This window comes from Maritalea myrionectae DSM 19524 (assembly GCF_000423365.1).
Classification (GTDB): Bacteria; Pseudomonadota; Alphaproteobacteria; order Rhizobiales; family Devosiaceae; genus Maritalea; species Maritalea myrionectae.
In genome coordinates this window covers 457727-515397 of the sequence record NZ_AUHV01000004.1, presented here as the reverse complement: position 1 = coordinate 515397, position 57671 = coordinate 457727, and the positions used below count along the sequence as shown (strand labels likewise).

Annotated in this window: 57 protein-coding genes and 1 tRNA gene (2 of these 58 running past the window's edge); 33 read left to right on the top strand and 25 right to left on the bottom strand. The window is 51.9% G+C overall.

All coding sequences use genetic code 11. The features are described from left to right. The 7 genes from G549_RS0113760 to G549_RS0113730 form a co-directional block, all read right to left on the bottom strand. A protein-coding gene (locus tag G549_RS0113760) for a FecCD family ABC transporter permease (RefSeq protein WP_027835501.1) crosses the window boundary here: on the bottom strand, positions 1 to 911 show its 5' portion. It extends 85 nt beyond the left edge of the window; 911 of the gene's 996 nt are visible here — the first part of the coding sequence; it begins with the start codon at positions 909 to 911; the stop codon falls past the left edge of the window. Positions 912 to 928: 17 nt separating this feature from the next. Continuing rightward, the gene (locus tag G549_RS0113755; RefSeq protein ID WP_246778380.1) at positions 929 to 1792 is read right to left on the bottom strand and encodes an ABC transporter ATP-binding protein; all 864 of its coding nucleotides are present in this window, start codon (positions 1790 to 1792) and stop codon (positions 929 to 931) included. A gap of 46 nt (positions 1793 to 1838) precedes the next feature. Further along, positions 1839 to 2807 (bottom strand): ABC transporter substrate-binding protein, encoded by a 969-nt coding sequence (locus tag G549_RS0113750; protein ID WP_027835499.1) that lies wholly within the window; start codon positions 2805 to 2807, stop codon positions 1839 to 1841. Further along, on the bottom strand, positions 2808 to 3809 hold the full coding sequence (locus tag G549_RS0113745; RefSeq protein WP_246778379.1) for an ABC transporter substrate-binding protein: 1002 nt from the start codon (positions 3807 to 3809) through the stop codon (positions 2808 to 2810). Positions 3810 to 3821: 12 nt separating this feature from the next. Next, the gene (locus tag G549_RS0113740) at positions 3822 to 4781 is read right to left on the bottom strand and encodes an ABC transporter substrate-binding protein (RefSeq protein WP_027835497.1); all 960 of its coding nucleotides are present in this window, start codon (positions 4779 to 4781) and stop codon (positions 3822 to 3824) included. Positions 4782 to 4838: 57 nt separating this feature from the next. After that, positions 4839 to 5690 carry a (2Fe-2S)-binding protein gene (locus tag G549_RS21505; protein WP_051213847.1) on the bottom strand — a complete coding sequence of 284 codons (852 nt, stop codon included), beginning with the start codon at positions 5688 to 5690 and terminating at the stop codon, positions 4839 to 4841. A 426-nt stretch (positions 5691 to 6116) separates the two neighbouring features. Beyond that, on the bottom strand, positions 6117 to 6905 hold the full coding sequence (locus G549_RS0113730) for an SDR family NAD(P)-dependent oxidoreductase (RefSeq protein WP_027835496.1): 789 nt from the start codon (positions 6903 to 6905) through the stop codon (positions 6117 to 6119). 524 nt (positions 6906 to 7429) lie between these two features. On the opposite strand from G549_RS0113730, the gene G549_RS0113720 reads away from it, so the two are divergent. From G549_RS0113720 to G549_RS20410, 3 genes are all read left to right on the top strand, one after another. Continuing rightward, the gene (locus tag G549_RS0113720) at positions 7430 to 8620 is read left to right on the top strand and encodes a porin family protein (protein WP_169449655.1); all 1191 of its coding nucleotides are present in this window, start codon (positions 7430 to 7432) and stop codon (positions 8618 to 8620) included. A gap of 206 nt (positions 8621 to 8826) precedes the next feature. After that, entirely contained in the window at positions 8827 to 12660 is a 3834-nt protein-coding gene (locus G549_RS0113710) for an OmpA family protein (protein ID WP_027835494.1), read from the top strand. Positions 12661 to 12819: 159 nt separating this feature from the next. Further along, positions 12820 to 13416, top strand: coding sequence for a hypothetical protein (locus tag G549_RS20410; protein ID WP_051213846.1), 597 nt, complete (start codon positions 12820 to 12822; stop codon positions 13414 to 13416). Between the two features lie 39 nt (positions 13417 to 13455). Here G549_RS20410 and G549_RS0113695 read toward each other — a convergent pair whose 3' ends face one another. Together G549_RS0113695 and G549_RS20405 are read right to left on the bottom strand one after the other, a co-directional pair. Continuing rightward, on the bottom strand, positions 13456 to 14385 hold the full coding sequence (locus G549_RS0113695) for an alpha/beta fold hydrolase (protein WP_027835493.1): 930 nt from the start codon (positions 14383 to 14385) through the stop codon (positions 13456 to 13458). Positions 14386 to 14439: 54 nt separating this feature from the next. Further along, complete coding sequence (locus G549_RS20405) at positions 14440 to 16500, bottom strand: lytic transglycosylase domain-containing protein (protein WP_169449654.1); 2061 nt, start codon at positions 16498 to 16500, stop codon at positions 14440 to 14442. Positions 16501 to 16782: 282 nt separating this feature from the next. On the opposite strand from G549_RS20405, the gene dapA reads away from it, so the two are divergent. Then, a complete protein-coding gene (gene dapA / locus G549_RS0113685) occupies positions 16783 to 17661 on the top strand; it encodes a 4-hydroxy-tetrahydrodipicolinate synthase (protein ID WP_027835492.1) in 879 nt (292 codons plus the stop codon). Between the two features lie 3 nt (positions 17662 to 17664). After that, complete coding sequence (smpB, locus tag G549_RS0113680) at positions 17665 to 18147, top strand: SsrA-binding protein SmpB (RefSeq protein ID WP_027835491.1); 483 nt, start codon at positions 17665 to 17667, stop codon at positions 18145 to 18147. Between the two features lie 6 nt (positions 18148 to 18153). On the opposite strand, the gene G549_RS0113675 is transcribed toward smpB, so the two are convergent. Together G549_RS0113675 and G549_RS20400 are read right to left on the bottom strand one after the other, a co-directional pair. After that, a complete protein-coding gene (locus tag G549_RS0113675; RefSeq protein WP_343251110.1) occupies positions 18154 to 18795 on the bottom strand; it encodes a uracil-DNA glycosylase in 642 nt (213 codons plus the stop codon). Positions 18796 to 18839: 44 nt separating this feature from the next. Continuing rightward, positions 18840 to 19367 carry a LabA-like NYN domain-containing protein gene (locus tag G549_RS20400; protein WP_051213842.1) on the bottom strand — a complete coding sequence of 176 codons (528 nt, stop codon included), beginning with the start codon at positions 19365 to 19367 and terminating at the stop codon, positions 18840 to 18842. Positions 19368 to 19653: 286 nt separating this feature from the next. Between G549_RS20400 and rpoZ the strand changes: the two genes are divergently transcribed. From rpoZ to parC, 9 genes are all read left to right on the top strand, one after another. After that, positions 19654 to 20028, top strand: coding sequence for a DNA-directed RNA polymerase subunit omega (rpoZ, locus tag G549_RS0113665; RefSeq protein WP_027835489.1), 375 nt, complete (start codon positions 19654 to 19656; stop codon positions 20026 to 20028). A 109-nt stretch (positions 20029 to 20137) separates the two neighbouring features. Beyond that, a complete protein-coding gene (locus G549_RS20395) occupies positions 20138 to 22417 on the top strand; it encodes a RelA/SpoT family protein (RefSeq protein WP_084634183.1) in 2280 nt (759 codons plus the stop codon). Beyond that, positions 22417 to 23001 carry an orotate phosphoribosyltransferase gene (gene pyrE / locus G549_RS0113650; protein ID WP_027835488.1) on the top strand — a complete coding sequence of 195 codons (585 nt, stop codon included), beginning with the start codon at positions 22417 to 22419 and terminating at the stop codon, positions 22999 to 23001. Before G549_RS20395 ends, pyrE begins: the two co-directional genes overlap by 1 nt. An 11-nt stretch (positions 23002 to 23012) precedes the next feature. Next, entirely contained in the window at positions 23013 to 23417 is a 405-nt protein-coding gene (gene acpS, locus G549_RS0113645) for a holo-ACP synthase (RefSeq protein ID WP_027835487.1), read from the top strand. Positions 23418 to 23439: 22 nt separating this feature from the next. Beyond that, a complete protein-coding gene (lepB, locus tag G549_RS0113640) occupies positions 23440 to 24192 on the top strand; it encodes a signal peptidase I (RefSeq protein ID WP_027835486.1) in 753 nt (250 codons plus the stop codon). A gap of 5 nt (positions 24193 to 24197) precedes the next feature. Then, positions 24198 to 24899 (top strand): ribonuclease III, encoded by a 702-nt coding sequence (rnc, locus tag G549_RS0113635; RefSeq protein WP_027835485.1) that lies wholly within the window; start codon positions 24198 to 24200, stop codon positions 24897 to 24899. Continuing rightward, positions 24889 to 25794: a GTPase Era gene (era, locus tag G549_RS0113630; RefSeq protein WP_051213840.1), complete on the top strand. Its 906-nt coding sequence runs from the start codon at positions 24889 to 24891 to the stop codon at positions 25792 to 25794. Before rnc ends, era begins: the two co-directional genes overlap by 11 nt. Before the next feature lie 9 nt (positions 25795 to 25803). Continuing rightward, complete coding sequence (recO, locus tag G549_RS20390) at positions 25804 to 26529, top strand: DNA repair protein RecO (protein ID WP_036222661.1); 726 nt, start codon at positions 25804 to 25806, stop codon at positions 26527 to 26529. A gap of 36 nt (positions 26530 to 26565) precedes the next feature. Continuing rightward, positions 26566 to 28812: a DNA topoisomerase IV subunit A gene (parC, locus tag G549_RS0113620; protein WP_027835483.1), complete on the top strand. Its 2247-nt coding sequence runs from the start codon at positions 26566 to 26568 to the stop codon at positions 28810 to 28812. Between the two features lie 51 nt (positions 28813 to 28863). On the opposite strand, the gene G549_RS0113615 is transcribed toward parC, so the two are convergent. The 4 genes from G549_RS0113615 to G549_RS20385 all read right to left on the bottom strand — a co-directional run bounded on the left by G549_RS0113615 (position 28864) and on the right by G549_RS20385 (position 33134). Further along, positions 28864 to 29862, bottom strand: a complete 999-nt coding sequence (locus G549_RS0113615) for an endonuclease/exonuclease/phosphatase family protein (RefSeq protein ID WP_027835482.1) — start codon at positions 29860 to 29862, stop codon at positions 28864 to 28866. A gap of 27 nt (positions 29863 to 29889) precedes the next feature. Continuing rightward, a complete protein-coding gene (locus G549_RS0113610; protein ID WP_027835481.1) occupies positions 29890 to 30630 on the bottom strand; it encodes an arginyltransferase in 741 nt (246 codons plus the stop codon). 38 nt (positions 30631 to 30668) lie between these two features. Further along, positions 30669 to 32498 carry an SLC13 family permease gene (locus G549_RS0113605; protein ID WP_036222657.1) on the bottom strand — a complete coding sequence of 610 codons (1830 nt, stop codon included), beginning with the start codon at positions 32496 to 32498 and terminating at the stop codon, positions 30669 to 30671. 93 nt (positions 32499 to 32591) lie between these two features. Beyond that, on the bottom strand, positions 32592 to 33134 hold the full coding sequence (locus G549_RS20385) for an RDD family protein (protein ID WP_156905559.1): 543 nt from the start codon (positions 33132 to 33134) through the stop codon (positions 32592 to 32594). A gap of 132 nt (positions 33135 to 33266) precedes the next feature. Here G549_RS20385 and G549_RS0113595 point away from each other — a divergent pair, with 132 nt between their 5' ends. Beyond that, positions 33267 to 33521, top strand: coding sequence for a GlsB/YeaQ/YmgE family stress response membrane protein (locus G549_RS0113595; protein WP_027835479.1), 255 nt, complete (start codon positions 33267 to 33269; stop codon positions 33519 to 33521). Between the two features lie 77 nt (positions 33522 to 33598). Here G549_RS0113595 and G549_RS20380 read toward each other — a convergent pair whose 3' ends face one another. The 3 genes from G549_RS20380 to hemB all read right to left on the bottom strand — a co-directional run bounded on the left by G549_RS20380 (position 33599) and on the right by hemB (position 35841). Then, entirely contained in the window at positions 33599 to 33988 is a 390-nt protein-coding gene (locus G549_RS20380) for a hypothetical protein (protein WP_156905558.1), read from the bottom strand. A 164-nt stretch (positions 33989 to 34152) separates the two neighbouring features. After that, a complete protein-coding gene (locus tag G549_RS0113585) occupies positions 34153 to 34689 on the bottom strand; it encodes a dihydrofolate reductase family protein (protein ID WP_027835477.1) in 537 nt (178 codons plus the stop codon). A gap of 135 nt (positions 34690 to 34824) precedes the next feature. Then, positions 34825 to 35841 carry a porphobilinogen synthase gene (gene hemB / locus G549_RS0113580; RefSeq protein WP_051213835.1) on the bottom strand — a complete coding sequence of 339 codons (1017 nt, stop codon included), beginning with the start codon at positions 35839 to 35841 and terminating at the stop codon, positions 34825 to 34827. An 84-nt stretch (positions 35842 to 35925) separates the two neighbouring features. Between hemB and G549_RS0113570 the strand changes: the two genes are divergently transcribed. The 8 genes from G549_RS0113570 (at position 35926) to G549_RS0113530 (ending at position 42673) form a co-directional block, all read left to right on the top strand. Continuing rightward, complete coding sequence (locus G549_RS0113570; RefSeq protein ID WP_156905557.1) at positions 35926 to 36396, top strand: DUF6163 family protein; 471 nt, start codon at positions 35926 to 35928, stop codon at positions 36394 to 36396. A gap of 164 nt (positions 36397 to 36560) precedes the next feature. Next, positions 36561 to 37070 carry a transcriptional regulator LdtR gene (ldtR, locus tag G549_RS0113565; protein ID WP_036222650.1) on the top strand — a complete coding sequence of 170 codons (510 nt, stop codon included), beginning with the start codon at positions 36561 to 36563 and terminating at the stop codon, positions 37068 to 37070. A gap of 376 nt (positions 37071 to 37446) precedes the next feature. Beyond that, complete coding sequence (locus G549_RS20375; RefSeq protein WP_036222646.1) at positions 37447 to 38679, top strand: L,D-transpeptidase family protein; 1233 nt, start codon at positions 37447 to 37449, stop codon at positions 38677 to 38679. Between the two features lie 14 nt (positions 38680 to 38693). Next, positions 38694 to 38903 (top strand): DUF6898 family protein, encoded by a 210-nt coding sequence (locus tag G549_RS0113550; RefSeq protein ID WP_027835472.1) that lies wholly within the window; start codon positions 38694 to 38696, stop codon positions 38901 to 38903. 104 nt (positions 38904 to 39007) lie between these two features. Beyond that, positions 39008 to 40291: a serine hydroxymethyltransferase gene (gene glyA / locus G549_RS0113545; RefSeq protein WP_027835471.1), complete on the top strand. Its 1284-nt coding sequence runs from the start codon at positions 39008 to 39010 to the stop codon at positions 40289 to 40291. A 12-nt stretch (positions 40292 to 40303) separates the two neighbouring features. Then, positions 40304 to 40786, top strand: a complete 483-nt coding sequence (gene nrdR / locus G549_RS0113540; RefSeq protein WP_027835470.1) for a transcriptional regulator NrdR — start codon at positions 40304 to 40306, stop codon at positions 40784 to 40786. A 150-nt stretch (positions 40787 to 40936) separates the two neighbouring features. Then, the gene (gene nusB / locus G549_RS0113535; protein ID WP_027835469.1) at positions 40937 to 41443 is read left to right on the top strand and encodes a transcription antitermination factor NusB; all 507 of its coding nucleotides are present in this window, start codon (positions 40937 to 40939) and stop codon (positions 41441 to 41443) included. A gap of 15 nt (positions 41444 to 41458) precedes the next feature. Then, complete coding sequence (locus tag G549_RS0113530; protein WP_027835468.1) at positions 41459 to 42673, top strand: MFS transporter; 1215 nt, start codon at positions 41459 to 41461, stop codon at positions 42671 to 42673. 40 nt (positions 42674 to 42713) lie between these two features. On the opposite strand, the gene G549_RS0113525 is transcribed toward G549_RS0113530, so the two are convergent. After that, on the bottom strand, positions 42714 to 43151 hold the full coding sequence (locus G549_RS0113525; RefSeq protein ID WP_027835467.1) for an outer membrane protein assembly factor BamE: 438 nt from the start codon (positions 43149 to 43151) through the stop codon (positions 42714 to 42716). Between the two features lie 154 nt (positions 43152 to 43305). Between G549_RS0113525 and G549_RS20370 the strand changes: the two genes are divergently transcribed. From G549_RS20370 to G549_RS0113490, 7 genes are all read left to right on the top strand, one after another. Then, a complete protein-coding gene (locus G549_RS20370) occupies positions 43306 to 43857 on the top strand; it encodes a ubiquinol-cytochrome C chaperone family protein (protein ID WP_051213831.1) in 552 nt (183 codons plus the stop codon). A 5-nt stretch (positions 43858 to 43862) separates the two neighbouring features. Next, positions 43863 to 44405: a YceD family protein gene (locus G549_RS20365; protein WP_051213829.1), complete on the top strand. Its 543-nt coding sequence runs from the start codon at positions 43863 to 43865 to the stop codon at positions 44403 to 44405. A gap of 81 nt (positions 44406 to 44486) precedes the next feature. Next, positions 44487 to 45584, top strand: coding sequence for a phosphate acyltransferase PlsX (gene plsX / locus G549_RS0113510; RefSeq protein ID WP_027835466.1), 1098 nt, complete (start codon positions 44487 to 44489; stop codon positions 45582 to 45584). Continuing rightward, positions 45581 to 46555 (top strand): beta-ketoacyl-ACP synthase III, encoded by a 975-nt coding sequence (locus G549_RS0113505; RefSeq protein ID WP_027835465.1) that lies wholly within the window; start codon positions 45581 to 45583, stop codon positions 46553 to 46555. Before plsX ends, G549_RS0113505 begins: the two co-directional genes overlap by 4 nt. Before the next feature lie 80 nt (positions 46556 to 46635). After that, positions 46636 to 46947, top strand: a complete 312-nt coding sequence (locus G549_RS0113500; protein ID WP_027835464.1) for an integration host factor subunit alpha — start codon at positions 46636 to 46638, stop codon at positions 46945 to 46947. A 19-nt stretch (positions 46948 to 46966) separates the two neighbouring features. Next, complete coding sequence (locus G549_RS0113495; RefSeq protein WP_027835463.1) at positions 46967 to 47500, top strand: MerR family transcriptional regulator; 534 nt, start codon at positions 46967 to 46969, stop codon at positions 47498 to 47500. A 73-nt stretch (positions 47501 to 47573) separates the two neighbouring features. After that, positions 47574 to 47993, top strand: coding sequence for a GFA family protein (locus G549_RS0113490; protein ID WP_027835462.1), 420 nt, complete (start codon positions 47574 to 47576; stop codon positions 47991 to 47993). Positions 47994 to 48055: 62 nt separating this feature from the next. Here the strand turns inward: G549_RS0113490 and G549_RS0113485 are convergent, their stop codons facing one another. Both G549_RS0113485 and G549_RS0113480 read right to left on the bottom strand, forming a co-directional pair. Next, positions 48056 to 48610, bottom strand: coding sequence for a hypothetical protein (locus G549_RS0113485; RefSeq protein ID WP_027835461.1), 555 nt, complete (start codon positions 48608 to 48610; stop codon positions 48056 to 48058). Between the two features lie 37 nt (positions 48611 to 48647). Beyond that, positions 48648 to 48724: transfer RNA gene (locus G549_RS0113480), tRNA-Pro, on the bottom strand. Positions 48725 to 48873: 149 nt separating this feature from the next. On the opposite strand from G549_RS0113480, the gene G549_RS0113475 reads away from it, so the two are divergent. Further along, positions 48874 to 49869, top strand: coding sequence for a phosphotransferase enzyme family protein (locus tag G549_RS0113475; RefSeq protein ID WP_036222640.1), 996 nt, complete (start codon positions 48874 to 48876; stop codon positions 49867 to 49869). Here G549_RS0113475 and G549_RS20360 read toward each other — a convergent pair whose 3' ends face one another. The 4 genes from G549_RS20360 to G549_RS0113455 form a co-directional block, all read right to left on the bottom strand. Further along, on the bottom strand, positions 49870 to 51129 hold the full coding sequence (locus G549_RS20360) for an O-antigen ligase family protein (RefSeq protein ID WP_051213827.1): 1260 nt from the start codon (positions 51127 to 51129) through the stop codon (positions 49870 to 49872). Between the two features lie 29 nt (positions 51130 to 51158). Beyond that, positions 51159 to 52676: an undecaprenyl-phosphate glucose phosphotransferase gene (locus tag G549_RS0113465; RefSeq protein ID WP_027835459.1), complete on the bottom strand. Its 1518-nt coding sequence runs from the start codon at positions 52674 to 52676 to the stop codon at positions 51159 to 51161. Positions 52677 to 52753: 77 nt separating this feature from the next. Then, a complete protein-coding gene (locus G549_RS0113460) occupies positions 52754 to 53854 on the bottom strand; it encodes a glycosyltransferase (protein WP_027835458.1) in 1101 nt (366 codons plus the stop codon). A gap of 27 nt (positions 53855 to 53881) precedes the next feature. After that, complete coding sequence (locus tag G549_RS0113455; RefSeq protein ID WP_027835457.1) at positions 53882 to 54436, bottom strand: polysaccharide biosynthesis/export family protein; 555 nt, start codon at positions 54434 to 54436, stop codon at positions 53882 to 53884. A gap of 182 nt (positions 54437 to 54618) precedes the next feature. On the opposite strand from G549_RS0113455, the gene G549_RS0113450 reads away from it, so the two are divergent. Continuing rightward, on the top strand, positions 54619 to 56763 hold the full coding sequence (locus G549_RS0113450) for an exopolysaccharide transport family protein (protein WP_036222637.1): 2145 nt from the start codon (positions 54619 to 54621) through the stop codon (positions 56761 to 56763). 20 nt (positions 56764 to 56783) lie between these two features. Beyond that, positions 56784 to 57671: the 5' portion of a polysaccharide deacetylase family protein gene (locus G549_RS0113445; RefSeq protein WP_027835455.1), read on the top strand. Its footprint extends 168 nt past the window's final position; 888 of the gene's 1056 nt are visible here — the first part of the coding sequence; it begins with the start codon at positions 56784 to 56786; the stop codon falls past the right edge of the window.

Here is a 57671-nt window from a genome sequence, read left to right as displayed (position 1 = left end):
AGTGCCACGCGCGCGATAATGTCGACAAACAACAAATAGGCCGCGCCCACCAAAGCGGAATAGGGCACCATAAAGCGATAATCGGTGCCCACAAATAAACGCACCACGTGCGGGATCACCAAGCCGATAAAGCCGAGCGGGCCGGAAAGAGTGACTGCGGATGCGGTGAGGGTAACAACGGCGATCAAACTGACAATCTTGACCTGCACCACATTGACGCCAAGTCCCACAGCCACATCGTCCCCCATGGCGAGTGATGTGATTTGCCGGGCCATGGCAAACGCCGCTACAAAGCCAACAGCCAGCCACGGCAAACACCAGCCCATATAGGACATGCGATGGCCACTAATGGTCCCGGTGAGCCAAACCCGCAATTGGTCGAAATTTTCCTGATCCAACAATTGCACCGCCGCAATCACAGCGCCCAAAAAGGCGGAAATGGCCGCGCCAGCCAATATCAACGTCAGTGGCCGCGCGCCGCCCGGCGCGGCTGTGGCGATCCAAAGTACCAACCCGGTTGCTGCCAGGGCGCCGCCTGCTGCCACAAGGGGCATAATCGGAACGATGGCGCTGCCCCAAATGCCAAACGCGACAACGACAGCAAAGGATGCACCTGCCAAAAGGCCCAACAAGCCCGGATCGGCCAGCGGATTGCGGGTGATGCCCTGCATCAATGCGCCGGAAACCGCAAGCGCCGCGCCCACAACAATGGCGATCACCGCCCGTGGCATGCGCAAATCCCACACCACAATATGATCAAAAATCGTATCGTCGCGCGCGATCAGGGCCGTAAATACATCGGCAAGAGGGATCGCTTTGGCGCCGATGGAAATATGCAACGCAAAAAACAACGCGATGACCACAGCCATCCCGCTAAAACGACCCAGCTCGCCAATGTTTTTGATATTCATAGGGTGTGAGGTCCCGGTTAGGTGTTCAGGTTGGGCATGCAAAGGGGACGACCCGCTTCTGCGTCAAATATGACTCGGGCATTCAAGCCGAAAACAGACCTGAGATTGTCGCGCGTGAAAATCTCATTTACAGGGCCATCTGCCACAATTTCCCCGCCGCGCATCATCACCAGATAATCGGCATACGCCGCCGCGATGTTCAATTCATGCAGCACAATGACCATGGTTTTGCCGGCCTGTTTGGCGGTTTTCGTTAGCAGGTTCATCACGTCCACTTGCACCTTTAAATCTAAAAAGGTGGTGGGTTCATCAAGCAACACCAAATCAGTTTCCTGTGCCAACGACATAGCAATCCAGCAGCGTTGCCGTTGGCCACCCGAAAGCGCGTCGATGGGACGCTCTGCAAACTGGGCAATATTGGTGATCTCCATGGCCCAATCCACAGCGTCGCGGTCCGCTTTTGTCCATTGCTTCAAGAGACTTTGATGAGGGAACCGCCCTTGCGCCACCAACTCGCGAACTTTCAGGCCTTCGGGCGCAATTGGCCCTTGCGCCAACAAAGCCATTTGTTGCGCCACATGCCGCGTGGGCAACTGATGCACATTTTGACCCTTGAGTGTGACGGTGCCTTCGCTTGGCGTAAGGATACGCGCCATGGTCTTGAGCAAAGTGGATTTGCCACACCCGTTCGGCCCGACCAAAATGGTGATTTCACCTTCCGGCACGTCTAGATTGACGTTTTTAAGAATAGGAGAGCCGCCATAACCCGCAGTCAGGTTTTGAACCTGCATCGCAGTGGTTTTTTCTGATGCCAGCTTTTGCACCAGCGGCAACACTTTGACTTTTTTCGTTTCAAACATTTCGGTTGCTGTTTGGGCCATGCGCGGTCTCCATTAAATATGGCGGACGAGACGCCCGCCAATTTTTCTAGTTGCGATCATCTGCGTTGGTGGCGGGGTCGCCATCCAAAGCGGCTTCAATGGCGGCTTCCAGTCGGTCGATCGTGTAGGGAAGGCTCAAAAGAGAGGCGTGCGAAAACGCGCCTGTTACTTCTTTACCAAGGAACACTTCGCGACCTTCCTTCACCACGCTCATGAAGGGGCGGGCGACCAGATTCATAATCGGTTCAAAATCGCCGGTTGACGACAGCCAGATCAACACATCTACATCGAGTGGAGAAAGCGCCTCCGGGGACAGCTCAGTCCAAAACGCGTCGCCCACCACGTCGTCGATTTTTTGCGGTGTGCTCAAGCCCATATTGCTGAGCAGGAGCGGACGAATATCGTTGGAAGCATAGACACCTGGTGTGCCGTCCCAGGCGGTGGCCACAGCAACAGTTTTGTTTTGCCATTCAGGATGTGTATTTTTGACCTGAGCCAATTGATCGCGAATGCTCTGGACCTTTTGTTGGCCCAGTTCCGCTTTGCCGACTGCTCGCGCGGCGATCAGGGCACGCTCATCCCACGGCAAGGCATAATCACCCACGCCTTCAGGCACCGCTACAACGGGAGCAATCAGGCTCAAACGCTCATAATCCTTTGCGGTGATGCCAGACCAAAGACCAATGATCACGTCCGGCTGGGCGGCGGCAATCGCTTCAAAATCAAGGTCGCCTCGCAAAATCGTTGGTTCGGTGGTGAGCAGCGGGGCGGCCCAAGGCCAGACCACACTGTCATAATCGCCATACCAATAGCGGATGGTGACGGGCTGAATGCCCAGTGCCAGCAAATCATCTGCACCCGCATAATCAATTGAGGCGACGCGCTCCGGCATTTCTTCAATTTTTGTTGTGCCGAACTTATGTTCGATGGTGAGTGGAAAGCTTTGCGCCATGGCAAATGTGCCAGACACAAGAACCAGTGTGGCGGCAAGGGCTGTTTTAATCAGTCTTTTCATCTATTCGCTCTTTTCAAATGGGGTGAATGAACGGCCCACCACATGGCTGCCCACAATTTCAGTGAGCGCAAACAGCGAGTCGTAAGTGGCGGACGAGGCGATTTCGCGAGGTAAATAAATCACTTGATTGTTGCGACAGGCGTGCAGCACATCGCACCAGTTGGGCAGAACCTCTTCAAGTGCCGCACGGGCGGTTTCAGGCGATTCACCACGGCTTGGGCGATAGGTGACAAAGATAAAGTCACCGTCAAATTCGGGATAGGATTCACCGGAGAAGCCAACGCGGCCATTGCCCTCAATATCATTGACCACTTTGGGGAAGGTGAAGCCGGCATCGCGCAACACCTTGCCCAACGATCCATAAGTGTTCCAGATCAGCAATTCGCCATCATGCCCTTGAATAACGCTTACATTGATCTCGCTCGTTTCAGTGAGATCATTCAGCGTTTGCAATTGGTGTTGATAGCGGTTTTCCAGCTTTTCCAACCGATCAGTGGCGCCGGTCACCTCGGCAATTTTGGCATAGATATCAAAATCATCCGTGGTGCCAATATCAAACACATAGGTTGGGGCAATATCGCGCAAATGTTCTACATTGGCGGTTTGCCAGCTGGTGGTTAAAATCAAATCAGGCTTGGTTGCCGCGATCTGTTCGATGTCGGCAGGCAAGTTGCCAACAAATTCAATGTTGCTATTGGCAAAATCATAGCCGGTGACCAGGGCACCCGAGCGTATATAAGGATCGGCGTCGCCGCGCGTGCGGCCATGGCTGCCAACGGGCACAATGCCCAATTCCAACAGTGCCACAGTCAAGGAGGTGTCGTGCAAGGCCACAATACGTTGCGGATTGGAGGGCACAGCGACTTCGGTGCCTGTTCCATCAACCATAAGGCGGACGCCTTGTGCTTGCACGGCAGGCGCTGCAAGCGCGACACCAGCGACCAAACTGGCGGTTAGGGCGACGCGGCGGCAGGCGGTGGCAATCATTTTTGAAAACATCATCTTATCTTCCCTCTATTCGCTGACGATGGCGGTGTGACCCTGGCCGCCGATCACGCCCATAATGACGGCAGACATTTGCCCCAATGCTTCATAGGAGCGGGTGACTGCGTCTTCGCGTGGCAAGAAGATCATGCGCCCCTCGCGGCAGGCGGTCAGATGACGACAGAAATCGGGAACAATCGCGTTTAGATCATCAATGACGGATTTTGGGCTCTCGCCACGATTGTGATCGTAAGTGGTGATGATAAAATCAGCATCAAAGGCAGCAATTTGCTCGCCAGAGAAATAGACGCGCTCGCTGCCGTCGATCTGGTTCACAATTTCTGGTGCGCCAAAGCCGGCGTCGCGCAGCACTTTGCCCAGCGCGCCATAAGTGTGCCACGCCACAAGCTTGTCTTGCGAGGGGCCAAACACCGACACTGAAATATCCTGCGTGTCGATCATCTTTTCAATTTGCGCCACTTGCCCTTGATAGCGGGTTTTAAGCACGTCGAGCCGCTCCTCAGTGCCTGTGAGTGCAGCCAACTGATCAAACACCACAAATTCGCCCCGCATATTGTCTTCCAGCATGATGGTGGGGGCGACGGCCTCAAGTTGCGTGCGGTCGGTCGTGTTGAAGTGCATCATCAAGATAAGATCAGGATTTAGGCTTGCGACCACCTCCAGATCAGCCGGAAAACCGCCCACATCCACAATGTCCGAATTGTCGAAGTCGATCCCTGTTAGCGTTTTTGCCCCACGCAAATAGCGCGCGCCATCAGCCCCCGTGCGCCCAACCGCGCCAACTGGACTCAATCCCAGCTCGTTCAACGGCACAGTGAGCGATAAATCATGCAGCGCAACGATGCGTTCAGGCGCGCTGGGCACCTCAACAGTTTTTCCGGTCGCATCGGTAAACTGGCGTGTTTCCGCCGCCAGGGCCGGGTTGGCCAAGGCAAAACAGGCCACCAAAGTCAAAAGTGTTTTGTTCATTATTTTCCTTTCGTCCGCTATGCGCGGATCTTTTTGTGCGACCTTTGTGAGATAGAGTTAGGCGGCTTCTTCGCTCAGATGTTTCGTGCGCAAATGGTTTTGCAGCCGTTCAATCATGCTGTTCTCATCGCGCAACACGCAGGTGGAGCAGTATTCGCCGCCATCTGCTGTGTAGTAGCGGCAGCACCCGCCGCGTTTGCGGAACCATTCTGAGATCTCCGGACGTTCCGGCAGTTTGATTTCAATAAAGCCTGATTGTTTGGAAAACAGCTTGCTGCCTTTGCGATGCAGCATGTGCTCTGCAATGCCAATGGCGTGTTTTATACGGCCGAAATTTTCGCCCTGAGTGAGAAAACTGGTGGCCAAGCTGTCGCCCACCAAGCGCCAAAGCGCAGGTTTGGCCAATCCCGAAACCTCGTGGTGCATGTCCACCAATGGGGCAAACAAGGCCTCAATCCGGTTGGCAAAATCGGCTATTGTTTCAGGATTTGCGGCCCCGTGTCGCCAATCTGCCTTGTCGGCATCCAATGCAATATCAATCGCCTGGAAAACACCGCTTTGCCCTTGTTTTTGCCAGGACACCTCGCGCAGCGACATTTCGAACGCAGCCAGGTCCGCACCGGCATACCAAAAATCGTTCACCGCATAACCTGCGAGCGGCCGCAGCAGGGCCCATGATAAGCGCCCAAGGCAAAAAGCAGCGCCCATCTTTTGATCTGCATTCTCATACTTGGCTGTCGCCAACTGAAAATAGTGAGGCAGCTGGGCTGACGTGATCGCGGCAATATTTTGCGCGTTGCCGGCTTGGTGTTGCAATGAAAAACGAGGGGCAAAAGCACTCTCATCGCGATTAATTGGCCCCAACAATTCTGTTAGTTGCTTCTTTGCCGCAGGCTTTTTGAGGGGCATTTTGATCCTCGTTATCGTTCTTCAGATTAACTGGAGTTCAATAATCATATATAGGATCAAGGCGCAATATTAACTGGAGTTGAGAAGTCCAGTTAAATTCTGCAAAGATTTTCCGAATTTTTTGAAACGAAGCGCCAGAAAAAATCTTTTTAATACAATAGTTTAATGTGTGATTCTGAATCTTTTTCTGAGGATTTTGCCTGATTTCGTGGCGGGGAAGTCTGCTAAAACGGAGAATTTCAGAAAATTTTTTCCTGTTTAGAACAGGTCTAAAGTTTACCAGTGAAATTGATATAAAAATGTTTTAAATCAAAGGCTTGAAGCCTAAAAACGACTCACCTTATGAGCCGCCTATATGCGACGCGTTATGGCAATGCAGGTGCGGGCAGCAAAGCCCGCACCGTGGCAACTCCATGCGAGTTGCAGTTACCAAGAGGTATAGCCACCATCAATCACAAAGTTTGATCCGGTGACATAGCTAGACGCTGGCGACGCGAGATAGAGTGCCAATCCTGCGATTTCACGCGGATTGCCCGCGCGGCCCATCGGAGTGCAGGCGACAAATTTTTCAATCGCTTCTGGCGCCTTTTCGGTCCAAGCCTGATTGGGCTCGGTCATAAACAAGCCTGGGCTGATGCAGTTCGCGTTAATATTGTGCGGCGCCCAGTCCACTGCCAGCGCCTTGGTAAAGTGGATAATGGCTGCTTTGCCCGCTTCATAATGGCGCCCGGCCACGCCCTGGTTGATGATCATGCCGGAGATGGAGCCCATATTGACGATGCGGCCGCCTTGGCCGCGCGCAATCATGGCTTCGCCAATCAAGCGGGTCATTAAAAAGCAATGGTCGACATTCAGCGCAAAACCTTCGCGCCAATCTTCATCGCTGGTTGCCTCGATCTGAGTGTTTGGTTTGCGGCCGCCAACATTATTCACCAGAATATCAATGCCGCCAGGCAGGGCGAGGGCCTCTTTTGCCGCCCGCTTGCATTCGCTCGGCACAGTTACGTCCGCAATAATAAAATGTGCCGTAGCGCCTTTCGCCTCAATATCCTTTGCGGTGTCTTTCAAACTATCTTCGCCGCGCCCCACCAACACAATCTGTGCACCTGCATCGGCATAGGCCAAAGCGATCTCACGCCCAAGCCCGCGGCTGCCGCCTGTGATCAAGGCGCGTTTTCCATCCAAACGAAAATCATCAAAAATTGAAGGGGACATATATAGGGCTCCATTTTACAATCGTACCGATCCCTAACGGCACGCTGGGTAAACACACGACTTGCAATGTATGGCAAGGCAACAACAGCGCGGCAAGCCATGTGGAGCGGGAAATGACTTCGTATTGTTGCTGCCCAAAAGCGCAGCACGTGAGTTTAAGATGAAGTATAGCTCGATGAAATTGACGCAAAGGGGCCCCGAACGAGAACGGAAAGCGATAACATTAATTAAGAAAACCTTAATTTCCTCAACGGGATAACACCACCAGCAGGGTCAAAACTGCCCATTTTGTCGCAAATTTGACGGCCAGATGCCGAAAATGTGTCCAAAATGCAACATGCGTCTCAGAACAGTCGTTTCACACGCCAAAATTTGAATTCTTAACTTGTATGTTTTCCTTTCATGGGTAGTTTGTGTCTTGCGAATCCATGCATGGAATCGTTTGTCGGTCGCGAATGCGACGTCAAACACACCGCTTATAAAGTGTGGTCGCGTTTCGACAAACAGCCGGAAAAACCGGCAAAATGAAAAACAAACTGATTTTGGAGGTCAGTACTATGAAAATTAAGAGCCTATTTCTCGGTTCTGCAGCAGCAGTTGCACTTTCTTCAGGCGCAATGGCAGCTGATCCAATCGGCGTAGCTTTGGACACATGTTCATTGTTGAACATCACTGGCTTGGTTGTTTCTTCTGAAAGCAATTGCTTGAAGTTCTCTGGTGAAGTTTCTTACGATTGGGACTACACTAACGATGACAATGGTAACGGTGTTACTGGCGAAGTTGGCGATGAAGCAACAACGAGCGAATTCGGTTGGGAATTCACAATGGAAGCAACTGCTGACAGCGACTTCGGTCCTGCTAAAGCAGTTGTGACTTTGATTGATGAAGATGGCACATCTACTTCTTCACATGTTCTTATCGACGAAGCATATGTTTCAATCGGCGATCAAACGGTTATCATGGCTGGCCAAAAAGGTTCAGTTTTGAAAGATGGCGACGACGAAACTTACACAGCTTTGTTCTCACTTGACGTTATCGATGGTGACGACGAGGGTATCTTTGCTCCTACTCCTGGCGCGACAGGTGGTCACGTGATGCAAATCACTTCTGACCTCGGCAATGGTGTTGATGTTGCTCTGGGTCTAGAAAATCTTGAGACAAGCAACAATGCATCTTTGGTAGCGGGTGTTGGTGTTGATCAGGACTGGGGCACAGCGCACATGGGTTTCATCTATGATGATATCCTTTCTGGCACAAGCTTGTGGGACTTCCACGCTGGCGCAACATTCAATGTTGACGAAATGGCATTCCGCGCTGCATTCAGCACTGACGAAGCAAGCAACTGGGCCGCTTTGGTGACTGGTAAAGCTGCATTCGATATGTTCACATTGGCAGCTGGCGTTGAGTTCTTCTCAGGCAATGCTTGGGAAGGCGCGATTTCAGGCGAAGCTGAAGTTAACGATGCTGTAACTATCGCAGTTGCAGGCCGTTGGGATGACAATAGCGACTGGGATATTGCTGCACAAGGCGTATTCGCAGTGTCTGACAACCTCGATTTGACCGCTAAAGTTAACTTCGACGAGTCAAGCTTGACAGTGTTCAATGCTGATCTTGATTGGGCTCCAGGTGGTGACTTTGAAGCTGGTGTTGGCGTTCAGTTCGACAGCAACTCAGTTGTTGAAGTTTCTACTTCATTCTCAAAATCATTCGAATAAGTCTTTTAGACTTTATCGATTTGGAAGGCCCGGCGTTTGCCGGGCCTTTTTTTGTGCGCTTTTTTGATAATATTCCCGTTAAATCATTGAATTATGACTGGTGATTTCAATAAGAACCAGTACACTTCGGCGCGGGAAGGGCTGCGCGGATACTCGATTTCCGTCAGCTGAGCGTGATCAGTGGATTAAAGTTGCGGGGAATTGCTGTGAAGTGGATTGGTGTTTTGGTTGTGGGGGCGTTCGTTGCGTTTGGCGGCGGCATGCTTGCAGTGGGGCAAAACCAGAATGTTCTGGAAAACAGCTTGGAGCAGCTACTGCTCAAAAATCCAAATCTACCGGTTGCCGCATGGGCCGATATCCAGATTGAAGGCCGCGATGTGACGCTAAACGGAGTGACGACCGATAAAGCGGAACTCGACCGACTGATCAATGGATTGGAAGCGATGCCAGAGGTGGCGTCCATTACCAACAATGTTGAAGTCGCTCCGATCGCCGACCCATTTGAATTTGAGGCGCGTATGGAAGATGGCGACATAACAATTGTCGGCCATATGCCAAGTGCCAAGGTTCAAGCCGAGTTTGAAGTCCAGCTGGACAGTGCAGTCAAAACCGAGTTTACGCTTGCGTCAGGCGGACCAAGCGCAAATGATTGGCGCGATGTGCTGACATACAGCACGCGCTTGCTCAACCATTTTGATCAGGGTGAGATTTCTGCGACAGGCCTAAAGGTTTCCTTTTCCGGTCGCGCCAAGGATCACCAATCTTATCGTGATCTTGATCTTATCGCCAATGCCGGTTTCCCAGATAAGCTGAAGCGGGGAACTGCCGAGATCATTGCTCCGTTCGAAGAAGACTATGTGCTGCGCGGCACTTTTGGGAAGACAGGTCCTGTGCTGAGCGGTTTTGTCCCAACGCCAGACATTCGCGACCAACTGGAACAGACAGGGGCAGACGTGTCTCAGCTCCTCATAGCGTCTGGCGCTCCCGATGGTTTCGGGGGCGACAGCCTAATTTTGGTTGAGCAGCTCGATGTATTGCAGCAAGGTGAATTTTCGCTTTCCGCAGAGTCAGTCCGGTTGGCCGGCGCAGCGCAAGACTTTGCCGCTTATGATAGCGCGCAGTCCGCACTTGCGCAGCTGCAACGACCAAATGTCGAGATCGATTTGCCGTTGCCGACAATTGAGCCGTTCACCTTGACGCTAACGGATCAAAACGGTGTGGTGAGTGCCGTTGGGTTTGTGCCGCAAGATGCGGAAAACAAAGCCTTTTTTGTAGATATTGATGAAAATGCAACGCGGGCAGCCAATGGGGCGCCGGAAAACTTCGAACAAATCACCACTTGGATGGAGAACGGGCGAGGCTTGTTGGGAGAGAATTGGTCATTGTCACTTGTGGGCGACCAGTTGAATGTTTCCGGCCAAGCGAAAACACCTCGTGCCTATGTCGAATTGTTGGAGCTTGCTGCAAGCCCACCAAACGGATTGACCATCGATATGGCCAATCTGGCCCTGGCCGTGGTTGAACCCTATGAGTGGTCGTTGAGTAAATCGAGCGACGGTGCGTTGGAAATGGCCGGATATTTGCCGGATAGCCGCCTGCGTCAAACAATCTACACAATTTTGGACACCTCAACGGAAGACACCACCTTGTTGGCCGCCGGAGCGCCCGAAAGATTTGACACGCTCGTGACGCTCGCAGCAAAAACGATTGACCTTGCGGCTTCCGGTGAGGCCGTTCACGGTCAAAGCGGTTGGAAGGCCGATATTGTCGCACGCGATCTTGTGAACAAAAACAATATCCTGCAGCTTTTTTCTAATGAAGAGATTCAACCTGACGAACTCGGCCTTGAAGTAGCGCAATTGCCGCCGCCAGTTCAAAATCCTTATCGATTTGAAGCCGTAAAATCTGCCGATGGAACGCGCACCTTCGAGGGCTATGTGCCAAATGAAGAGATGCTGATCAATCTGGCAGACCAGGGCGAACTTGATCTGGATGTGGCACGCGGTGCGCCGGAACAATTTGAAGAGTTTGTAGCGCTGGGCAACTCAATTTTGACCGGTCTCGAATCAGGCGTATTCCGTTTAGACGGCGTGAAGTGGACGATTAGCGGAGAGGCAGCAACATTTGACGCCAAATCAGCATTGATGGCGCAAATCGAAAATGCGGGCCTTGGGGACGGTTGGACAATAAACATCTCATCGCCGGAAAAACTGGTTTCGCCCTATCTGTTTTCAGCCGAGAAAACGCTTGATGATGAGTTCAACGCCGCCGGATATGCGCCAACGCAAGATCTTATCGATCAGTGGGCCGATCGATTTGGTTGGCGCGCTCAAATCCAGCGGGGTGCAGGCGCACCAGAAGGCTTCACCGGGCGCGTAAACATTGGTCTTAACGCCCTTGAATTGCTGGATGCCGGACGATTGAGCCTGGTTGATGGCCAGTGGGCGCTAATTGGCCGTGCGTCTTCTGACGAGAAGTTGGCTAATATCTTGGATGTGTTGGCGCCGCAAAGCGATGCATTTTTGGTTGATGTGCAAATTGTACCGCAGGTGGAAGATTTGTTGCTGCAAATCAGCAAGTCAGCCGATGGTACTTGGGATTGGTCCGGATATCTGGAAGATCAAACCTTCTGGGAGCAAACGTCTAACCTACCTGTTTCTAACGGCAATGTGCTGCCAGAGCGTGAAGCGTTTCACCGCATGATTGAATTGGGCGTAGATGCACTCAGCATGCTCAATGAAGGCGAAGTTATTCATGCAGGCGGTCAATGGAGCATCTCAGGCGAAGCGCCCGATCAGGCTGTATTGTCCGCAGTGGAGCTCATTCTGGACGGATCGTCATTGGGGCCCTGGTATACCACCATAACGGCACCGCCAGTTCCAGTTGTTGAAGTCGAGGAATCCGCGGAAGAACCAGTGGCAGAGCCGATTGAAAATGAAGAGCCAGCAACTGAGGAAGCTGCCCCAGAGGTGACTCAAGATACGTCCTCGGAAGAATCTGATGTCGTTGAGGCAACAGATGAGCCTGAGGCCGAAAATGTTGTTGTGGGTGAAGACGAAGTGTCCAGCGAGTCTGCTGAGCCTGTAGATGAAGAACCTGCCGACCAGGCAGACACACCTGAAACTGCGGAAGAGGCGACCGAGGCGGATCAACCAAGCGAAACTGAACCTGCAATTGCGGGCACTGACGCTGAAAAAGACGCCACATCTGAGACAGAGTCTGAACCAGCGACAGAGATGAACGCGGAACAGGATGAGAAGGCAGCTGAGGAAGCTGCACCTGCTGACGCCAGTGATACGGTAGATGCAGAGGTGGCCATCGAGCCGGCGCCTGATTTTGAACTGACAATTGAAAAATCTGCAGATAGCGGTATCACCATTTCTGGTGATGTGCCTGATGCGGCGGCGCGTTATACCCTTGAATTGAGTGCAGGCGCTGATGCCAAACTCGACGTGGCCGAAGCCGATGGAGCGCCCGAACGCTTCTTGGCCAACGCCTTGACGATCACCCAAGCCCTAAGCCAAGCGGAGACGGGCAATGCAGCCCTGATTGGCGGCGAGTGGACGGTAGGCGCAGATGTATCCAGCTTCGCCGCCCGCGACCAATTGGCCGCGATTTTAGGCACGCTGCCAAATGCGCGGGTGACGATTAACACGCCGCCAGCACATAAATTGTGCAACGCGAATGTTGAAAAACTGATCGCTGATCAAGCGATCCTGTTCCAATCCGGCAGTGCGCGCATAACGGATGGTTCTCGCACCGTGCTGACAAAAATTGCAGACCAGTTGGCAAATTGTCCTGAGGCTGTTGTTGAGGTTGAAGGGCATACGGACTCTGACGGTGACGATTTGATCAATTTGTCATTGTCAGTGCAGCGTGCGGAAACGGTGGTGAGCGAGTTGGTGGAAATGGGCGTGGAGGCGGATCGGCTTTATGCACTGGGATTTGGCGAAACATTGCCGATTGCAGATAACGACACGCGCCAGGGCAAAGCGCAAAACCGTCGCATTGTGTTTACAGTGCGACCCCCGCTAGAGTAGATTGCGGAAAAAAGGGAGGGTCAGATGTTTTTCCAAACGATCGGATTTCTGATTTCACAATATTGGCTATATTTTAGTCTGGCGTTGATTATCGGGTTGTTGACCGGATGGTTCAGCGTTTCTGTTGAACAAAACAAAGAATAATCCGGGGAGGGCATTATGACACCACATCTCATTGAAATCATCTTGTTGATGATGGCGTTCTTCTTGCTGGGCTGCCTGATCGGCTATTATGTGCGCCGATGGACAGCAGGTCCGGAGAAAGCCGTCGAACCGGCACCGAATGTGACACCATCCAGCCGGGCAAGCGCAAGCAGCGCCGAGACCGAAGAAAAGGCTGCAGCGCCAAAACAGGCGGCACCAGCGGAAACGGTGAGTGAAATGCCGAAAGAGGCACCGGCACCGAAACCCGCTGCCAAGAAGCCTGCGGCGAAAGCACCCGCCAAGAAAACCGCTGCACGTAAACCAGCGACAAAGGCGGCGCCCAAAACCGCTGCCACATCAAAGGCCGATGATAAACCTGAACTGCTGTCCGCACCGCGCGACGGGAAAAAGGACGATCTGAAAAACATCAAAGGGATTGGCCCCAAGATTGAAGGTATTCTCAATGAGAAGGGCATTTATCATTTTGATCAGGTCGCCGCATGGAAACGCAAAGATGTGAATTGGGTGGACAATGAATTGTCATTCAAAGGACGCATCGACCGCGAAGAATGGGTGAAGCAGGCCAAAGCATTGGCGAAAGCCAAAAAATAATTTGCAAACAATGGCTTGATGACAAAAGAACGCGGCATTTTAGCCGCGTTTTTTGTGCCATTTGCAGGTGTGTAAGGCAAAATCGGCGATTACGCCAAGCTCATCGGCCCCCTCAAGCAACGCCGGAAAGCCTTCGCCCATAATCTCATAATTGAGCGCATCGGGGCGCTTCTTGCACATGAGTTGAAATACCTCTGTACGCAAAAGATCTGTATGCTGCGTGCGCAAGAGCAATAAGGGGATATTGCGCAAACTGTCGAATAGATTCCAGTTCGCCTGCAGCACATCATCATTGTCAAATGCATTCAACTGCTCGTTCAGTCGCATGTCAAATTGCGGTTCAAGCCGTGCTTTGGCGTTGGTCGTGTGCGTGCGTGCCGCGATTTGATCCAACAACCCATCTCCAAGATTGGGATAATCGACCCTCAAAATGCGTCGCAGTGAATCGCGCACCGCATTTTTGCCGCGGATTTTGCTGAGATAATCAAGATTATTGCGCAGCCGCACCAAGCCACGGGCATTGATGATAGGGCCTGAATCGCAAAGGATGGCGCCGGAAATGATCGTTGGGTGTTGCGCGGCGAGGGCCATGATTACTTGGCCCCCATGGCCTTGCCCAAACCAAATCGCGTCTTCGATGCCCTTGGCGCGGCAAAATTCAGCCATGTCAGCAGCATCGTGCAATGTGGAATAGGCGCGATCATTGCGTTCTTTGCGCGCACTGCCACGGCCGATCAGATCAATGCGAATGATGGGCCAATCGCGTTTGGCGTAGCTGGAAAACTTTTCAGCAAAGGCAGCAAAATCTTCCATATTGCGCTGATAACCAGCAAGGCAAATGATGGGAAGCTTTTGCGGGTCATCAAATTCACCTTGCATGCGATAGGCAATCTGGCGTGCACCATCCCCACATGTGAGATGCTGCACCGGTTGCTCCTCGATCTGCTCTGACGCGCTAACTTGATCCATAATCTGGATATATCAGCTTTTTTTGCCCCGCAATAGATGCAAGATCGAACCCAATTAGTCGATTTTCATCAAATAGTTGGCCAAGCGAAGACGGCTGTCGCCCAAGCGCACCCGATAGACCTGATAATTGGCGAGCACCTTTTGCACATAACCGCGTGTTTCGGTGAACGGGATCAGCTCGATCCAATCAACAACGTCAATCTTGCCCGAGCGCGGATCGCCGAAACGCTTAAGCCATTTGTTCACATTGCCTGCCCCGGCATTATAGGCCGCAGCGGCCAATACCAAGGAGCCATCATAGCGCTCAAGCTGTGCTTTCAAATAGGTTGAGCCCAACAGCGCGTTATAGGATGGATCGCTCGTAAGGCGTGACTTCGAATAGCTTAGGCCCAATTTACCCGCCGTTTCCTTGGCAGTGCCCGGCATCAATTGCATCAAGCCAAGCGCACCCGAGTGGGATTGCGCCGTGCGATCAAAGCGGCTTTCCTGCCGCGCGACAGCATAAATGGCGGCTGCATCAATCGCTGCCAATTTCTGGCTCGGCAATCCGTCTTTCGGGAACTGGAAGAGGTCCAGATCAACGCCGCGATTGCTCGAAATGCTGGCCATCAGAATGGCCAGATCATGCGCCTCAATGTCCTGCGCCAACCGTGCCGTGAGCAACATCTCACCCGGCGACTTTACCTGATAGATCAAGCGTCGCATCAAGGGACGGGCAAAGCCAAAGGTTTTGTTGCCTTCAAACAGGCGAATGGCCTGAACCAGCTCGCGCTTATTGAACCCTGCTTCGCTATTCTGCCATGCGGGCAAGGGCGTCAACTGAAGGTTTTTCACGTTCAATTTGTGCGAGGCCAATTGACCATAATAATAGTCGTCATGCCGGGCGGCTTTTTGATATTTTACCCGGGCAGCTTCGATTTGGCCCATGGCTTCGTGCGCGCGTCCCCACCAATAATGAGATTCGCTGACCGAAGAGGGAAGTGTCGAAAGGGCAGCCATTTTCTCGAAATGCTGCGCTGCGGTCGCGGCATCACCCAAAAAGCGCAAGGCAATCCAGCCCGCATGGAACTGTGCGTCAACAACACGGCCCTCTGGCCCGTTTGTATAGCCGGCTGCTGCCAAATAGGCGTTCTTCTTGTCGCCCGCTTCAAGCAATTCACGTGCGAGATAGCGGCGTTTGTACCACCACAAATGGCTTTCTGGCAGTTCACCCGCGGCGCGGTTCAAGTGCGCGACAGCACCAGCATCTGAGCCGCGCAATTGCGCCCACTCAGCGTTTGCCCAATGAAACAGATTGTGGTTGCGATAATTGGGGTCAACACGATCCAGCAGGCTTTGGGCCTGCTTGTCCTTGCGGGCCACGGCGATCACCGCGCGCAAAAGGCTTTGCTGCGCCGGAGAATATTCATTGAAGATCCGCTCAACAGCGCGTGCACGATCATGCATCAGCAGGCGGGTGGCACGGGCCCAATGGTCCGCATTGGTCAATTGGCCGCGATAGCGTTGATAAAGGTCTTGCTCAGTGCTGCTATCAAGGAAATTATTGATCCATACATGCTTGATGATGCGTCCGGCCCGGGCAACCTGGCCATCTTGCACATAGGCATCCGCCAGCGCGATTTGCGCATTCACCAAATTGGGCATCTGGCCGCCCAGAAGCTGTATGACTTCGTTATAAGGCAGGTCGCGCTTGAGCATAGATTGCTCTAGCCGCGTTTTATAAGTGCTGGTGCTGGCAAAGTGGGGGGCATCTGCCTGAAAGCGCAAAATCGTATTGTGATCAATATCGTCTTTGCCAAAATAGATGGCCGCCCATTGAATGGCGCGGCGCTCTACATTGTTGGAAAGCCCGCGGGCTGCGTTATAAGCCTCAGCATATTTGCTGTCGCGCAAGGCGGCCAGCGCATTTTGAAACTGTTGGCTGCCTGTTGCGCCCTGCATGATGACACTGCCCGCACCGCCCGTGGAGCTTGTTGTCACCGGATCAATCTGCACTTGTGCCTGCGCGGAATGGCCCGCGCTCAAAAACAAGGCAGAGCACATCAACAGCGCTTTAAAAGCGGCGCGACGGGGCGCGAAATACTGGCGAATAGAATTCGTGCTTTGAGAAAGCATTTTTAAACCTGTCAAATTACGCAATACAATTTTTGACGGCATGTTCGGGCTGCCGGACCCATAAACAGAATCTAACCAATTAAGGTGAAGGATTGGTTTAGATATATTTTTAATCAAATTGATTTATCCAATCGGAAAAACTGGGCTTGTTGCCATCTTTTCAGCTCATTATGATGGGCAACTCGGGTCTTTCTGCGCTAAAAACGCGGAAAAAGTTTGACCTTTTTGCGCCAACATGGTGTCAACATGCCAACGAACAAAACGAAAAAAGGAAGTGAAGGGATGTTTCGCGCCTCAATTACTGCATTGATCACGCCGTTCAATAATGGCGAAGTCGATGAAGCCGCGTTTAGAAGCTTTATCGAATGGCAGATCAATGAAGGCACATCTGGATTGGTGCCCGTTGGCACCACTGGTGAATCACCAACCGTAAGCCATGAAGAGCATAAACGGATCATCAAGATTTGTGTCGAGGCGGCAAACAAACGGGTGCCGGTTATCGCCGGCGCTGGGTCCAACTCCACACGAGAAGCTATTGGTTTTGCTGAATTTGCAGAAGATGCCGGTGCTGACGCGATTTTGTCTGTATCGCCATACTACAATAAGCCCAACCAAGAAGGCTTGTTTGCCCATTTCAGCGCGATCGCAAAATCCACTGAACTGCCGATTATTCTGTACAATATCCCAGGCCGTTCGATCGTGGACATCAATGTCGACACCATGAAGCGCCTGGTCGATGAGTGCCCTAATATCGTGGGTGTGAAAGACGCTACGGCCGATATGGCACGTGTGTCGCAACAGCGCCATGTTCTAGGCAAGGAATTTATCCAATTGTCCGGTGAAGACATCTCCGCGCTCGGCTTTAACGCCCATGGCGGCGTAGGGTGCATTTCTGTGACGTCAAATATTGCACCGCGCTTGTGTGCTGAATTGCAGCAAGCCACGTTGGATGGCAATTATGAAGCAGCGATGGCCGTTCAAGACCGTCTCGCACCATTGCACCGCGCCTTGTTCCTGGATCCAAACCCTGTGCCCGTCAAATATGCGGCAGAGCGTTTGGGATTGTGCAAGGCGGATACGCGCATGCCATTGGTGCCGATTTCGCCGCAAACCAAATTGGCCGTGGATGAAGCGCTTATTCACGCCGGGTTGATCAACTAATTCATGGCACCCAAAAAGAAAAATTCATTGAAAAGCACAGGGCTCGTGGCGGAAAACCGCCGCGCCCGCTTCGACTATGAAATTTTGGACACAATGGAAGCTGGGCTCGTGCTGGAAGGCACTGAGGTGAAGAGCCTGCGCAACGGCAAAGCGCAAATCACCGAGAGTTACGCCACGCCTGAGGGCGGCGAAATTTGGCTGATCAACTCGCATATCCCTGAATATTTGCAAGCGAACCGCTTTAATCACAACGAGCGGCGCCGCCGCAAATTGCTGTTGAAAAAGCGCGAAATGAGTCGCTTGATGAGCGCTGTTGAAAAGGAGGGGCAAACGATTGTGCCGCTCAAACTCTATTTCAACGACCGCGGGATCGCTAAGCTGCTGATTGGCATTGCCAAGGGTAAAAAGCAGCACGATAAACGCGCGACAGAGCAAAAGCGCGATTGGTCTCGCCAGAAGAATCGTTTGTTGAAAGACTTGGGCTAAGCGATTCTATTCGCTTAATATTTCGCGCACGCGGGAAAAAATATCACCAAACATTTTCGGTGTGAGCACGTTGGTGTTCACATTATAGCGTGAACAATGATAGCTGGACAGCAAGGTCTGGCCGCTGGGCAATTCAAACATTGCGCCATGTCCGAATTTGAAGTCCTTTTTGCGCACATCAAAACAGCCCAAAAATGAATTATGGGCGATGCTGCCCAGTGTCACAAACACTTCAACATCGTTGCGATAATGCTTCAATGTCGCCTCCAGATAGCGGCGGCAATTGTTGACTTCGCTGGCGGTGGGTTTGTTTTGCGGCGGCACACAGCGCACCACATTGATGATGGCGCATTCATTCAGCGTCAATCCATCATCCGCTGAATTGCCGTAAGCGCCATTTGCAAAACCATGCTGGATCAGGGTGTCAAACAAAAGGTCGCCCGCAAAATCGCCGGTAAAGGGTCGGCCTGTGCGATTGGCGCCCTTCATGCCCGGCGCCATACCTACAATCATAACCCTAGGTTGCGGCGAGGCCCAATTCGGGACTGGCGCGTTAAAAAACGTCGGGAAATTACGCTTAGAATCTAGGCGGTAGGATTTTAGCCGCGGACATCGTCCACAATTTGCAGCCGGGTCAAGCGCAGCCAAAATCAAACCTCATCAAATCAAATTGGCACAAAAGCTGCCGCGAATTAGGTGTCGCGGCCTACTGATTTAGCCAAATCTGCGATGTCCATAAAATAGTCCGCCTGCCGCCGAAGATCGTCCGAAATCATCGGGGTTGAGGTTGCTTTTGTGGAAACCACAGTCACCTTTTTGCCTTTGCGCTGTAGCGCGGCAACGAGCGCGGTGAAATCACCATCGCCTGAAAATAGGACCAAATGGTCGTAATTATCTGCCATGTCGAGCGCATCAATGGTAATCTCAATATCCATATTACCTTTGATTTTACGCCGACCTTGAGCATCGGTGTATTCTTTTGCTGGTTTTGTCACAACGGTGTAACCATTGTAATCTAGCCAGTCGATGAGGGGGCGGATCGAGGAGTATTCCTGATCTTCCACCAGTGCCGTATAATAATAGGCGCGTAACAAATAGGCCTGACTCTGGAATTCTGCAAGCATACGCCGATAGTCCAATTCGGCGCCCAATGCCTTTGCTGTGGCATAAAGGTTTGCTCCATCCATTATCAGGATAACCTTTTCGCGAGGATCAAACATTAAACAATAGCCTTACTCTGCTTATCAGGATAATATACCTGCATTCGTTTGATAAAACATTACTAGTCCATAAGCACTTTGCCACATGAACGCAATTGGTAACACACGGCAAAAAGGCCACCCTTGTCCAAGAGGTGACCTCAGTACTTAACGTAGTCATAAATCATAATTGGTGAATATGTCGATTCAATTATATGAAACAATGTTAATTCATTTACTGGGTTGTAAACTGTAGCTCATTGGTGTAGATCACCCCACTGATTACCCAAATTTGCGGAGATTTGCTTTGGCGCGCGTTACCGTTGAAGATTGCATCGAAAAAATCCCTAATCGATTCGAGCTTGTTTTGCTTTCGGCACATCGTGCCCGGCTTATTTCATCAGGGGCCCCAATCACTGTTGATCGCGACAATGACAAAAACCCTGTTGTCTCTTTGCGTGAAATCGGTGATGGCACTATCTCACCAGGCGATCTTAAAGAAGATTTGATCCACTCACTGCAAAAATATGTGGAAGTGGATGAGCCTGAAGCAGAAACAGCGCCCATGATCGAAAGCCAAGGCGGCGGCGATGATGAAGGCATGGTGTTCGACACAATGAGTGAAGAAGACTTGCTGCGCGGCATTGAGGGCCTTTCGCCCCCAGATCGCCGGGACGATTAATCTTGCATCTTTTGATGAGCTGCACGATAATGGAAGGGCGCCTTGATCGGCGCCTTTTTTGTGATTCTACACACTTTTTTGAACGCCAATCGGAGCAGCATTTCCGCCCATGATGCGCCAATATGAACTTGTTGAGCTGGTGCAGGCTTATAATCCAAACGCGGATGAAGCCCTGCTCAACAAAGCCTATGTTTACGCCATGCAAAAGCATGGTCGCCAAACCCGTGCATCAGGCGATCCTTATTTTGCGCATCCGCTTGAAGTTGCTGCGATTCTCACCGAGTTGCATCTCGACGATGCCACCATTGCCGTGGCGCTTTTACACGACACCATTGAAGATACAGACGCGACCCGCGCCGAAATTGATCAGCTTTTCGGCCACGAGATCGGCGCCATTGTTGATGGCCTCACCAAAATCGAACGACTTAACCTTGGTTCGCGCGAAGAAGCACAGGCGGAAAACCTGCGCAAATTGTTGCTCGCTATCTCTGAAGATGTGCGCGTGTTGCTGGTGAAACTGGCGGATCGTTTGCACAATATGCGAACTTTGGGTTTTGTGCCTGAGCACAAAAAGAAGCGCATCGCCCAAGAGACCATGGAAATATATGCGCCCTTGGCGGGCCGCATGGGCATGCAAGACATGCGCTCGGAACTGGAAGACCTATCGTTTCAGACGTTGCATCCAGAGCAATATCAAGTCATTCGCAATCATTTGGACGCATATGCGAAGGACAATCGCGCGGTTGTCGATGAAATTCGCATGGAACTGGCCCAGCGCTTTGTTGATGCGGGGATCATCGCCGACGTATCATCACGCCTCAAAGCGCCATTTTCTGTGTTTAAAAAGATGGAGCGCAAGTCCATCAGCCTTGAACAATTATCGGATATTATCGGCTTTCGCGTGATCGTTGAAAGCGTCGACATGTGCTACAAAACTCTGGGCGTCGTGCACCAAACCTGGTCCGTCGTGCCGGGTCGGTTTAAAGACTATATTTCCACGCCCAAACAAAACGACTATCGGTCGATTCACACCACGATTGTTGGGCCGGAGCGGGAGCGGGTGGAACTGCAAATCCGCACCCATGACATGAATTCTATCGCTGAGTTGGGGATTGCGGCCCACGCCTTGTATAAAGATGAGATTTCCGGCGATATGAAGCGGCTGGAAAAGGAAAGCCGGGCTTATGCCTGGTTGCGCAATACGATTGAGCATCTGACAGAGGGCGAGAACCCGCAAGAGTTTTTGGAGCATACAAAGCTTGAACTGTTCCAGGACCAAGTTTTCTGCTTCACCCCGCGCGGACGATTGATCGCGCTGCCCCGTGGTGCCACGCCGATTGATTTTGCTTTCGCCGTGCACACAGATATTGGCAATAGCTGCGTTGGCAGCCGCATTAACGGCACAGCAATGCCGCTCACCACCAAATTGCGCAATGGCGACGAGGTGGAAATTGATCGCGATGAAAAACACCGCCCACCGCCCAATTGGGAAAACATTGCCATAACCGGTAAGGCGAGGGCGGCCATACGGCGGTCTCTGCGCTTAGCGGCGCAAGAACGCGCAGAACGTTTAGGCAAGCAAATCTATGACGCGCTGCTGGAACGTGAATCTTTTTCGGTGAACCGAAAAGAGCAGGACGAACTGCTCAAACGCTTAAAGCAGAAATCGATGCGCGCCCTCTATGTTGCCTTGGGTGAGGCGCAATTGGCGGGCGAAGATCTGGTGCATGAGCTGGACGAACTCAAAGGCTATGAACGCACCCGCAAGCGAAAGCCGTTGGGCCTTCCTGTCGGCACCAGTAAAGATGGGTGGTTCTCCCTGGCACAAGGCGAAAACTTCAAATTCCGCATACCTGGCGGACAGACAGTGGACGCTGACTTTTTGGGTGGCGCGCGTCTAGAGTTTGGGACGCCAGTTGAAATCTCGTGCGAGGGTGTGCTGCCCGGAGATCGCATGGTGGGCATTCTGCCGGAAAGTGGCGTGCTTACGATCTATCCGATCGGTTCGGATGCATTGCTTGAATATCAGGACGTTGATGCGCTTTGGGTGGACGTGCTTTGGGATTTGGATGCTGAAAAACATCAGTCATTCCCGGTGGTTATGGTGGTGCAATCTGTCAACAAACCCGGCATTTTGGGGCAGATTTCGTCGTCCATCGCTTCGTGCGACGCCAACATCGTGAACTTGATGTTCCGCACGGTGCGATCCGACTTTTCAGATATGATCTTCTGTATCGAAGTGCAGGATATAACTCAGTTCAACGATGTAACGTCGACCATTAAGCGCATTGTAGGTATTTCCAGTGTGCGCCGCGCCACATGTGAAGAGGGCGCATTGATCGAAGATTTTACACAACAATACAAACAGCTAGAGACAAAGGTAACCTGATGAACCAGCAAGACGTGCTCGATGTTTTCCGCTCCTGTGACGCGCTTTTAGAGGGCCACTTCATTTTGTCTTCAGGCCTGCGTTCGCCTGTGTTCTTGCAAAAAGCCAAAGTGTTTATGCACGCGGACAAATCAGAAATCTTGTGCAAAGCCTTGGCCGACAAAATCCGCGCAGAAGGCTTTGGTGACGTATCACAGATCGTTTCACCAGCCGTCGGCGGCATTATCCCCGGATATGAGACATCCCGTCACCTCGGTGTGCCAGCAATCTTCACCGAGCGAGTAAATGGCGAGTTTGAATTGCGTCGTGGGTTCCATGTTGAAAAAGGTGAGAAAGTCATTGTGGTGGAAGACATCGTTTCCACCGGCCTTTCGATCCGTGAATGTGTGAAATGCTTGAAGGATTTGGGCGCGGACGTTGTCGCGGCGGCCTGCCTGGTCGACCGCTCAGACGGTGAGGCCGATGTGGGCGTGCCGCTTGTGGCGCTTACAGGCTACAAGGTGCCGGCGTACCCCGCCGACCAATTGCCGCCCGAATTGGAGAATATACCCGCAGTTAAGCCCGGTAGCCGCGGCTTGCAATAGGGGACAATGATTTGATTATCGGTATTGGCAACGATATTTGCGAAATAGAGCGCGTCGAAAAAACGCTGGCGCGTTTTGGCGACCGCTTCGTGCAGCGCTGCTTTACCGAAATCGAACAGAAAAAGTCTGATAGACGCGCCCAACGGGCCGCCAGCTACGCCAAAAGGTTTGCCGCAAAAGAGGCCTGTGCCAAAGCACTGGGCACCGGCATGTCGCGCGCTGTTTATTGGCGCGACATCGGTGTGGTGAACATGCCGACAGGTAAACCCACCTTGGAACTGACCAATGGCGCCAAGAAAGCGCTGGAAAGACTTGTTCCAAACGGGTACACACCCTATCTGCATTTAACAATCACTGATGATAATGGTATGGCTCAAGCCATTGTGATTATCGAAGCCGAGCCGACACGCGCCTAAAACCAAAAGAAAAGCGAAAACTATGACAACAAAAGCAACCAAATCGGCCAAAAGCGAAATTTGGGAAACAATTGTCGTGCTGGTGCAGGCGCTCATCATCGCTTTGGTGATCCGCAGCTTTTTATGGCAACCATTTTCCATTCCCACCGCGTCGCTACAGTCAAACCTGTTGATCGGTGACTATGTATTGGCCTCGAAATATACCTATGGCTATTCCAGCTATTCGTTTCCGTTTAAAGCAGTGCCGATCAATGGACGGATCTTTGGCCGCACGCCTGAGCCCGGTGAAATCGCTGTATTTGAACCTGTGCCGCAAAAAGAAGCCTATATTAAGCGCGTGATTGGCCTGCCAGGTGATGAAATTCAAATGAAAAACGGCTTGCTGCATATCAATGGCGAGCCAGTGGCAAAAGAGCGTACGGGCACGCGGATCGACACTGACAGCAACGGCATTTCCGTTGAAGTGATCACCTATCAAGAAACATTGCCCAACGGCGCGAGTTACGAAGTTCAGGAAATTTCAGACACAGGCGCGTTCGACAATACAGCCGTCTACAGGGTGCCCGCAGACCATTATTTCATGATGGGCGATAACCGTGACCGTTCATTGGATTCACGTTCATTGTCGTCAGTCGGCTATGTACCCATCAGTAACTTTATTGGTAAGGCCGAAGTGCGCTACTTCTCCATCAAAGACAATCTCAACCCATGGGCGGTTTGGAACTGGCCCGGCAATGTGCGTTGGGATCGTATGTTTGAGTCGGTTTACCAGTGACCCAAATGACACCTAAAACCCAAAAGCTCGTTGATCGGCTAGACTATCAGTTTAACGACCATGATTTGTTGCAGCGGGCGCTGACGCACTCCAGTGCGATTGCACCATCGAGCCGCACGCAACAATCATATCAACGGCTTGAGTTTTTGGGTGACCGGGTGTTGGGCCTCGTTGTGGCGGAATATTTGCACTTCCACCACAAAAGCGCCAATGAGGGTGAATTGTCCCGCGCATTGAATGCGGTGGTGCGCAAAGAAAGCTGCGCTGCGGTTGCGCGCCAGCTCGACGTGCCTGCCGCACTCGCACTAGGGCAATCCGAAGCCCGCACAGGTGGGGCACAAAAAGAAGCGATCTTGGGCGATGTGTGCGAAGCCATCATCGGCGCTATCTATCTGGATGGCGGCCTTGCACCAGCCAAAGCATTTATTGAGCGCGAGTTCGCCAGCTTCTTTAAATCGTCAATGAGTGGCCGCGGCGACGCAAAAACAACTTTGCAAGAATGGGCGCAATCGCGCGGTTTGGCGCTGCCCAAATATGAAGAATTGTCCCGTGAGGGACCAGACCACGCACCTGTTTTCACCATTGCGGTGAATTTGGAAAAGCACGATCCTGCTCAGGCGACGGGGAAATCAAAAAAAATCGCAGAACATGAGGCTGCAACAGCCTTTTTGGTCCGCCAAGGCATTTGGACAGAAGATGACAACTGATACTGAAACAAGATGCGGCTTCGTGGCGCTGGTTGGCGCGCCGAACGCAGGCAAATCAACCCTGCTGAATGCGTTGGTCGGCACAAAGGTGTCGATCGTGACGCACAAGGCGCAAACCACACGGGCGCAGGTGCGCGGCGTGGTGACGCTCGATCAAAGTCAGATGATCTTTGTGGATACGCCGGGTATCTTTAAGCCCAAGCGCCGTTTGGATCGCGCAATGGTGCACTCGGCTTGGTCAGGTGCGGCAGATGCAGATGTGCTCGCACTGATTGTGGATTGCAAGCGCGGTCTAACCGATGAGATTGAGGCGCTGATCGAAGGCTTGAGTGACTACAAGCAATCTAAGGTGCTGATCCTGAACAAGATTGATCAGGTTGAGCGCACGACGCTGTTGGCGCTTGCGCAGGAACTCAATGAGAAACTCAACTTTGAGCAAACCTTTATGGTTTCAGCGCTCAAAGGTGATGGGGTTAAGGATTTTGTCGACTATTGCGCCCAAGCGGTGCCGGTTGAACCATGGCATTTCCCTGAAGATCATTTGACCGACCTGACGCTGGCATTGACCGCTTCGGAAGTGACGCGGGAAAAGCTATTTTTGCGCATTCACGAAGAAATTCCCTATGCTGCGACGGTGGAAACCGAGCAGTTTAAGACCCAAAAAGACGGCTCATATCGCATTCAACAAGTGATTTATGTGGCGCGTGATGGGCACAAGAAGATTGTGTTGGGCAAAAACGGCCAAACGATCAAAAAGATCGGTGAAGAATCACGCAAAGAGTTGAGCGAGATTTTTGAAACCAAAGTGCATCTGTTTTTGTTTGTTAAAGTGCGTGAAAAATGGGCGGATGACCCATCTCGATATCGCGAAATGGGACTTGAGTTCCCACAATAGGTCCAAGCAATGGAATGGCAGGCAGAAGGCTTGATCATTGGCACCCGCAAACACGGGGAAAATGCGGTGATCATTGAAACCATGACTGCTGAATATGGGCGACATCTTGGTCTGGTGAAAGGTGGACGCTCGCGCAAATATGCGGCATTGCTTCAACCGGGCAACTCGGTGCAATTGACTTGGCGCGCGCGGTTGGCTGACCATTTGGGCATGTTCACCGTTGAGGCGCTGGCGTTGCGGGCGGCCAATTTGATGGAAAGCCGCCAACGTTTGGCGCTGAGCCAACTTCTTTGCGAGCATTTGCGGCTGCTGCCCGAACGCGATCCGCATCCACGGCTATATGCTGAAGCCTTGGCCATGCATGAAAACGAAGCCGATGGCGAAATATTGGCGCGCGGCTTGGTCAAGTTTGAAATGCGTCTGTTGAACGAACTCGGTTTTGGCATTGATACGTCAAGCTGCGCCGTGACAGGCGAAACCGCAGGGCTTTGCTATGTGTCGCCGCGCACTGGACGCGCCGTGACGAAAGAGGCGGGCGAGCCTTATAAGGATAAGCTGTTTGCACTGCCCGAAGTGCTCGGCGGTGCTCTCCAAATGGACAAGGCCGCGGAGATTGAAGCGGCGTTTCGACTGACAGGGCATTTTTTGCACCTACATATTTGGTCGCCACGGCAATTATCCCCACCTTCTATGCGTCAGGCCCTCATCGAAGGCTTGGTAAACGGGCTATACTGAGACTGATTCGGAACTACAAAATCAAAAGGGTCCCCCATGGGAAATCAAACGCCTGTTGATGGCGGCGGCGAGCTGCCAACAATTGATTTGCGCGGCGCTTTGGAAGAGCGCTATTTAAGTTATGCGCTATCCACCATCACCCAACGGGCTTTGCCCGATGTGCGCGATGGCCTTAAGCCGGTGCACCGACGCATTTTGCACGCCATGCGCCTGCTTAAGCTTGACCCCGGGCAGGGTTATAAAAAGTCGGCACGGGTTGTGGGCGATGTGATCGGTAAATATCACCCGCACGGCGACCAATCGGTTTACGACGCTTTGGTGCGGTTGGCGCAGGATTTTGCAGTGCGCTATCCATTGGCCGACGGGCAGGGCAACTTCGGTAATATCGATGGCGATAGTGCCGCGGCGATGCGGTATACAGAAACACGCCTGACAGGTGTTGCCGCACGCTTGCTGGAAGGCATCACCGAGGATGCTGTCGACTTCCGCGAAACATATGATGGGGAAGAAGAAGAACCCATCGTATTGCCAGCCAACTTTCCGAATCTGTTGGCCAACGGTTCATCCGGCATTGCGGTGGGGATGGCGACCTCCATCCCGCCTCACAACGTGGCAGAGCTTTGTGACGCTGCATTGCACCTTATTAAAACACCAAATGCGCGCACAGAGACCCTGGTCAATTATGTGCAGGGGCCAGATTTTCCCACTGGCGGTATTTTGGTGGATGATCGCGAGTCGATCATTCAAGCCTACGAAACAGGTCGAGGCGGCTTCCGTTGTCGCGCGCGTTGGGAAACCGAAGACCAAGGTCGCGGCGGCTACCAGATTGTCGTCACGGAAATTCCATACCAAATCCAAAAGTCGCGCTTGGTCGAGAAAATCGCCGATTTGCTGCTGGCCAAAAGACTGCCCTTGTTGCGTGACGTGCGTGACGAGTCCGACGAGCATGTTCGGTTGGTCCTGGAGCCGAAAAGCCGCACAGTTGATCCCGTATTGCTTATGGAATCGCTGTTTAAACTGACCGATCTTGAAAGCCGCATTTCCCTCAACATGAACGTGTTGGCCCACGGCACAGTGCCAAAAGTGATGGGCTTGGGCGAGGTGCTGTTATCATGGTTGGAACACCGCAAGGACGTGTTGGTTCGTCGGTCTAACTATAGACTTGGCCAGATTGAACACCGCCTCAATGTGCTTGGTGGCTATTTGATCGCCTACCTCAATATCGACGAGGTGATCCACATCATCCGCGAAGAGGATGAGGCCAAAAAGGCGCTGATGGCGCGCTTTGAGCTGAACGATGTGCAGGCCGAGGCCATCTTGAATATGCGCTTGCGGGCCTTGCGCAAGCTCGAAGAGTTTGAAATCCGAAAGGAATTCGACAAACTCAGCGAAGAAAAAGAAGGCCTTGTTGAATTGCTCGGGTCAACCGATAAGCAATGGGAAGCCATCTCGGATCAAGTGCGCGAGATCAAAAAAGAATTCAATAAAGACACCGAAATGGGCGCGCGCCGCACCACATTTGAAAACGCACCAGAAGCCAACCTTGATGACATTCAAACCGCGATGATCGAGCGCGAGCCGATCACCGTGATCATGTCGGAAAAAGGTTGGATTCGTGCCTTGAAGGGGCACACGACAGATTTGAGTTCTGTACCGTTTAAAACAGGAGATAAGCTCAAATTGTGGGCCCATGCCCAAACGACGGACAAATTGCTGATGCTGTCCACAAACGGCCGCATCTATACCATTCTGGGCGATAAGCTGCCCGGCGGGCGTGGTCACGGCGAGCCGGTGCGTATTCTGGTGGATATGGAAGAGGGTACCGACATTGTCGATCTGGTGGTTTATAAGCCGGGCGCAAAACGTTTGATCGCTTCGGATTTGGGCAACGGATTTATTGTGCCCGAGGACGGCTTGATCGCCAACACCCGCAAAGGCAAGCAGGTGCTCAACGTATCTGGCGCCACTGAAGCCAAGATATTTACCCCTGTCACTGGCGACATGGTGGCGGTGATCGGGCAAAACCGGAAACTGCTCGTGTTCCCACTGGATCAATTGCCAGAGATGGGCCGCGGCAAGGGCGTACGCCTGCAACGCTATAAAGATGGTGGCGTTTCGGACGTGAAAACCTTTAGCAGTGAGGACGGCCTGACATGGACTGACAGTTCCGGCCGGACGTATCAAAAGGCGTCTGACGATTTGATGGAATGGTCCGGCGAGCGCGCCCACGCAGGGCGTCAACCACCGCCGGGCTTCCCGCGCAACAACAAGTTCAAAGGGTAAGCAACCCCACCAAAATCCTCGGGCATCGCTCGGGGATTTTTCGTTCTCGGGTTACTCGGTCGTCACAGTAAAATCAGTGTAGAGCGGATAATGATCAGAACCGCCACTCGGCCCTTTTTTTGCTGGCGTGGCGATAATCTCACCGCGGCTCATTATCTGATCCAATTGCAGCCACGCTGGCATCTTAAAGGGGTAGGTCGGCGGCGCCGGCCAAGTGGGAATACCCTTCGCAATGCGCTTCAATCCGGCGCGTTTGACCAGATTTTTCAAGGCATAAGAATAGGGCGTAGAATTGAAGTCACCCGCCACGAGCAACGGGCCATCCACCTGTTGAATGGCGTCTATGAGTGCATTCATTTGCCCATGCTGCCGATCCGTGGGGATTGGCCAGTCGAGATGGGTGGTCACAATGCTAAAGCTGTCATGTTGTTCCGTCGCGGGAAAATTGACCGAAATGATCGAGGTCCGTTGGTCAGCGGCCAAACTGTCCACGCAGTTATTGCCAGGTTGCGGCGCAAAGGGCATTTTGGCGTAAAGCGCGACGAACGAACGGCGACCGCCCTGGCAATGCAAGGCGAACGGATAATTCTCCCGAAGCCGTTCCTCCAATCCCGCACGATGCCAGCGCCAAAACTCTTGAAATACCACAATGTCAGGATCGACTTCCAAAACACTCAGCGCGAGAGCATTTAAATCATCGTTCTTGGCGTAAATATTAAACGTCATCAAACGTTGGGTCTCACTTGCCTCCAATTCGGGTTCAGTTTGCTGCAAACCCGCCAGATATTCAGGCAGAACAATCGCCGTGGCGGCCAGAAACCCGGTCGCGCTTAAGGCAATGACAAACCCGCGCACAGGCTGACGACGCAGGATCAATGGCGCGAAAACAAGAGAAACGCCACCACCAATCAGCCACAGCGGCTGCAAATGATTGAAGACATCAAACGGCCACAGCGCAAAGCCCAAAAAACCGACAATAGCGGCAAGTGCGACAAAGCCCGCGGCAGCAGAAAAGCCAAAAATGACAAAGCTGGTCAGCGCCCTGCGCATAAAACCCTCATATTGAATAGGGAAGAATTAGTCTTCCAATGGAATCCAGCGGTCAGCGTCGGTCAGCACTTCCAGCGGTTTATATTCTGCCTTATAGGCCATTTTGGGCGAGTTTTTGACCCAATATCCCAAATAAAGATGCGGTAACCCAGCGGCCTTGGCCCGGGCAATTTGATCCATGATCATAAAAGCGCCAAGGCTGCGTTTATGGGCGTCTGGATCGAAGAAGCTATAGACCATCGACAAGCCATCTGGCAGCACGTCAATTAGCGCAACGGCCATAAGCGGATTCAAATTGTCCGCGTCCAGCGAGCGCTTGCGATATTCAACCACCACAGTGTGCACCGGGGTGTCTTCAATCATGTACTCATAATCAAAGGCTGACATGTCGGACATGCCGCCACCCGCATGGCGATGGTTGAGATATTTGCGGAACAATCGATATTGCTCTCGTGTGGCGGCGGGGAAAACGTCCTGGGTGACCAAATCGGCATTTTTGCGCAAGATTCGCCGTTGCCGTGCATTGGGTTCAAATTCATCAATCACAACGCGCGCGCTTTGGCAGGCGGTGCAGCCCACACAGGCTGGTTTATAGACAATATTTTGGCTGCGCCTGAACCCGTGAAGCGACAAAAGATCGTGCATCTCACCAGCGCGCCGACCGCCAAGGTGCGTGAAGACCTTACGCTCAGTGCGATTGGGCAAATAGGGGCAGGGACTGTCCGTCGTCAGATAGAACTGAAGTTCAGCGGTGCGATGTTCTGTCATCGGCCGGACCTTGATTTGTTTTTGTGTCTGAATTCAGTCTAAACGCCATAATAGATCGGCGCAACAATGCTGAAAACAATCCATACAATGAGAATGAGCGGAATGCCCGCAATGAAGAAGTGTTTGAAGCGATAGTGGCCCGGACCCATGACCAACAGGTTGGTTTGATACCCAATTGGCGTGGCAAAACAGGCGTTAGCGCCCAGAATGACCGCAACGACAAAGGGCAGCGGATCAAGGCCGAACGCTTGTGCGGTTGAAATCGCGATGGGCGTGAAGAGCACCGCAGTGGCGTTGTTGGACAAAAAGTTCGTCAAAATAGCCACAATCAAAAAGGTCAACGACATGACCATCGCCGGGCTGACATTGGATAATGTCATCGCAGTGACATCCGCGATCATGGCCGCGCCGCCCGTTGTTTCCAGCGCTGTCGACATGGCAATAGCCGACCCGACAAGCAAAAAGATGCGTCGGTCGATGGCACGCGTGGCCTGGCGCACATTCAAGCACCCGCCCGCCAACATGGCGAACGCACCCGCAATGGCTGCAAAAACGATGGGCACAATGCCTGTAGCAATGGCCGCCACCGTGGCCGCAAAGATCAATTGGGCGCGAGAGGCAAAGCGGTGTGGCCGCACTTCGGAGGCGCTCCACTCAATCACCACCACATCCTGCTGCCCGCGCAAATTATTGATGGCGCTGGAGCGCCCAGCGATCAGCAGCACATCGCCCGCATCAAGGCGGATCTCGGAAAGGCTTTCACGCGGCATACGGCTTCGGCGCTCAATGCCAAGGATCAAACAACCATGCTGCGAAAGGAAGCCGCGCTGGTCGATGCCATTGTTGATAAGGCGCGAGCCGGGTGGGACCAGTGCTTCGCACAGCACAATGCCATGATCCGTTGGGCCATCTTGGTCCTCTGAAATCCGCGGATTGTCGAACGCCCGCCATTCTTTTAGCGCATCGGTCAATTGATCGCGGGTAGCCGCCAAGATCAACACATCGCCGGCGCGCAGGGTCATATCTTCAAACGGGGGCACATAGCGCTCATACCCGCGCATGACCGCACGAACCGTCATCTTTGTGAATTTGGGGAACATGCCTGCAACAGTTTTCTCCCCAATCAAGGGGTGACCGTCATAAAGGCGAATCTCGGTGATAAACTGAAGATTGCGCGCCTGAACTTCTTGTCCTTTTTCATTCATGCGGCTGGGCAAAATGTGCGGCATGACAAATATGACATAAATCGCGCCAACGCCCGCCATAAACAGACCCGGCACCGTGAAGGCAAAAAAGTCGATGGTGACCCCATAGCTAAGCGCTATCCCTGCGGCCAACAGGTTGGTGGAGGAACCGATCAATGTGGTCATGCCACCCAATATAGAAATAAAGCTCAGGGGCATCATGATTTTTGGCGTGGCCAGTTTCCGACGCGCCGCAACTGCGGTGAGCAAAGGAATAAACATCACGACCACAGGGGTATTGTTGATCACCGCGCTAGAGATACCAGCGATAATAAGGATGATCGGGATAACCCGCGACGGATGGCGAGGCCATAGCCGCTCAAAGGCTTTGGTGATTCCACCCAGAGCGTCCGTTTGGAAAAGGGCTTGGCCGATCACCAAAAGGGCAATGATGGTCAAGAGGGCCGGGTTGGCAAAGCCCGCAAGCAAGCTCTCAGTGGTCAATTGTGTGTCCGGTGCCAATAGCCCAATGGCCATCAGCAGCACAAGCACACCAAGCGCCACGATTTCGAGGCTGACCAATTCAGTGGAAAATAGCACAATCGCCGCGAGAATCACGGCAATGGTCAACCACATGGCCACAGGCATCGAAAGTGTGCCCACCTGAAATAACGCATCTATCATAGTGGCGCATTTTGCAGTTAAACGTCTGCGCCACCAAGCCTTATTTATTCAAATTGCGTTTTTTCTTCAATTATTTTGCTGTTGGTCTTCAATCTAGCTGCGTAGATCGACCCATGGCTCTTCATAGTTCGCAGATTCGCTTTGCCACACACGGACCATGGGCGAACGACGCACCATGAGCGTGCCAACAACCAGGTCATGCACCAGTTGTCGACGTGCTGTGAAGAGCCCTGCCAATAGGATGAATGGGGTAAAGAAGGTTATACTGGCCCAACCCACAATAGGGTGCAAAATGGCCAACCAGCCTTCAAGGGGCGCTCGCCGGGTCGGCGTCAGCACAATATCCATCATTTGCATGCCCAAAGTAGCGCGCACTGGGGAGCCGAGCGTTAGCGTATAATATCCAACCCATACGGCAGGCACCAAGATGATGTATCCCAACCACGCGATGCCCAACGTGAGCACGCCAAGTACGCCCAAAATAACAGAAGCAATTACAATTGTGATCGTTACAACGATAACATCAATTACAAAGGCGAGTATGCGGCGCAGCAAAACGCCGTCAAACAATTCCGGTTCTGAATAGGGATCGGGCAAATCGTCTCGCACAAACCAACCAAATGAATTCTTACCCATGATAATGGTCTCCACAGTCTTCGTGCATTTAACATGGCAATAAATGAGTGAATTACAAGGGGAACTTATTGAAAGGCTCGACAGTTTCTTTCGAGGCTGTCAAACTGATCAAGTCAACAAGGAGGGAGAAACATGGATATTGTTAGTTTGTTGGTGCTGCTGCTCATTGGTGCAGTTGCAGGTTGGCTCGCTGGGTTAATCGTTAAAGGCTTTGGCTTTGGGCTCATTGGCAACATTGTTGTTGGTATTTTGGGCGCTGTCATTGCTGGATATTTGCTACCTATGGTGGGAATTGCCATCGGCGGCGGCGTTATCGCCTCGATTATCAATGCTACCATCGGCGCAGTCATACTGCTATTTGTGATCAGCTTGATCAAAAAGGCCTAATCGGCCTTTTCGCTGAATCAAGTGATAAAGAGGAGTGGACCGCCTTTGGCCCACTCTCCCCCCAAATGATAAAGACCCTATCCGTCCAAATTGCTTAAGACCCAGTCCAAACTGCGTTGGAAAACCTCAAGGTCTGGTCCATTCCCGTCTGTCGCTGCGGCAACTGCAAATATGTGGCCGTGGGCATAGTCCACCAAAAGATTGAGCAACACATCATGTGGATCGCCTGCGTTTAGAGCGTGGGTCTCTTTGCGTAATTGTTCAGTAAACGGCTCAAGCTGTGATGTCATGAGCGTCGGGTCTTGTAGGGTCGCCTGCACCAAATGCGCATGCTGCGTTCCAGTCTTCACATATTGCAAAACGAGTTCTCTTAACCGTGCTTTGGGCGATGGCGCTTCCAATGGCTTGTTAAGGTCAGTAAAGGCAAAATCGATCATGGAAAGCAAAAGCTCTCTACGTGTGGACACATGGTAACTGACCGCCATCGCAGTGACACCAAGTTCAGCAGCCAATCGGCGGAAAGAACAAGCGGCCAATCCTTCTGATCGCCCAATACATGTCGCCGTTTCGACAATCTGCGTTTTTGACAGTTTGCTTTGGGATCGGCGTGGACGCCCTCTACTTGTGGCGGTCATGATAAAACCCGATAATGTAAATCCACCAATCCCGAACCGAACGCCTTGCTTTTTTCAAGCTGCAAATCAATATCCTGGGGGAGTGTGTCGAACAGGGGCACGCCGTCGCCAATCAAAATCGGCACGATGGTAATGTGCATGGTGGCGATGTGACCTTCGGCCAAAAACGATCGGACGATTGCCCCGCCATCAATATAAGCGCGTTTGATTTCTCTTGTATTTAGCGCCTTCATCAACGCCGATGGTGATTGATTCAATATCTCAACTTTGTTGGCTAAATGCGCTGGAACATCTGCATCTTTTAGTTGCTGACTGAGCACAATCACGGGCTTGTTGTAGGGCCATTCCTCAAAACTCAACACGGTGCGGAAAGAATTGCTGCCCATAACGATGACATCAATAGACGCGATGAAATCATCGTAGCCGTGATCCTCACCTTCGGTCTTTTGTTTCATCAGCCAATCAAGTTGGTGGTCTTTGCGCGCAACAAAGCCATCGAGGCTCATCGCCATCATCACATGTCCACTGGTCATCCATCACTCCATTATTTATACGGCGTATAAATAATGGTTGATTTGCAATTGGCAAGGCAAAACTGTTTAGGCACAAAAAAAGGGGGCGATGTGCGCCCCCTTGGTATTTTGATTATTGATAGCGTGATTAGCAGCCTATTTTTGCAGGAGCCTTGCCACATCCATCGCAAAGTAGGTCAGAATGCCCGAACAGCCAGCGCGTTTGAACGCGATAAGGCTCTCCATCATTGCCGCTTGTCGATCGAGCGCACCCGCGGCGGCGGCAAATTCAATTTGTGCATATTCGCCTGAGACTTGATAGGCGAATACAGGCACATCAAACTGATCTTTGACTTCTCGCACAATGTCCAAATAGGCCATGCCGGGCTTCACCATGACCCAATCTGCGGCTTCAAGAAGGTCTTGTTCAACCTCGCGCAAAGCTTCAGCCCGATTAAACGGCTCAAGCTGATAGGTCTTTTTATCCCCTTTCAAGCGCGCGCCCGAGCCAACGGCGTCGCGGAATGGGCCATAAAAGGCTGACGCAAACTTTGCCGCATAAGAAAGAAGAATCACATTTTCATATCCCTCATTGTCGAGGGCTTCGCGCAATGCGCCGATACGACCGTCCATCATGTCAGATGGCGCGATAATATCCGCACCTGCTTTTGCCTGATTGAGCGCCTGTTTGATCAAAACCGCAACGCTCTCATCATTCAATATGACCTCACCATCCATCAGCCCGTCATGGCCATGGCTGGTGTAAGGGTCAAGCGCAACGTCAGCGATCAATCCAATGTCGGGCACTTCCGCCTTAATGGCGCGCAAGGCGCGACACATGAGATTGTCCGGATTGTAGCTCTCACGGCCATCTTCGGAGCGACGATCATTTTGGGTGCACGGAAACAGCGCAAGGGAAGGGATGCCCAAATCCCGCGCTTCTTTGGCGGCTTCAACCGCCAAATCAATGCTCAACCGTTCAACGCCTGGCATGGTGGTAATCGACTCGCGCGAGTTCTCGCCATCAAGAATAAAGAGCGGCCAGATCAAATCGCGCACGGTAAGATCAGTTTCTTGCACCATGGCACGGCTCCAAGCAGTTTGCCGCGTACGGCGCATCCGCTTGCCAGCAAGAAAATCAAGGTCTGCTTTTTCACGGTTTTGTTGCGTCATGGTCGCTCCTTGGTCAGTTCATATCGACAAGTGTTACGTCAAAGCATAAATTCAACCAAGGGGCTATATTCGATCCGTGGCATTTTGGCAGAAAAAGCTGCGGCACCTTGCCACTGGCGGATCGGCAGGATATGGGCAGACAAAGCTCAAAGGGGAACTGATTTGGCGTTTTCGGAAAAACCACATTCATTTGCGGCGCGCGTGCTGGCGATTGTCGCGTTGGCGCACGGTCTTTTCGCCATTTTTTATCATTTTGGCGCCACCCGAGATGTGAATGTGCCCGTTGACGCGTTAGGAAATATTGCGTTCGCCATTATCATTTTATGTGCATTGTTGCGATTGCTGGCAGCTGTTGGTTTATGGAGTCTAACCGCCTGGGGCGGTGTTTTACTAATTGTTGCCAATGTTACCGAGCTCGGCGCCGCATTCTGGTCGCCCAAAATCCTCGATTTTTCGCTGCTGGAAATTGCGCTGAGAGTCCTTGTTTTATTGGCCGTTGCGGCACTTTTGATATGGTCCAATTGGAGCCATAAAAAACGCAGTTACTATTTGTAAGGGTTTCTAATTCGTAACCTAAGGTAAGAAGTTAGAAAGCTAAAAATCCTAATTTTATCAGTAACATATTTTTAAGTCTGTATTTTAAACTGATCTTATTTGCTGGCCCGTAGATTAGCCCCATAGACACGAAAAATCGTGCGACCAATAACAGTGAGGCAAAAATGGGTATCAATACAATGAAAGTGCAGGCACATTTGCCTGTCGAAGAAGAAGGTCTAAAACCGCGTTACCTGGAGGCGGTGTCACGCGTTGAGCGTTTGCATCGTCGCCTGCTAGATCTTGTGAAAGATGAATTCGATCGGATGGGCTGGGACGATATCAATCCCGTGCAAGCGATCATGATGTTCAACATTGGCAATTCAGAGCTGACCGCGGGCGAATTGCGCTCACGCGGCTACTATTTGGGCTCCAATGTTTCGTACAACCTGAAAAAGCTGGTTGATACGGGCTACATTTTCCAAAATAAATCAAAAACAGACCGTCGTTCTGTGCGCATCCGCTTGACACCTAAAGGTGAAGAAGTTGCCGAGGTGATCGACGAGCTTTATGACCGTCACTTGAAATCAATTGCAGAAGTGGGCGGCTTGGACGAAAAAGAATTTGAAGGCTTGAACTCAGCATTGGCGCGCTTGGAGCGTTTCTGGGTCGACCAAATTCTGTATAAACTTTAAGCGATTTACGCAAACTGATTGGTCGAATGGGCCGGCGTCGGATTGAACCGACGCCGTTCAACCCAACGACACACTGTTTTTAAAGCATTTTCCGACACGCGCCTGTTACATGATCATTGCAAGGCCGCGTGCCTGCCACTTTTCCAACCTATGTAGATCCGTCGGTTCCACAATGATCCATGGCGCCATCCCACGCATTTTTGCGCCCCAATTGGTGGATAATTTGGGACCAGGGCACTCTCCTTGGTAAGTTTTCATGATTTGAACAAAAAGAAATGAAAAGTGTGAGCGAATCGATTGTTGTGAGCAACCGAGCAACCTGCTATGGGTCTCGCAATAAAAGGGCAGAACATCTTCAACATTTGGGATCGTAAGCATGAATCAACTGAATTGGCTGGCAAAATTGACCTTTACCTTGCGCGCAGGTTGCGGCGCACTCGCTCTTGCTGGTTTGATGGCGGTTCCAAATGTCGCGTTCGCTAATGAAACGGACAATAAAGAAGCTGCACAAGAGGCAATCGATAGTGTTGAGCCCATTCTGTCCTATGAAACATCTTATAATTTGATCGCTGCCATCAAACGTTACGAGCAAATTGTTGCTAACGGTGGTTGGGAAGAAATGACCCGAGGGTCATATGGTCTTGAAAAAGGCGATGATCGCGGCCATGTGCGCGCATTGCGCCGCCGGCTGATCGCTTCAGGTGACCTTGAAGATACGGGCCGCCTTTCATCGGAATTTGATGACGAACTCGATGCCGCTTTGCGCCAGTTTCAGGCGCGGCATGGCCTGCAGCTGACCGGTCTCATCGACCAGGAAACCTATTTGACGCTCAATATTCCTGCTGAAACCAAGTTGGCCCAACTGCGGCTTAATCTTGAGCGGGTCAATCAGGTGGTTGGCGAATTGTCGACCCGCTATATCGTCGTGAACATTCCTGCCGCCAGCATTGAAGCGGTGGAGAATGGTGTTGTTGAACGCCGCCACACGGCAATTGTGGGCCGTATTGACCGTCAAACCCCGATTTTGACGTCAAAAGTGCATGAGATTAACTTCAATCCTTATTGGCATGTGCCCAAAAGCATCATTCGCCGGGACATCATTAAATATATGAACCAAGATCCCGAATACCTCACCAATTATCGGATCAAGATTTATGATGCCAATGGCGAAGAATTAGACCCGCAATCCATCGATTGGTCGACTGAGGAGGCTGTTCAGTATGCCTTCCGCCAAGAGCCAGGCGCGGAAAACTCAATGGGTCATGTGAAAATCAACTTTCACAATCCACACGCCGTTTATTTGCACGATACACCGCAAAAATCACTGTTCGGCCAAAACCGTCGCTTCCATTCGTCTGGCTGCGTGCGGGTCGAAAACGTTGACGAGCTTGTTTCATGGCTCTTGCGCGAAAACGAAACCGACTGGAGCTTGCCTTCAGTTGACGCCGCGTTTGATTCTGGTGAGCGGATGGATGTTGGCTTGGAAAAACCAGTGCCAATCATCACCACCTATATTACCGCTTGGGCAAATCGCGATGGTGTCGTAAGTTTCCGCAACGATATCTACGGATATGATGAAGCGGGCAGAGTGGACTTTGCCAGCAACTAGCTGGAGACATTCCTATGAGAGAGCGCGGCACGCGGCGGCATATGGCGCCAGAACTTGGCGAGGTGCTGTTCGAATTTGTGCAGCTGGGCGGGCAAATGCGCGTCGCGGCAGTACATGCGGAAACAGGCAAAGAAGTCACCATCATCGCGCCTCTTTCCGCAAGTGAATTGCAGATGAAAAATCTGGCGGTGGCAAAATTACGCCGCGCACTTCTCCGCAATTAGTTCTATAGCTTTCGAAAACGCCAAAACTCAGCTTGGATAAAGCCCGGGCCTGTGCTAAGCGATCCCCACCGAAAATCAGATCTCATCCATTCTGGGGACGTTAAATGACTGATATTTTTCCAAATTTCTTTTCCCACTCGCTGGCGCAATCAGACAATGAAATTGCGCAGGCCGTGGCCGCTGAACTCAATCGTCAGCAAACCGAAATCGAACTAATCGCTTCTGAAAACATCGTGTCAAAAGCGGTGATGGAAGCACAAGGTACTGTTCTTACAAACAAATATGCCGAAGGCTATCCCGGTAAACGCTATTATGGTGGTTGCCAGCATGTTGACGTGGTCGAAAATCTGGCCATCGATCGGGCCAAGCAATTGTTCGGCTGTGAATATGTGAACGTACAACCCAATTCAGGCTCTCAGGCCAACCAAGGTGTTTTCCAAGCGCTTATCAAGCCAGGCGACACCATTTTGGGCATGAGCCTTGATGCTGGTGGACACCTGACCCACGGCGCGCGGCCAAACCAATCTGGTAAATGGTTCAATGCCGTGCATTACGGTGTGCGCAAAGAAGATGGCCTGTTGGACATGGATCAAGTGCGCGAATTGGCGAAAGAGCACCAGCCAAAGTTGATCATTGCTGGCTTCTCTGCTTACTCTCGTGTGCTGGACTTTAAAGCCTTCCGCGAAATCGCTGACGAAGTCGGGGCCTATTTCTTGGTGGATATGGCGCACGTGGCCGGCCTTGTGGCTGGTGGGCAATATCCAAGCCCATTCCCGCACGCCCATGTGGCAACAACCACAACGCACAAAACATTGCGCGGGCCACGTGGTGGCATGATCATGACAAACGATGCTGACATTGCCAAAAAGCTGAATTCTGCGATTTTCCCAGGTATTCAGGGTGGGCCATTGATGCATGTGATCGCGGGTAAGGCTGTGGCCTTTGGTGAAGCGTTGACAGATGACTTTAAGAACTACACGAAACAGGTTGTTTTGAATGCTAAAAGTCTTGCCGATGCTTTGATGAAAGGCGGCTTAGATATCGTTTCTGGCGGCACTGATAATCACCTGATGTTGGTGGATCTACGGCCGAAAGGCGTGACCGGCAAAGCGACGGAAGCCTCTTTGGAGCGGGCGCACATCACCTGCAATAAAAACGCTATTCCTTTCGATCCTGAAAAACCGTTTGTGACCTCAGGCATTCGTGTGGGCACACCTGCTGCCACATCGCGCGGCTTTGACGAGGCCGATTTTGCCCGCGTAGGCGAGTTGATCGTGCAAGTGGTTGATGGGCTTTCCCAAAATGGGGAAGATGGCAATGCTGACGTGGAAGCGGCAGTACGCGAAGAAGTGAAAAAGCTCACGAGCGCTCACCCAATCTACTCATAATAAGGGGACCAAATGCGCTGTCCTTACTGCGGAAATCAAGACACACAAGTCAAAGATTCCCGGCCAACAGAAGACTATAATTCAATCCGCCGCCGCCGGGTCTGTTCCGGCTGCGGCGGGCGCTTCACCACGTTTGAACGCGTGCAATTGCGCGACATTATGGTGGCGAAAAAGTCTGGCCGTAAGGTGCCATTTGACCGCGAAAAATTGGCGCGTTCGATCAACACTGCTTTGCGTAAACGCGAAGTGGATGCCGAGCGCGTTGAACGCCTGATTTCAGGCGTTGTCCGGCGGCTGGAAAGTCTGGGCGAGAGCGAGGTCACGTCCGAGACCATTGGTCATCTGGTGATGGATGGTCTCAAGGAACTGGATGATGTGGCCTTTGTGCGCTTTGCATCAGTCTATAAGAACTTCTCCCGGGCCGACGACTTCAAGGCATTCTTGTCTACGCTGAATGAAGCTGATGAGCCGCCTGCGGACGAGAGCGAGACATAATAAGTCTGCATTTGGGCATTTGAAGCCACAAACAAACCCCGTTTAAACTTTTTTGTCGCATTGTGCGCTATGGTCTGGTATGCGCAAGCGTTAAACACGCCTGCATGTAAATGTGCGCGATAGACCCATTTCCCGATCCCGGAAGAGTTGATGAGCAGTTCTAAATCATCCCAAGACAATAAACCCAAAGCCGCTCTCAAAAAAGCCAACCAGCGCGGCGCGGCTCGCCTTGCGGCTGTGCAAGCGCTTTATCAGATGGATGTGGGGCGGACGTCGCTGGACCATACTTTGTCGCAATTCATGACCTTTTATATGGGGCAGGAAATTGAAGGTGACGAATATCTACCGGCGGACAAGAACTATTTCAAATTGATCGTAGAAGGTGTGTCCAAGCACCAGCTGCAGATCGATCCAATGATCGACGGCTCGTTGCTCGAAGGGTGGCCCGTTCACCGCATCGACAGCACCTTGCGCGCCATCCTGCGGGGTGCGACGTTTGAGCTGCTGCACAAAAAAGATATTCCTGCCAAAGTGATCATCACCGAATATGTAGATATTGCCCGGGCCTTTTTCGAAGGCGATGAGGCGCGCATCGTCAATGGTGTGCTGGACAATATCGCCCACCAAACACGCAAGGACGAGTTTACGTCCAAATAATCTGGAGCCATGGCCATGACCGTCGACGCTGAACCTCGGACCCATAAACATGTGGGCCGCAATATTAGTTTGTTGTCGATGACGCAAGCGATTGTCGGTTCAAACCAGGCCATCATTATGGCGATCGGCGCGCTCACTGCCGCTTCATTGGCTCCTGCCAAATCGATGGCTACTCTACCAACAACCTTCATGATTCTGGGCTTGGCACTCACCGCCGCACCTGCAACCAAAATCATCTATGCCCTAGGTCGCCGACGTGGCTTTATGCTCGGCGCAGCAATCGGCATGGTCGCTGGCATTGTCGCCGGTCTTGCTGTGTATCTGAGTTCATTTTGGCTCTTTGCTGCGGCATTGGCCATCGTGGGGTCCTCGGCAGCATTCGGCCAGCAAATTCGATTTGCCATTGCCGACAGTGTACCTGAGCCCATGCAGGCCAAGGCGATTTCTTGGGTGCTGCTGGGGGGCGTTGCGGCTGGCTTCTTGGGCCCGCGCTTGTCTTACATCACCAAAGATTGGGTTGGCGGCGTCGAGTTTACAGGATCGTTTCTCATCATTGCCGTCCTGTCCGCTATTGGCGTCTTGATTCTCAGCCAAACCAAGCTGGCGCCTGTGCGCCGAAAGCAAACCGGGGAGGCTGCGGGCCGAACCGCGCGCGAATTGATCCGTGTGCCAGAAATCTTCATCCCGCTGGCTACGGGTATGGCATCTTACGCGCTCATGACATTCGTGATGGTAGCCGCGCCGTTGGCCATGGTTCATGTGTGTGGGCACTCGCCAGAGGCGGCCACAAACACGATCCAGTGGCACATTATTGCAATGTTCCTGCCCAGCTTGGTCACGGGCCACATTATTTCGCGCATCGGCACTCACGCCGTTGTGGGCATCGGCATGTTGTTGATTCTTGGCTGTGCGTTGATCAATCTCAATGGCACCAGCACGCTCCATTTTGATTTGGCTTTGGTGCTGCTTGGCGTGGGGTGGAACTTTGGCTTTATCGGCTCCACAACCATGTTGGCGAAAGCCTATCGGCCTGAGGAAGCCTCAACAGCGCAGGCGCTCAACGAGCCATTGGTGTTTGGCACCATGGCTGTGGCTTCAATCAGCTCTGGCTTTCTATTGGAAAATATCGGCTGGGAATCGATCAACGTGATGGTTCTGCCGATTGCCACTGCGGCCTTGGCGCTGCTGGCGTGGGGCGATTACCGTCTACGGCAAGCCAAGCGGGCATAAAAAAAGGGGGCGGAAATCGCCCCCTCATCAAACCATCAATTTAGAATGATAGTGAACCAAGCAATTGCTGCAGGAACGAGCGATCTTGGCCAAAGCCCGGTGTGCGGCGCGATACAACATCGACGACCTTACCATCTTCAAGGCCGTAAACCGCCTTGTCTGTCACGCGATCTTTTTTGTCGAAATATACAGCCAAAACGGTGCGTGATTTGACGGAAGTGAGGCCAAATGCCGTCTTTTCGACTTTGGTTTCCACATAATAATAAGCTTGTTCATCGCCAAAAGTGTTGGTGGTTTGGGGTGAACCCAACACAAACTCAACCAATTCTTTGGAGACGCCAGGGCGCACTTGCTCAAGACTGTCCTCAGGAATGTCATAGCCTTGGGTGCGTTGCTGTGTGAGGCAGCCGGACAGGCCAACTGTAACAAAAACAACAAACAATATGGAAAGAAAACGATTTGCAGAACGCAGGACCATCATATAATTGGCTTTCTGTGACAATCTCGATTAACTAGTCTAAACACGAAGTGAGTACGTAACACTGTTTAGCTGGCATATGCCCGACTTGGCAAGCCAACAAACATCAATGATACTCAACAACAGCTTTGCGGCATAAAACGACGAAAAGAAGATGATTTTCAACCCCTTTCGTAAAAACCCACATGCTGATGCTGCCTATGCGGTTTATAATGCCATTGTGGCGCAATCTCGGCATCCTGACTTTTATTTGCACTACGGCATCCACGATAATGTAACCGGGCGGTTCGATATGATCGCCTTGCACCTGTCTTTGGTTTTCCACCGTTTGCATGAAGAGGATGAGCAGACCAGACAATTTGCGCAAACACTTTTCGATCTTTTCTTTAAGGACATGGACCGCTCCTTGCGCGAAATGGGAGTGGGCGATTTGACCGTGCCGAAAAAGGTCAAGAAAATGTCAGAGCTGTTCTACGGGTTGCTTGGTGCAATCAAAGATCATTTTGATTCCAAAGATGTTGAGGGGCTAACCCAAGCGCTGTCGCGCAACCTTTTTGATCCAGAAGACCCGGAAAACGCCAAGATTTTGGCGCACTATTGCTTTGGGCAGCTGGATCATTTAGACCCGCAAGGTCAAATTGACAAAGGAACGCTCAATCTATTGTCGCCAAATGATGCAATTCAGGCTGGCGGCGGGCAAGGTTAAACATTATGGCGGCGCAAAATCTAAACGAAATGCTCGATCTTGAGGTGCGGCTCTCTGAAGTGCCAAGGGACGGGCGTGACTATGACTTTGAGGCGGATGACGCCATCAAAGAATTGTTGGTTGAAGAAACCAAGCTCAGCAGCGTTGAAGCCTTTAAAGGCAAAATCACCGTGCGGCCCTTTCGCGGCGGCTACCAGGCCACAGGGCAAGGCACTGCTATTGTCGAGCAGGCATGTGTGGTGACGCTTGAACCCGTGAAAGAGGATGTTACGCTGGACTTTGAGCGTATCTACATGCCCGGCAAGCCGCCAGTTGTGGACGTGCCGCCAAATGCCGAAGTGTTCGTTAATCTCGATAGCGAGCCAGATCAGGATTGGTTCGAAGGCGACTATATCGATTTGGCCCCAATGGTGGTGGAAACCCTGCTGCTGTCGCTTAATCCTTACCCGCGCAAAGAGGATGCGGAACTTGCCGATATCCAAGACGATGATGACGACTCAAATGAGTCTCCTTTTGCCGCGCTCGCGGCGCTAAAGGACAAGAAATAAAGTCATTTTTCGTGAAAATAACTTGTGTCATGGCCTGTCTTGGATAAGCTGCGGCATAACGGAGTGCGAATAAAGAGAATAATGTCAGATTCAATCATCATTTCCGTTGATGCCATGGGCGGCGACAATGGGCCCGAAATCGTGGTGGAGGGCGCAGCCCTTGCGCTGATCGAGCGCCCCAAGGCAAAATTCATTTTCCATGGGCGTGAAGATGAGCTGAAACCGCTTTTGGCAAAATACGACAAGCTGCAAAGCGCCTCTGAAATTCGCCATTGCGACAATGTCATATCCATGGACGATAAACCTTCCCAAGCCTTGCGAAAGGGGCGGGGAAAGTCGTCCATGTGGAACGCCCTGCAATCTGTCAAAGACGGTGAGGCACAGGCCGCCATTTCAGGCGGCAACACGGGCGCCTTAATGGCAATGGCCACCTTTTGCTTGCGACCGATGGAGGGCATTTCACGTCCGGCATTGGCGGCGTTATGGCCGACATTGCGCAGCGAAAGCGTTGTGCTTGATGTTGGCGCCACTGTTGGCGCCGACGAGCAGCAATTAATCGATTTTTCCATTTTGGGGGCGGCCATGGCGCGCGCCTTGTTCGACGTTGACCAGCCCAGCATCGGCTTGCTCAATGTCGGGGTGGAAGAGGTCAAAGGCCTGGAAGCCGTAAAAGACGCCTCCAAGCAATTGCATGCCCATTCGGGCCAAGGCTTCAAATATCATGGCTTTGTTGAAGGCGATGATTTGGGCAAGGGCACCGTGGATGTGGTGGTCACTGAAGGGTTTACCGGCAATATTGCGCTGAAAACAGCAGAAGGCACAGCACGGCAGGTCGCAAGCTATTTGCGCACCGCGCTCAGCCAAAGCTGGCTTTCAAAAATTGGCGCACTGCTGGCCATGGGGGCGATGCGGACCTTGCGGTCCAAGATGGACCCGCGCACCGCAAACGGCGCTGTGTTTTTGGGCGTGAACGGCATTGTGATCAAAAGCCATGGCGGCACAGATGAAATCGGCTTTAAGAGCGCGCTGGGCTTGACCTATGAAATGGCGCATAACCAATTGATCAAGAAGATCGGCGAGGGGCTGCAGGAATATGCCGCCTATGATGCGGATCAAGCAGATGATGATGCTGATCAAGAAAACGATGAAAATAAAAACAACGAGGTAGGTTCAGCGTGACCAATTTGAAAACGATTGTGCGTGGCGTGGGCCATTATTTGCCAGAGCGGATTGTCACCAATGATGAATTGGCTCAGCGTGTGAACACATCCGACGAGTGGATCACCCAGCGAACCGGCATCAAGCAACGCCATGTGGCCGGGGATGATGAATTTACCTCGGACCTTGCCACCAAGGCGGGTTTGAAAGCGATTGAAGCTGCAGGTTTGACGCCACAGGACATCGATTTGATCGTGTTGGCAACCACCACGCCTGACCGCACATTCCCCGCTGCCGCAACAACTGTTCAACGCAATCTCGGCATCACACACGGTGCCGCATTCGATATTCAGGCGGTTTGCTCCGGCTTTGTCTTTGCAGTTGCCACAGCCGATAGCCATTTGAAAAATGGATTGGGCAAGCGGGCGCTGGTGATCGGCGCGGAAACATTTTCGCGGCTATTGGATTGGGAAGACCGCACCACCTGTGTATTGTTCGGCGATGGTGCCGGCGCCATGGTGCTTGAAGCTGTCCCCGAGGACCAGGAAGACGGACGCGGCGTTCTGTCGTCTTCACTACGTTCTGATGGCAACCATTGGGAAAAGCTTTATGTGGATGGCGGCCCGTCATCTACAGGAACCGTCGGGTTTGTGCGAATGCAAGGCCGCGAAGTGTTTCGCCATGCTGTCGGCATGATTTCGGATGTGGTGGAAGAGGCCTTTGCGAAGGCTGGCAAGACGGTGGATGAGCTAGATTGGTTCGTGCCGCACCAAGCCAACCGTCGCATTATTGATGGCGCGGGCAAAAAACTGAAAATTCCGGCCGAAAAAGTTGTGGTCACTGTGGATAAGCACGCCAACACGTCGGCTGCATCAGTGCCGATGGCGCTTAGCGTGGCTGTGGACGACGGACGGATCAAGCAGGGCGATCTTGTCATGATTGAGGCCATGGGCGGCGGGTTTACCTGGGCTGCGTCCCTTATTCGGTGGTAATTGAGTAAAACTCATACATTGACCGATACAAAACGTGGTTCTATGCTCATAGAACTATTGATCTTTTTTGCGGGGAAGTCATGAGCGGAAAAACGTTAACGCGAGCTGACCTAAGTGAGGCTGTGTACCAGCAAGTGGGTCTCTCACGGGCGGAATCAGCCGATTTGGTTGAGCGCGTATTGGAACTGATGAGTGATTCTTTGGTGGAAGGTGAGAGCGTTAAGTTGTCATCATTCGGCTCATTTTTGGTGCGATCGAAAAACGAACGCGTAGGCCGAAACCCGAAAACGGGCGAAGAAGTGCCGATTTTGCCGCGCCGTGTATTGGTTTTTAAGCCCAGTAATGTGCTAAAATCCAAAATCAACAAATCTATGCTGTCCAGCAAGAAATAAGTGATTAGCGAGGGATCAATTGCAGAAGTCGCCAGACGCTTTTCGAACCATTTCAGAAGCTGCTGACGAGCTTGATCTCCCGCAGCATGTTTTACGCTTTTGGGAAACGCGCTTTAAGCAGATTAAGCCGTTAAAACGCGGCGGTGGGCGCCGCTATTATCGCCCAGATGATGTGCAGCTTTTAAGCGGCATCCGCTATTTGCTCTATGATGAAGGTTTCACCATCAAGGGCGTTCAAAAAATCCTCAAAGAACATGGCGCACGCCATGTGATTGCCATCGGCGAAAAGGGCGCCATCGAACCCGTTGCACCTGTTGGTGCACTCACGAATGGCGATGGGGCAGATCAAGAGAATCAAGACGTTCAAAATGGGCATCAAGCCGATGCCAGACCCGACATGTCGAGTGAAATCACGGTCAATGAAGCCATTGAAATTGCAAAGAAGGCAGGGGTGACGGACACCTATTCACGTGCGCGCTTGAATGAAGCGTTGACCGAATTGCTGGAATGCAAGCGCATCTTGGAGGATGCAGTGAAATCCAAGTCAGAGTGAAATCTGAGTAGATATAATGATGTTAGGCTCTGCTGGACTTCCAGCAGGGCCTTTATTTTGGGAAGAGCATAAGATGAAAAGACGCGGCGGTTGTTTTTGTGGTGTGGTGCAATATGAGCTGAATGGCGATGTTTATGGTGCACGATCATGTCATTGCTCTCGCTGTCGAAAAGCATTTAGCGCCCAAGCCAATTCTTACGCGGTGATCACACCCGGCAGTCTCAAATGGTTGAGCGGTGAGGACAACCTCAAGAAATACCCAGAAGAGGGTCATGAAGGCCGCCTATTTTGCTCAACCTGTGGCTCTAGCCTTTGTGGCGTGGTTGATGGCGAAATCCACGGCATCACACTTGGCTGCTTGGACGATGATCATGATATTGAAATCAAAGCACATATCTTTGTAGGGTCAAAAGCATCATGGGAAGTGATGCCTGAAAATGTGCCCCAATTTGATAAATTCCCCGATGATATCGAAATCCTGACAAAGCCCTAATCTCGCGGCGTCTCGAGAAGCTCCCATGTGCTGGACGCATGATGGGGAACTTACGCTTTCGCTCAAGCAGCGGTGCTCGTCCGATAATGGACTTCATGCATCGCCGCCAGTTTCGCCAAAATGCGATCGAGCTTCTTATATTCATCCGGGGTGATATAGGGCAGGGCAATATAAGAGATTTCGCGGCCATCAGCCATTAGGGAAAGGCCTAAACATAACGGACTGAACGCCAAGCCACGGCTGGGATGGGTGAGGCAAAGCTCATCAATCTCATGCCATCGGGTTGCGGAATTGAGAAATTCACCAGTGCCGCAAATGCCGTCTGCATTTATGTAAACCGGAAAAGTGATCGCCTCATTGTTAAACTGGCGAAACCAAAAATATGCCAGCGCTGCAAACAGGCCAACAAAGATGACCGCCGCGATCACGAAATGCGATAAACGCTGAATTTCAGACAGTCCGGCCAGGAAAAACACGCCGACAAAAATTGCCGATAAAGCAATAAACCAGTCCCAACGGAATTGGTATTCGCGCCATGGGATATAAATCGCGCAAGACGCTTCATCAAATACAGCTAGTTTGGCATTTTCGGCTTTTAGCCGCGCAAAAAACGTCACAATAAGAGCCGACGTTAAACAAAAATGGCTTTAAAAATGGTCGGAGCGGCAGGATTTGAACCTACGACCCTCTGTCCCCCAGACAGATGCGCTACCAGGCTGCGCTACGCCCCGACATGGCGCAATGTCTAACCAAGTTTTTGAGTTGGCGCAAGCCAAAGGCGCTTGGCCAGTCAAATTTTTTAGTATTGCGCCGATGAAAATTTCATTTTGGTGTTTTTACATTTATGCGTTATGCCCACACCCCAAGTGGGAAGGGCATTATGCACGATCAGATTGAGCAAACCGGAATCAGCGCCAACAAATTGGCGGCGGCTTTGGCCCTTTGGCCTGCGTGGCAGCGCGCTGATTTTCAGCTGATCAACCACACAGAGAACGCGACTTTTTTGCTGACGCTCCCGGACGGCAAAAAATCGGTGCTGCGTGTGCACCGCTATGGCTATAATAGCGCAGCGGCAATTCAGTCTGAACTGGCGTGGATGCAAGCGCTACGCCGCGACAAAGGCATGTTTACGCCCACGCCCATCCCCGGCGCGAACAGCGCCGTCCTGCAATCGGCCCCCGTAAACACTAATACTGAAGTTCCCGCTCAGTTTATGGTGCTGTTTGAATTTGAAAGGGGCCGTGAGCCTAGCGAGCATGACGATCTGCAACATTCGTTTGAAGAGCTAGGACAGCTGGCGGCAAAGGCGCATCAACACGTGCAAAGCTGGACACCGCCGGACGGATTTGAACGGCTGCAATGGACGGAAAACACAATTCTTGATCCGGACGGATTGTGGGGCGATTGGCGCAAAGCGCCGCTTATGGACGCGCACCGAGCGGTTTATCAGCAACTGGACCAAACGCTTCGCCAACGGCTCATAGCGTTCGGTAAATCAAATGCACGCTACGGCCTGATTCATGCAGACATGCGGTTGGCCAATCTGTTGATTGACGGGGACCAAACCAAGTTGATCGATTTCGACGATTGCGGCTATTGCTGGTATCTTTACGACTTCGCCGCCGCAATCTCGTTCATCGAAGATAGCCCAAAGGTGCCGCAATTGCGGGATGCCTGGTTGAAGGGCTACCGTGAAATTCATGCGCTTTCAAAAGAAGATGAAGCCGAGTTAGAGACGATGATTATGCTGCGGCGCATGGCGCTCACCGCCTGGATTGGGTCGCACATTTCATCGCCGTTTGCCGCCGAAATGGCTAAGGATTTTGTGCCGCGCGGTGTGCCACTCATTGAGAACTATCTGGCGACCCACGGCTGACTACGGCAGGTAACGTTCCTTGCGGGGCGGGCCGACTTTGTCATAACCTGAGGTGACCCCCCAAATGACACCCATAACCAAAAAATAGTGCCGCCAATGGTCAACATCGATAATCGCCGCCTCGATGCTGAGGGGGATAAAGGTCGCCAAGGCCGGGATCAGCAGCAAGCGGTTGGGCGAAGCGATGGCCATGCAGCGAATGCCGCGATTAAGTGTCATCAACACCATCCAAACAAACGCCATGCCGCCGAACCAGCCATAATCCAGAAACACCTTGAGATAGGTGTTATGTGGCTCTTCAGTGATGCGCATAGACGAAAACTGTGATGGGCCGGTGCCCAATGGCGTTTGCAACGCGAGGGCATAGCCCCAGGCCTGACGTCCAAACCGACCGGTTTCACCCCCATCATAGCTTTGCACCAGCGCAAAACGCTGCACGAAGAGTTCCTGAACTTCAGGGATGGATAAAAGGCCGAGCAATGCGATGAACAAACCAATCGTGCCCAGAATGGCCAAAACAATCATGCGTAGTTTTTCACGTGCAGTGGCTTCGAGCAGAAAATTGAACAGGAAGACCAAGCCCGCTGTCACAACCAAATGTCCCCACGCACCGCGTGAAAAGGAAACAAAAATTCCCACGAACAGGATGAGAAAGAAGATGCTGTTCACCAGCATGTCTTTGGGTTTGCCCAAAAGAATGCGCTGAAACACATAGGCTGTGGGCAGCATCAAAAACGGACCATAAACGTTGGGGTCATTGAACATGGCCTTGGCGCGGCCGAACCGCAGAAAAATGTCGCCGCCAGGCAAAATGCCAAGATATGCGGTTGTCCCCAAAATGGCGCTCAACAATGCAGCGAACAAATACGCCTTGTTGATCGTGCGCATGCGCCGCCAGGGGTTTTCGCTAACATAGTTGGCGATGAAATAGCCTGTCAGCATCAAGAACAGCGTGACCGTGGTGAAAATCAACGCTTCCATAAGCGTGCCATATTTGATTTGCGTCACGGCGATATAGGCAGGTGGGATAAAGCAAAGAATGGCGATCAACAGATTGTTGGTGCGCCAATGCATTTTCATCCCGCCAACGATGGCAAGTGCGAACACCGCGAAAAACAAAAGCTCATAGGGCGCGGGCTCAAACAGAACGAAAAAGCCACTCCCGATCCAAATGGGCACCAAAAACCGCATCGCAGCATGTGCCAAAAGGGGCACGCCGCGATCGGTGGTGTCATTTGAAAGAGGTGTGGTGATGCTCATGCCATTCCACCTGAGACGCGAGAGGCGCCTTAATAGGCGCCTTCACTTTTGCTGACCAAAGAAATCGGCGTCATGAACAGGATATAGATATCCATAAAAATCGACCAGTTTTCGATATAGTGCAGATCGTGGCTCACCCGCTGCAGCAGCTTCTCGGTGGTATCGGTTTCACCGCGCCAGCCATGTATTTGCGCCCAACCTGTAATCCCAGGTTTCACCCGATGTCGGGCGAAATAACCATCCACGGCGTCATGATAAAGCTCATTGGCGGCTTTTGCCTGCAACGCATGGGGGCGAGGGCCGCAAATAGACAACTCACCGCGCAACACGTTGAGAAATTGCGGCAACTCGTCAAGTGAAGTCTTGCGGATAAACCGTCCAACCTTTGTTACGCGCGGATCATCTTTGGTGACCAGCTTTGACGCTTTTGCGTCCGACATATCCGTATACATCGACCGGAATTTATAAACCTCGATCAGCTCGTTATTAAACCCGTGACGCTTTTGTTTGAAAAAGACGGGGCCCTTGCTGTCGAGCTTGATCATGATGGCCGTAATCAACATAACGGGCGAGAACAGCAGCAGCGCAAACAAAGCGACGCTCTTGTCAAAAATCCATTTGACCACGAGGTTCCAGTCCGAAATCGGACGGTCAGCCATGTCGAAAACAGGCACATCACCCAAAAACGAATAAGCACGATTTTTGAATTTCAGTTTGCTCATGTGCGCGGAAAGGCGGATATCCACCGGAAGAACCCACAGTTGCTTCACCATGTGCAAAACGCGCGCCTCAGCAGATACAGGCAGCGACACGATGATGAGATCGACGCGTGTTTGGCGGGCGAACTCCAACAAATCGGCAACCTTGCCCAGTTTCGGGCAATCGGCCACAATATCAGGAGAGCGTTTGTCGGCCCGGTCATCAAACATGCCAAGAAGTTCGATGTCGTTCACGGCGGTCTGGCGGATGCTTTCGATCAAAAACTCTGCTTCATGTCCGCCACCGACAATCACCGTGCGGCGCTTGAGCCGGCCTTGCCCGGTCCATTCCATTACCTTTTCACGCACAAAATAGCGGAACACAACGATTGTGAGTGCACCCAGGCCAAACCAACTCACCAGCCAAACGCGTGAGAAATATTCGCCCAACTTGACCAAAAACAGCCCCACCAGCACAAGGCCCAGTGTGGCTGACCAAGCGCCAAAGGCGCGGCTGGTTTGGATGATCCGGGTACGATAAACGCTAATCTCGTGCGAGTTGGCGATGTTGAACGCAAACAATGAAATCAACAAAGAGATGCCGATCAGCGCTGCATAATGGCTGAATTCTTCATTGCCGACATAGACAAAATAGATGATGAAACCCAGTAGGCCAAGCAAAGCGGTTTCAATGGCCTGCACTGTCCCCACAATCACCATGCTGGAAATGGCGGGCTCAACTGGCGCATCAGCAATTTTTTGTGCGAGCGCCGTCAATTTTTTATCGCCATTTCCGCGATTATTGCCCACATATTCAGCAACGACACGCTTTGGATCTATTCGAAACATATTATTCCCCAAACCTCTACTGTCGCGAAATATAGGGGAGGAGAGTGAAAACCGAGTGAAAGCAGAGGGTTAATAATCTATTGAGCAGATTCGTATTGTGCGAGAATTGACGAAACCATCTGGCTGGTCACAAACTCTTGGTGCACATGCTCAAATAGGCGCCGATCGGCAGGCTGCTCCTGGGCTGAGCGCGCCAACGCTTCACTCATTTTTTCCAACAGCGCATTGGAATCAGCTGCCGGGATAAGCTCATCGGCGCAAGGGCCGTAAATCTCTGGAATACCGCCAACATTTGTCGCAATAACATGTTTGCCGGCCGCGATCGCTTCCATCACGATATAGGGCAGCGATTCTTTAAGTGAGGGCACAATGACGTTTTCTGCGTGCGCAAATCCTTGAACAGCAGGCTTGGCACCTGCAAAGGTCACATTGGCCGCAATGCCCAGTTCGCGTGCTTGGGTCTCAAACATTTCGCGGTGCGGTCCATCACCAATCATCAGCAACCGTAACTCTTTGTCCGTGCGCGTACATAGCGTGGCAAAGGCCTCCAGCAGATAGGCGATGCCCTTCAAGTCGCGCAATTCACCAACGAATACGAAATCAAAAGAATTGTCGCTGGGAATTGGCGTAAATTCAGCTTCGTCCAAGCCGTTGTGAATAACAACACCGCGGGTGCCCACGTCAGCAATGGCTCTATTGTATGTTTTTTGCGCGTAGGCGCTTTCAAAAATGATTTTGGTGCTGGCGCGAACCAGCAGCTTTTCCAGGCGATGAAACACGAAACCGGCGGGCGACCGACTGGAAAAATGCAACGCGCCGCCATGGGGCGTATAGAACGCATTTGCGTTTAATCCCAGGGCACCTAACCGGGCGTGAAATCCGCCTTTTGCGCCGTGTCCATGCACAATGTCGATGTCGAGTGCCCGTACCAGTCCGCGTATTTTGAACGGCGTAGTCAGATCAGCGGCACCAAACAACCGCGGAATGGGCATTTCGTGGATGCCGAGCTGCGCATGGGGGGCCAGAGCGGCCAGCTTCTCATCGGTTTGAGAGTCTTTTGAAAGCTCATCAACAACAATGGCCACTTCGTGACCTGCGGCATCAAGGCCTTTGGTTAAGTCACTGACATGGCGAAATAATCCGCCAACAGGCGCCCGTAAAATCTGAAGGATCTTCACGACAACTATCGACCTTTGTTGGAAATTTTAAAGCCAGCGCTCATGTACGACAATGGTGTCACTTGGCATCAAGACGAAATCAAGCGGAACCTTTTGCTCCAGCACTTGTCCATTCTGCTTGCGATAAAGGGTGACGCTTGAACGTTGGGCCACATCGGTGAAGCCACCGGCCACCGCGATCGCGTCGCGCACATTCATGCCATAGACATAGGCAAACTGCCCTGAACTTGCGACTTCGCCTTCAATAAAGAACGGCCGATAGGTGGCGACCTCCACTGCGACATTGGGGTCGCGCAGATAGCTTTCGGCAAGCCGCGCTGTGATCAACGCGCTGGCTTGGTTGGTGGTTTTGCCGCGCAAATAGATTCGGCCAACCAATGGCATGGAGCTATATCCAGAATCATCAATGCCGTAGGTGTTGGTCAATTGCGTGTCATTATAAACAGAAACGCGAATGACATCGCCTGTATCCAGCCGATAGGGGACGTTTGGGGGTTGAGTGTCTAATGTCGGTTTGCCCAAATTCGCACACCCGCCAAGAGCGATTAAAGCCGTCAAAAGCAAAAGCTGAACAAAACGCATAGTCGAACCCACTTGATTACAGTTGCTATATCCATGCCGGATTATAGTTAACAATAAGCAAAGTTTGCTCGAAAACCGTATGCAATTGTGCGTGCAATGGATGTCCGGATTAACCAAATGCTTACCATAAGGGGGCATGTATGGAGAACGACGTGCACGCACAGCAATGAAGGATTCGGCGCATGACCCAGAATGGGGCCTCGAGCTACGAAGACGTACAGATCAATATTCACCATTTAATGGGGGCAATCTTAAAGCGGTTGCCGCGCATTCTAATTGTGACCTTGATCATTGCGGGTGCTGTTTATGTGCTCACATCCATGATGACTCCCAAATATGATGCCACAGCGTCAATTCTGGTTGAGGCACGCCTTGATAGCTTTGTCAGCAGTTCTGATCGCCAACAGGGCGGATCACGCCAGGCCGCTGATGATGCGGCAATTGCCAGCCAAATCCAATTGCTGAAATCGCGTGAGACCTTGCTGCAGGTTGTTGATCAATTGGACTTGCGTTCAAATCCTGAATTTACACAGTCAAGCGGTGGGCTGATGTCCAGCTTGATGGGTCTATTAGGACGGGAAAAAACAGCATCACCCAAAAGCCTTGATGATCGGATCGTCAATAAACTAAACAGCAATATCGTTGCCGCGCGTGCGCGGGATAGCCGGGTGATCGATATCACCTATCGGTCGGAAAGCCCTCAAACCGCTGCAGAAATTGCGAATGCTTTGGCAACGGCATTGGAGAAGCGTCGTTCAAATCTTACAATTGAAGACACAGCGAACGCCACCAAATGGCTTGAGCAGGAAATTGATCGCTTGCGCCGCGACGTGACCGCGGCTGAAAACAAAGTTGCCGAATTTCGTGTGAACAATGATTTGTTCACGGGGCAAAGCAATAACTCGTTGCTCGGGCAGCAGCTTTCAGAAATTTCAAGGCAAATCAGCGCGACGAGTGAACGCAAAAACGCGGCGGCGACACGTTCGCGCTTGATTCAGGACTTGCTGAAAAAGGGACAACCCCTTGAATCTGTTCCGGATGTTCGCGAGTCCCCGATTGTTCAACGCATGCTTGAGCAAAAAGCAAATTTTCAAGCCTCTCGCGCTGAAAGCGCTGCAACGCTTTTGGATGACCACCCCACAATTCAAGCGTTGGACGCGCAGATCTCTGACATTAATAAGCAAATTGCCGCCGAAGGTCGTCGCATTGCGCAAGCCTTGGCCACGCAAGCTGAGATTGAAGAAGAACTTGAAAAGTCGCTTCAGGATGATCTAACCCGCTTGAAACTGTCCGCCTCCAGTGCAGAGCGCTCTGGCGTGACATTGGCAGATTTGGAACGCGCGGCCAGCGCTCAGCGCGATTTGCTGAATACATTCTTGGCGCGATTGAGTGAAGCCACGGCCCGCACCAATAGCGGCGCGACGTTCCCGGATGTACGCACCATCTCAACCGCAAGCGCGCCGAACACACCAGCGTCACCAAAGAAAACGATGCTCACAATTGTCGCGGCAGCGCTTACGCTTGTTGTGCAGATTGGATCGATCATTGTTGGGGAATTGGCGTCTGGTCGTTTGGTACATTTGCGTCAGGGTAAAGCCGAAGCCGAGGGCCGCGAAATGGTTGCGGCACCTGTTGCTGCGCCACGTCCTGCCGAGACAGAAACATCAGATATACCAGATGAGCATAAGATGCCGGAACGCGCTCCGCAGACCGCGCCACATGGTGATGTTTTTGCAAAAGATGATGTGCACAAGATCGCCCACAAAGAGACTAAAATTGCGGATGATTTGCCTGTAGTACTTAGCGAATTAGCATTGTCGCAGCAGCATGTTGTGTTGGTTGCAACACCGCGTGCAGGTCGTGGCGATCAAAGATTGGCTGCCGAATTGATGGCCAATATTGCCGCCAACGGCCAAACCGCTGTCGTGGTCAATGCGGGCGGAGCTGATCATTTGCCCTCAACCAAAGGCCTCACAGATTTGTGCGAAAATGAAGCAGAATTTGGTGACGTTATCCACGGCGGACGCGAAGAGAACCTTTTCTTCGTCCCATGGGGCACGAAAGATCGCCTGCGGTTTAACTCGCCTGATTTCATGCTGTTGATTGATGCGCTTGGGGCGCTTTATGATTTTGTCATTGTGGAGTGCGGGCAGTTGGGTGCACGGTCTCCAATTGTCGCTTTTGCCGATAGCGGCGCCCACCTTGTTTTGCCGAACGAGGGCATAAATCGCGCACAATTTGATAAAATTCGCGATGACGCCAGAAGCCTTGGTTTAGGGTTTTGCCGTATCACCGATCTCAATGAGCGCGACACAGACGTCGCCTAATCCAAAACAACGGATCTTTTGTGGCTGGTTTAAAGTATAAAGTTCTAAAGGCTGGCTTCGAAGTGCTGGCCGCAACGCGTCTCACCGGGCTCATTCGCCGTTTTTCAGCGTCCAAAGGCGTTATTTTTACGCTTCACCGTGTTTTGCCAGATGGGCCACAAGCCTTTTCGCCAAATGCGATTTTGCAAATAACACCTGAGTTTCTGGAGCAGGCAATTATGGCCTGTCGCACCCACGATATTGATATTGTCGACCTGACCGAAGCCCGCAAGCGGATTGAAGCATCGGACAAAACCAAAAAATTCGCCGTATTCACATTCGACGATGCCTACCGCGATAATCTGCAATTCGCGCTGCCGATCCTGAAAAAGCACAATTGTCCCTTCACCCTTTTCGTGCCCACGGCATTTCCCGACGGGGAGGGCGATATTTGGTGGCAAGCGCTTGAGGACATAATCGCGCAGAATCCAAGCGTCGAGATCAGCTTGGGTGAGCAGCAAATGCAGTTTGCCACCCAAACCACCGAAGAGAAATCGACCGCGTTTGATGAAATCTACTGGCACATGCGCAAGGTGCCAGAGCCTGATCGCGTGGCCCTGATGCATAAACTTGCAAACCAATATGGATATGATTTGCGCAAGCAGTGTGAAGAGTTGATCATGTCATGGGATGAGCTCAAAACCTTTGCGGCCGAGCCACTCTGCACCATTGGTGCACACACAGTTCATCATTTTGAATTGAAAAAACTACCAAAAAAAGAGGCGCGGGCAGAGATTTTGCGCTCATTCGATGTGCTGGAAGAAAAACTTGGGAAACGCCCAACTCATTTTTCCTACCCACTTGGCGGGCCACTTTCGGCGGGCATGCGTGAGTTCGATTTGGCGGCTGAATTGGGCGTTGAAACGGCT

Bases quoted from the DNA above. Each gene is read 5' to 3' on its own strand.
- G549_RS0113525 (WP_027835467.1), bottom strand. From the start codon at position 43,151: ATGGTCCTGCGTTCTGCAAATCGTTTTCTTTCCATATTGTTTGTTGTT.
- G549_RS20375 (WP_036222646.1), top strand. From the start codon at position 37,447: ATGAATCAACTGAATTGGCTGGCAAAATTGACCTTTACCTTGCGCGCA.
- G549_RS0113755 (WP_246778380.1), bottom strand. From the start codon at position 1,792: ATGGCCCAAACAGCAACCGAAATGTTTGAAACGAAAAAAGTCAAAGTG.
- G549_RS0113490 (WP_027835462.1), top strand. From the start codon at position 47,574: ATGAAAAGACGCGGCGGTTGTTTTTGTGGTGTGGTGCAATATGAGCTG.
- G549_RS0113465 (WP_027835459.1), bottom strand. From the start codon at position 52,676: ATGTTTCGAATAGATCCAAAGCGTGTCGTTGCTGAATATGTGGGCAAT.
- recO (WP_036222661.1), top strand. From the start codon at position 25,804: ATGGAATGGCAGGCAGAAGGCTTGATCATTGGCACCCGCAAACACGGG.
- G549_RS0113585 (WP_027835477.1), bottom strand. From the start codon at position 34,689: ATGACCAGTGGACATGTGATGATGGCGATGAGCCTCGATGGCTTTGTT.
- G549_RS0113450 (WP_036222637.1), top strand. From the start codon at position 54,619: ATGACCCAGAATGGGGCCTCGAGCTACGAAGACGTACAGATCAATATT.
- hemB (WP_051213835.1), bottom strand. From the start codon at position 35,841: ATGACGCAACAAAACCGTGAAAAAGCAGACCTTGATTTTCTTGCTGGC.
- ldtR (WP_036222650.1), top strand. From the start codon at position 36,561: ATGGGTATCAATACAATGAAAGTGCAGGCACATTTGCCTGTCGAAGAA.
- G549_RS20405 (WP_169449654.1), bottom strand. From the start codon at position 16,500: ATGCTTTCTCAAAGCACGAATTCTATTCGCCAGTATTTCGCGCCCCGT.
- G549_RS0113695 (WP_027835493.1), bottom strand. From the start codon at position 14,385: ATGGATCAAGTTAGCGCGTCAGAGCAGATCGAGGAGCAACCGGTGCAG.
- G549_RS20365 (WP_051213829.1), top strand. From the start codon at position 43,863: ATGGCGGCGCAAAATCTAAACGAAATGCTCGATCTTGAGGTGCGGCTC.
- G549_RS0113745 (WP_246778379.1), bottom strand. From the start codon at position 3,809: ATGATGTTTTCAAAAATGATTGCCACCGCCTGCCGCCGCGTCGCCCTA.
- G549_RS0113550 (WP_027835472.1), top strand. From the start codon at position 38,694: ATGAGAGAGCGCGGCACGCGGCGGCATATGGCGCCAGAACTTGGCGAG.
- glyA (WP_027835471.1), top strand. From the start codon at position 39,008: ATGACTGATATTTTTCCAAATTTCTTTTCCCACTCGCTGGCGCAATCA.
- G549_RS0113500 (WP_027835464.1), top strand. From the start codon at position 46,636: ATGAGCGGAAAAACGTTAACGCGAGCTGACCTAAGTGAGGCTGTGTAC.
- G549_RS0113615 (WP_027835482.1), bottom strand. From the start codon at position 29,862: ATGCGCAGGGCGCTGACCAGCTTTGTCATTTTTGGCTTTTCTGCTGCC.
- G549_RS0113730 (WP_027835496.1), bottom strand. From the start codon at position 6,905: ATGTCCCCTTCAATTTTTGATGATTTTCGTTTGGATGGAAAACGCGCC.
- plsX (WP_027835466.1), top strand. From the start codon at position 44,487: ATGTCAGATTCAATCATCATTTCCGTTGATGCCATGGGCGGCGACAAT.
- G549_RS20410 (WP_051213846.1), top strand. From the start codon at position 12,820: ATGACACCACATCTCATTGAAATCATCTTGTTGATGATGGCGTTCTTC.
- G549_RS0113455 (WP_027835457.1), bottom strand. From the start codon at position 54,436: ATGCGTTTTGTTCAGCTTTTGCTTTTGACGGCTTTAATCGCTCTTGGC.
- G549_RS21505 (WP_051213847.1), bottom strand. From the start codon at position 5,690: ATGCCCCTCAAAAAGCCTGCGGCAAAGAAGCAACTAACAGAATTGTTG.
- G549_RS0113475 (WP_036222640.1), top strand. From the start codon at position 48,874: ATGCACGATCAGATTGAGCAAACCGGAATCAGCGCCAACAAATTGGCG.
- G549_RS20360 (WP_051213827.1), bottom strand. From the start codon at position 51,129: ATGAGCATCACCACACCTCTTTCAAATGACACCACCGATCGCGGCGTG.
- pyrE (WP_027835488.1), top strand. From the start codon at position 22,417: ATGAACCAGCAAGACGTGCTCGATGTTTTCCGCTCCTGTGACGCGCTT.
- nusB (WP_027835469.1), top strand. From the start codon at position 40,937: ATGAGCAGTTCTAAATCATCCCAAGACAATAAACCCAAAGCCGCTCTC.
- G549_RS0113740 (WP_027835497.1), bottom strand. From the start codon at position 4,781: ATGAACAAAACACTTTTGACTTTGGTGGCCTGTTTTGCCTTGGCCAAC.
- G549_RS0113720 (WP_169449655.1), top strand. From the start codon at position 7,430: ATGAAAAACAAACTGATTTTGGAGGTCAGTACTATGAAAATTAAGAGC.
- G549_RS20395 (WP_084634183.1), top strand. From the start codon at position 20,138: ATGATGCGCCAATATGAACTTGTTGAGCTGGTGCAGGCTTATAATCCA.
- G549_RS20400 (WP_051213842.1), bottom strand. From the start codon at position 19,367: ATGTTTGATCCTCGCGAAAAGGTTATCCTGATAATGGATGGAGCAAAC.
- G549_RS20385 (WP_156905559.1), bottom strand. From the start codon at position 33,134: ATGGGTAAGAATTCATTTGGTTGGTTTGTGCGAGACGATTTGCCCGAT.
- era (WP_051213840.1), top strand. From the start codon at position 24,889: ATGACAACTGATACTGAAACAAGATGCGGCTTCGTGGCGCTGGTTGGC.
- parC (WP_027835483.1), top strand. From the start codon at position 26,566: ATGGGAAATCAAACGCCTGTTGATGGCGGCGGCGAGCTGCCAACAATT.
- dapA (WP_027835492.1), top strand. From the start codon at position 16,783: ATGTTTCGCGCCTCAATTACTGCATTGATCACGCCGTTCAATAATGGC.
- G549_RS20370 (WP_051213831.1), top strand. From the start codon at position 43,306: ATGATTTTCAACCCCTTTCGTAAAAACCCACATGCTGATGCTGCCTAT.
- G549_RS0113605 (WP_036222657.1), bottom strand. From the start codon at position 32,498: ATGATAGATGCGTTATTTCAGGTGGGCACACTTTCGATGCCTGTGGCC.
- G549_RS0113530 (WP_027835468.1), top strand. From the start codon at position 41,459: ATGACCGTCGACGCTGAACCTCGGACCCATAAACATGTGGGCCGCAAT.
- smpB (WP_027835491.1), top strand. From the start codon at position 17,665: ATGGCACCCAAAAAGAAAAATTCATTGAAAAGCACAGGGCTCGTGGCG.
- nrdR (WP_027835470.1), top strand. From the start codon at position 40,304: ATGCGCTGTCCTTACTGCGGAAATCAAGACACACAAGTCAAAGATTCC.
- G549_RS0113750 (WP_027835499.1), bottom strand. From the start codon at position 2,807: ATGAAAAGACTGATTAAAACAGCCCTTGCCGCCACACTGGTTCTTGTG.
- lepB (WP_027835486.1), top strand. From the start codon at position 23,440: ATGACAACAAAAGCAACCAAATCGGCCAAAAGCGAAATTTGGGAAACA.
- G549_RS0113610 (WP_027835481.1), bottom strand. From the start codon at position 30,630: ATGACAGAACATCGCACCGCTGAACTTCAGTTCTATCTGACGACGGAC.
- rnc (WP_027835485.1), top strand. From the start codon at position 24,198: ATGACACCTAAAACCCAAAAGCTCGTTGATCGGCTAGACTATCAGTTT.
- G549_RS0113595 (WP_027835479.1), top strand. From the start codon at position 33,267: ATGGATATTGTTAGTTTGTTGGTGCTGCTGCTCATTGGTGCAGTTGCA.